The organism is Parabacteroides distasonis, from assembly GCF_004793765.1.
GTDB classification, from domain to species: Bacteria; Bacteroidota; Bacteroidia; order Bacteroidales; family Tannerellaceae; genus Parabacteroides; species Parabacteroides distasonis_A.
Genome location: NZ_SRYM01000005.1, coordinates 57,672 through 115,342 on the forward strand (window position 1 = coordinate 57,672; position 57,671 = coordinate 115,342).

The 57,671-nt window shown below is 45.2% G+C and carries 54 protein-coding genes, 1 tRNA gene and 2 pseudogenes (2 of these 57 cut by a window edge); 17 read left to right on the forward strand and 40 right to left on the reverse strand.

Features of this window, described 5'->3' with window-relative positions; translation table 11 throughout:
• The 4 genes from E5342_RS02795 to E5342_RS02810 all read left to right on the forward strand — a co-directional run.
• Positions 1–155 carry the 3' portion of a glutamine synthetase III gene (locus tag E5342_RS02795; protein WP_135958784.1) on the forward strand. It extends 2,032 nt beyond the left edge of the window, so the window shows 155 of its 2,187 coding nt (coding positions 2,033–2,187); its start codon lies off the left edge, out of view; the stop codon is at positions 153–155.
• Positions 156–292: 137 nt separating this feature from the next.
• Positions 293–550: a hypothetical protein gene (locus tag E5342_RS02800; protein ID WP_121736454.1), complete on the forward strand. Its 258-nt coding sequence runs from the start codon at positions 293–295 to the stop codon at positions 548–550.
• Positions 541–864, forward strand: a complete 324-nt coding sequence (locus tag E5342_RS02805) for a type II toxin-antitoxin system RelE/ParE family toxin (protein WP_005861930.1) — start codon at positions 541–543, stop codon at positions 862–864. Before E5342_RS02800 ends, E5342_RS02805 begins: the two co-directional genes overlap by 10 nt.
• A gap of 12 nt (positions 865–876) precedes the next feature.
• Complete coding sequence (locus E5342_RS02810; protein WP_121736453.1) at positions 877–2,799, forward strand: NAD(+) synthase; 1,923 nt, start codon at positions 877–879, stop codon at positions 2,797–2,799.
• 120 nt (positions 2,800–2,919) lie between these two features.
• On the opposite strand, the gene E5342_RS02815 is transcribed toward E5342_RS02810, so the two are convergent.
• The 4 genes from E5342_RS02815 to E5342_RS02830 form a co-directional block, all read right to left on the reverse strand.
• Positions 2,920–6,549, reverse strand: coding sequence for an ATP-binding protein (locus tag E5342_RS02815; RefSeq protein WP_121736452.1), 3,630 nt, complete (start codon positions 6,547–6,549; stop codon positions 2,920–2,922).
• The gene (locus tag E5342_RS02820; protein WP_005866029.1) at positions 6,533–7,102 is read right to left on the reverse strand and encodes a condensin complex protein MksE; all 570 of its coding nucleotides are present in this window, start codon (positions 7,100–7,102) and stop codon (positions 6,533–6,535) included. The genes E5342_RS02815 and E5342_RS02820 overlap by 17 nt, the downstream gene beginning before the upstream one ends.
• A gap of 56 nt (positions 7,103–7,158) precedes the next feature.
• Complete coding sequence (locus E5342_RS02825) at positions 7,159–8,352, reverse strand: hypothetical protein (protein WP_135958785.1); 1,194 nt, start codon at positions 8,350–8,352, stop codon at positions 7,159–7,161.
• Between the two features lie 154 nt (positions 8,353–8,506).
• On the reverse strand, positions 8,507–9,520 hold the full coding sequence (locus E5342_RS02830) for a Gfo/Idh/MocA family protein (RefSeq protein ID WP_121736450.1): 1,014 nt from the start codon (positions 9,518–9,520) through the stop codon (positions 8,507–8,509).
• Between the two features lie 166 nt (positions 9,521–9,686).
• Between E5342_RS02830 and E5342_RS02835 the strand changes: the two genes are divergently transcribed.
• Entirely contained in the window at positions 9,687–10,274 is a 588-nt protein-coding gene (locus E5342_RS02835; protein WP_121736449.1) for a DUF4251 domain-containing protein, read from the forward strand.
• Between the two features lie 83 nt (positions 10,275–10,357).
• Here the strand turns inward: E5342_RS02835 and gcvT are convergent, their stop codons facing one another.
• The 8 genes from gcvT to E5342_RS19575 all read right to left on the reverse strand — a co-directional run bounded on the left by gcvT (position 10,358) and on the right by E5342_RS19575 (position 16,015).
• Positions 10,358–11,443: a glycine cleavage system aminomethyltransferase GcvT gene (gene gcvT, locus E5342_RS02840; protein WP_121736448.1), complete on the reverse strand. Its 1,086-nt coding sequence runs from the start codon at positions 11,441–11,443 to the stop codon at positions 10,358–10,360.
• A gap of 13 nt (positions 11,444–11,456) precedes the next feature.
• The gene (gene pepT / locus E5342_RS02845) at positions 11,457–12,677 is read right to left on the reverse strand and encodes a peptidase T (RefSeq protein ID WP_135958786.1); all 1,221 of its coding nucleotides are present in this window, start codon (positions 12,675–12,677) and stop codon (positions 11,457–11,459) included.
• A 119-nt stretch (positions 12,678–12,796) separates the two neighbouring features.
• Complete coding sequence (locus E5342_RS02850; protein WP_135958787.1) at positions 12,797–14,203, reverse strand: amidophosphoribosyltransferase; 1,407 nt, start codon at positions 14,201–14,203, stop codon at positions 12,797–12,799.
• 155 nt (positions 14,204–14,358) lie between these two features.
• A complete protein-coding gene (gene rpmA, locus E5342_RS02855) occupies positions 14,359–14,625 on the reverse strand; it encodes a 50S ribosomal protein L27 (RefSeq protein WP_005861909.1) in 267 nt (88 codons plus the stop codon).
• Positions 14,626–14,647: 22 nt separating this feature from the next.
• Positions 14,648–14,965, reverse strand: a complete 318-nt coding sequence (gene rplU / locus E5342_RS02860) for a 50S ribosomal protein L21 (protein WP_005861907.1) — start codon at positions 14,963–14,965, stop codon at positions 14,648–14,650.
• A gap of 170 nt (positions 14,966–15,135) precedes the next feature.
• On the reverse strand, positions 15,136–15,426 hold the full coding sequence (locus tag E5342_RS02865) for a nucleotidyltransferase domain-containing protein (RefSeq protein ID WP_121736485.1): 291 nt from the start codon (positions 15,424–15,426) through the stop codon (positions 15,136–15,138).
• Between the two features lie 170 nt (positions 15,427–15,596).
• A complete protein-coding gene (locus E5342_RS20260) occupies positions 15,597–15,716 on the reverse strand; it encodes a hypothetical protein (RefSeq protein ID WP_410510785.1) in 120 nt (39 codons plus the stop codon).
• Between the two features lie 41 nt (positions 15,717–15,757).
• A complete protein-coding gene (locus tag E5342_RS19575; protein WP_246867047.1) occupies positions 15,758–16,015 on the reverse strand; it encodes a WbuC family cupin fold metalloprotein in 258 nt (85 codons plus the stop codon).
• A gap of 325 nt (positions 16,016–16,340) precedes the next feature.
• Here E5342_RS19575 and E5342_RS02875 point away from each other — a divergent pair, with 325 nt between their 5' ends.
• The 4 genes and pseudogenes from E5342_RS02875 to E5342_RS02890 all read left to right on the forward strand — a co-directional run bounded on the left by E5342_RS02875 (position 16,341) and on the right by E5342_RS02890 (position 19,242).
• Entirely contained in the window at positions 16,341–16,670 is a 330-nt protein-coding gene (locus E5342_RS02875; protein WP_135958788.1) for a hypothetical protein, read from the forward strand.
• Positions 16,636–17,333, forward strand: a pseudogene (locus E5342_RS02880) (ISAon1 family transposase); the annotation flags it as partial. The gene E5342_RS02875 and the pseudogene E5342_RS02880, both read left to right, overlap by 35 nt.
• 176 nt (positions 17,334–17,509) lie before the next feature.
• Positions 17,510–18,607 (forward strand): AAA family ATPase, encoded by a 1,098-nt coding sequence (locus E5342_RS02885; RefSeq protein ID WP_135958789.1) that lies wholly within the window; start codon positions 17,510–17,512, stop codon positions 18,605–18,607.
• A 2-nt stretch (positions 18,608–18,609) separates the two neighbouring features.
• The gene (locus E5342_RS02890; RefSeq protein WP_135958790.1) at positions 18,610–19,242 is read left to right on the forward strand and encodes a DUF3226 domain-containing protein; all 633 of its coding nucleotides are present in this window, start codon (positions 18,610–18,612) and stop codon (positions 19,240–19,242) included.
• A gap of 78 nt (positions 19,243–19,320) precedes the next feature.
• Here E5342_RS02890 and E5342_RS19580 read toward each other — a convergent pair.
• Positions 19,321–19,515, reverse strand: a pseudogene (locus E5342_RS19580) (mobilization protein); the annotation flags it as partial.
• A gap of 194 nt (positions 19,516–19,709) precedes the next feature.
• Between E5342_RS19580 and istA the strand changes: the two are divergent.
• The gene (gene istA, locus E5342_RS02900) at positions 19,710–20,720 is read left to right on the forward strand and encodes an IS21 family transposase (RefSeq protein ID WP_246867048.1); all 1,011 of its coding nucleotides are present in this window, start codon (positions 19,710–19,712) and stop codon (positions 20,718–20,720) included.
• A gap of 12 nt (positions 20,721–20,732) precedes the next feature.
• On the opposite strand, the gene E5342_RS02905 is transcribed toward istA, so the two are convergent.
• Complete coding sequence (locus E5342_RS02905) at positions 20,733–21,896, reverse strand: IS4 family transposase (RefSeq protein ID WP_135958791.1); 1,164 nt, start codon at positions 21,894–21,896, stop codon at positions 20,733–20,735.
• Between the two features lie 128 nt (positions 21,897–22,024).
• On the opposite strand from E5342_RS02905, the gene E5342_RS02910 reads away from it, so the two are divergent.
• Positions 22,025–22,564 carry a Mu transposase domain-containing protein gene (locus E5342_RS02910; protein WP_246867049.1) on the forward strand — a complete coding sequence of 180 codons (540 nt, stop codon included), beginning with the start codon at positions 22,025–22,027 and terminating at the stop codon, positions 22,562–22,564.
• Between the two features lie 16 nt (positions 22,565–22,580).
• Positions 22,581–23,333 carry an IS21-like element helper ATPase IstB gene (istB, locus tag E5342_RS02915; RefSeq protein ID WP_121737497.1) on the forward strand — a complete coding sequence of 251 codons (753 nt, stop codon included), beginning with the start codon at positions 22,581–22,583 and terminating at the stop codon, positions 23,331–23,333.
• A 132-nt stretch (positions 23,334–23,465) separates the two neighbouring features.
• On the opposite strand, the gene E5342_RS02920 is transcribed toward istB, so the two are convergent.
• The 3 genes from E5342_RS02920 to E5342_RS02930 form a co-directional block, all read right to left on the reverse strand.
• Entirely contained in the window at positions 23,466–23,849 is a 384-nt protein-coding gene (locus E5342_RS02920; protein WP_135958792.1) for an Arm DNA-binding domain-containing protein, read from the reverse strand.
• Positions 23,850–24,051: 202 nt separating this feature from the next.
• Positions 24,052–24,125: transfer RNA gene (locus E5342_RS02925), tRNA-Arg, on the reverse strand.
• 78 nt (positions 24,126–24,203) lie between these two features.
• Complete coding sequence (locus tag E5342_RS02930; protein ID WP_135958793.1) at positions 24,204–26,561, reverse strand: BamA/TamA family outer membrane protein; 2,358 nt, start codon at positions 26,559–26,561, stop codon at positions 24,204–24,206.
• Positions 26,562–26,640: 79 nt separating this feature from the next.
• On the opposite strand from E5342_RS02930, the gene E5342_RS02935 reads away from it, so the two are divergent.
• Positions 26,641–27,408 carry a TrmH family RNA methyltransferase gene (locus E5342_RS02935; protein WP_121736321.1) on the forward strand — a complete coding sequence of 256 codons (768 nt, stop codon included), beginning with the start codon at positions 26,641–26,643 and terminating at the stop codon, positions 27,406–27,408.
• On the opposite strand, the gene E5342_RS02940 is transcribed toward E5342_RS02935, so the two are convergent.
• The 6 genes from E5342_RS02940 to E5342_RS02965 form a co-directional block, all read right to left on the reverse strand.
• Positions 27,331–27,660, reverse strand: a complete 330-nt coding sequence (locus E5342_RS02940; RefSeq protein ID WP_246867050.1) for a hypothetical protein — start codon at positions 27,658–27,660, stop codon at positions 27,331–27,333. The two genes, E5342_RS02935 and E5342_RS02940, sit on opposite strands and share 78 nt — an antisense overlap.
• Before the next feature lie 24 nt (positions 27,661–27,684).
• The gene (locus E5342_RS02945) at positions 27,685–28,470 is read right to left on the reverse strand and encodes a DUF4296 domain-containing protein (RefSeq protein ID WP_121736323.1); all 786 of its coding nucleotides are present in this window, start codon (positions 28,468–28,470) and stop codon (positions 27,685–27,687) included.
• Positions 28,471–29,088, reverse strand: a complete 618-nt coding sequence (locus E5342_RS02950) for a lipoprotein signal peptidase (protein ID WP_121736324.1) — start codon at positions 29,086–29,088, stop codon at positions 28,471–28,473.
• Entirely contained in the window at positions 29,089–29,469 is a 381-nt protein-coding gene (locus tag E5342_RS02955; protein ID WP_121736325.1) for a TraR/DksA family transcriptional regulator, read from the reverse strand.
• A 167-nt stretch (positions 29,470–29,636) separates the two neighbouring features.
• Positions 29,637–33,059, reverse strand: a complete 3,423-nt coding sequence (ileS, locus tag E5342_RS02960) for an isoleucine--tRNA ligase (RefSeq protein WP_135958794.1) — start codon at positions 33,057–33,059, stop codon at positions 29,637–29,639.
• 116 nt (positions 33,060–33,175) lie between these two features.
• Entirely contained in the window at positions 33,176–34,225 is a 1,050-nt protein-coding gene (locus tag E5342_RS02965; RefSeq protein WP_135958795.1) for a DUF3810 domain-containing protein, read from the reverse strand.
• 198 nt (positions 34,226–34,423) lie between these two features.
• Between E5342_RS02965 and E5342_RS02970 the strand changes: the two genes are divergently transcribed.
• Entirely contained in the window at positions 34,424–35,980 is a 1,557-nt protein-coding gene (locus tag E5342_RS02970) for a M81 family metallopeptidase (RefSeq protein ID WP_135958796.1), read from the forward strand.
• Positions 35,981–36,098: 118 nt separating this feature from the next.
• Here the strand turns inward: E5342_RS02970 and metH are convergent, their stop codons facing one another.
• The 17 genes from metH to E5342_RS03055 form a co-directional block, all read right to left on the reverse strand.
• Positions 36,099–39,722: a methionine synthase gene (metH, locus tag E5342_RS02975; protein ID WP_135958797.1), complete on the reverse strand. Its 3,624-nt coding sequence runs from the start codon at positions 39,720–39,722 to the stop codon at positions 36,099–36,101.
• Entirely contained in the window at positions 39,715–40,674 is a 960-nt protein-coding gene (locus E5342_RS02980; RefSeq protein WP_121736330.1) for a nucleoside recognition domain-containing protein, read from the reverse strand. The genes metH and E5342_RS02980 overlap by 8 nt, the downstream gene beginning before the upstream one ends.
• A gap of 6 nt (positions 40,675–40,680) precedes the next feature.
• Positions 40,681–41,142, reverse strand: coding sequence for an SsrA-binding protein SmpB (gene smpB, locus E5342_RS02985; RefSeq protein ID WP_005855460.1), 462 nt, complete (start codon positions 41,140–41,142; stop codon positions 40,681–40,683).
• A 14-nt stretch (positions 41,143–41,156) separates the two neighbouring features.
• The gene (locus E5342_RS02990) at positions 41,157–41,723 is read right to left on the reverse strand and encodes a YIP1 family protein (RefSeq protein WP_135958798.1); all 567 of its coding nucleotides are present in this window, start codon (positions 41,721–41,723) and stop codon (positions 41,157–41,159) included.
• A gap of 33 nt (positions 41,724–41,756) precedes the next feature.
• Positions 41,757–42,506 (reverse strand): hypothetical protein, encoded by a 750-nt coding sequence (locus E5342_RS02995; RefSeq protein ID WP_121736332.1) that lies wholly within the window; start codon positions 42,504–42,506, stop codon positions 41,757–41,759.
• A 5-nt stretch (positions 42,507–42,511) separates the two neighbouring features.
• Positions 42,512–43,273, reverse strand: coding sequence for a hypothetical protein (locus E5342_RS03000; protein WP_135958799.1), 762 nt, complete (start codon positions 43,271–43,273; stop codon positions 42,512–42,514).
• 121 nt (positions 43,274–43,394) lie between these two features.
• A complete protein-coding gene (locus E5342_RS03005; protein ID WP_135958800.1) occupies positions 43,395–44,168 on the reverse strand; it encodes a hypothetical protein in 774 nt (257 codons plus the stop codon).
• 51 nt (positions 44,169–44,219) lie between these two features.
• On the reverse strand, positions 44,220–45,488 hold the full coding sequence (locus tag E5342_RS03010; protein WP_135958801.1) for a porin family protein: 1,269 nt from the start codon (positions 45,486–45,488) through the stop codon (positions 44,220–44,222).
• Positions 45,489–45,494: 6 nt separating this feature from the next.
• Entirely contained in the window at positions 45,495–46,022 is a 528-nt protein-coding gene (locus E5342_RS03015; RefSeq protein ID WP_121736335.1) for an RNA polymerase sigma factor, read from the reverse strand.
• Between the two features lie 169 nt (positions 46,023–46,191).
• Entirely contained in the window at positions 46,192–46,344 is a 153-nt protein-coding gene (locus tag E5342_RS20265; protein WP_409072538.1) for a hypothetical protein, read from the reverse strand.
• Positions 46,345–46,586: 242 nt separating this feature from the next.
• Positions 46,587–48,074: a glycoside hydrolase family 10 protein gene (locus tag E5342_RS03025; RefSeq protein WP_121736380.1), complete on the reverse strand. Its 1,488-nt coding sequence runs from the start codon at positions 48,072–48,074 to the stop codon at positions 46,587–46,589.
• 13 nt (positions 48,075–48,087) lie between these two features.
• Positions 48,088–48,864 (reverse strand): glycerophosphodiester phosphodiesterase, encoded by a 777-nt coding sequence (locus tag E5342_RS03030; protein ID WP_121736336.1) that lies wholly within the window; start codon positions 48,862–48,864, stop codon positions 48,088–48,090.
• A 99-nt stretch (positions 48,865–48,963) separates the two neighbouring features.
• Positions 48,964–49,917 carry a thioredoxin-disulfide reductase gene (gene trxB, locus E5342_RS03035; protein ID WP_008780878.1) on the reverse strand — a complete coding sequence of 318 codons (954 nt, stop codon included), beginning with the start codon at positions 49,915–49,917 and terminating at the stop codon, positions 48,964–48,966.
• 43 nt (positions 49,918–49,960) lie between these two features.
• Entirely contained in the window at positions 49,961–50,635 is a 675-nt protein-coding gene (locus E5342_RS03040; RefSeq protein ID WP_121736338.1) for a LolA family protein, read from the reverse strand.
• 2 nt (positions 50,636–50,637) lie between these two features.
• Entirely contained in the window at positions 50,638–53,166 is a 2,529-nt protein-coding gene (locus E5342_RS03045; RefSeq protein ID WP_135958802.1) for an FtsK/SpoIIIE family DNA translocase, read from the reverse strand.
• Positions 53,167–53,405: 239 nt separating this feature from the next.
• Positions 53,406–54,926: a 4Fe-4S binding protein gene (locus E5342_RS03050; RefSeq protein WP_135958803.1), complete on the reverse strand. Its 1,521-nt coding sequence runs from the start codon at positions 54,924–54,926 to the stop codon at positions 53,406–53,408.
• A 21-nt stretch (positions 54,927–54,947) separates the two neighbouring features.
• Positions 54,948–56,333: an aldo/keto reductase gene (locus E5342_RS03055; RefSeq protein WP_121736341.1), complete on the reverse strand. Its 1,386-nt coding sequence runs from the start codon at positions 56,331–56,333 to the stop codon at positions 54,948–54,950.
• Between the two features lie 210 nt (positions 56,334–56,543).
• On the opposite strand from E5342_RS03055, the gene E5342_RS03060 reads away from it, so the two are divergent.
• The 3 genes in view from E5342_RS03060 to E5342_RS03070 are tightly spaced (each overlapping or abutting the next) and all read left to right on the forward strand, a layout consistent with a single transcriptional unit that may run on beyond the window.
• Positions 56,544–57,092: a DUF5063 domain-containing protein gene (locus E5342_RS03060; RefSeq protein ID WP_121736342.1), complete on the forward strand. Its 549-nt coding sequence runs from the start codon at positions 56,544–56,546 to the stop codon at positions 57,090–57,092.
• Complete coding sequence (locus E5342_RS03065) at positions 57,089–57,670, forward strand: 3'-5' exonuclease (RefSeq protein ID WP_121736343.1); 582 nt, start codon at positions 57,089–57,091, stop codon at positions 57,668–57,670. The genes E5342_RS03060 and E5342_RS03065 overlap by 4 nt, the downstream gene beginning before the upstream one ends.
• Position 57,671: a 1-nt sliver of a class I SAM-dependent rRNA methyltransferase gene (locus E5342_RS03070; RefSeq protein WP_135958804.1), read on the forward strand. The gene runs 1,184 nt beyond the window's last position; just 1 of its 1,185 coding nucleotides falls inside the window; only part of the start codon is in view: it crosses the right edge, with 1 base visible at position 57,671; its stop codon lies beyond the right edge, outside the window. It abuts the gene before it with no gap.

A 57,671-nucleotide genomic window follows, 5' to 3' on the forward strand; every position in this document is an offset into this window, starting at 1 on the left:
AGATAGAGAGCGAGCGGGAGAAGGCGATCGCTTACCACGACCGGATCGTCCCGATGATGGAAGCCATCCGTTACCATATCGACAAGTTGGAACTGGTTGTCGATGACCAGATATGGACCTTGCCGAAATATCGTGAGCTTTTATTCATCAGATAGTCTTATTCAGACAGTAGTTTTTTGTTGATTGTTTTGTGTTAACAAGGAGAGGATGCTGCGAAGTATACCTCTCCTTCTTTTTTATCCCATACAAAATACATACCTTTGGGGCATAAATATATAGGAGGGAAATTGATATGACGACAATAGAGTTACAACAATGGAGAGAAAGCTTCGTGGAGAGATACCTTAACAAAATCGATGACATGGAGATATCGGAGGAACTGGAACGGGCTGCCAAAAAGATCTTTTCCAAGAGAAGGACACCCCGCCCTTGCGTAATCCACTCGCAAGAGGAGATGATAGCAGCGGTACGGAAATCGGTAGAAGATGCCCGAGAAGGTAGAGTTACATCAAGTGAGGATCTAGATAAAGAGATAGAGACATGGTTCTGAAACAGAAAAATCCATATTGGACAGCCAAGGCCAAAGAAGATTTGAAAGAAATTACGAAGTATTATAAGAAGGAGATTTCTATCAACATGGCCCACAAGAAAGTCAAGGACCTGAAACATTACGCCGATTTGTTAGCTGACAATCCTCTTCTCGGTTTTTATGAGCAAGCTTTATCCTCGGAGCCGCAAGGCTTTCGGTCTCTTGTTCATGAACATTACAAAATCATCTATTTTATAGAAGATGATATCATCTATATCTCCGCGATCTTCGACTGTCGTCAAAACCCCGATAAATTAAGAACATCTATCAGATAAACAATAACAAATATGAATTACGGATTCGTCAAAGTAGCAGCAGCCGTACCACAGGTTAAAGTGGCTGACTGCTTTTATAATATTCAACAGATTGAGGGATTGATGCGCCAAGCGTCCCAAAAAGAGGTCCAGATCATCGCCTTCCCCGAATTATCGGTTACGTCTTATACTTGCATGGATTTGTTCTCGCAAGAGACCTTACTCAGAAACGCCGAGAAAGCCTTGCTGGATTTAGTGAACAACACCGCCGATCTGGATTTACTAACGATCGTAGGTTGCCCGCTTGTCAGCGGAAGCCAACTGATAAACGCCGCCGTCGCTTTCCAACGGGGCGAAATACTAGGGGTAGTACCCAAGAGCTACCTGCCCAGCTACAAGGAGTTCCAAGAAGAGCGTTGGTTCACGGCCTCTTCACACCTACAGCAATCCATGATCACGATCGGTAACCGGGAAGTGCCGCTGGATTGCTACCTGATCTTCGAGTATGATGAGGTACGTGTGGGTATCGAGATCTGCGAGGATCTTTGGGTTCCCATCCCTCCCAGCTCCGAGCTAGCCATGCAGGGGGCGAACTTGATATTCAATCTATCCGCCAGCAACGAGTTGATCGGTAAGCATGCTTACTTACGATCCTTGATCTGCCAGCAATCCGCACGTTGTATCGCCGGATACGTCTACGCATCCGCCGGTTTCGGGGAATCCAGTACCGACCTCGTATTCGCAGGAAACGGTATCATAGCGGAGAACGGCACGTTGCTGAAGGAATCCGAGCGTTTCTCCATGGAGGAGCAACTCGTTATCAGCGAGATCGATATCCAGAACTTACAGAACGACCGACGGATCAACACCAGTTTCATGCAGGGTTATCTCAACCATAACATGGATAACGGCACCGTAGTCTCATTCAGCCTTCCCAACCGGACACTGGATTTGACCCGGGCAATCGACCCGCATCCCTTTACCCCCTCCGGCGACGCGCTGAAAGAACGTTGCGAGGAAATATTCCATATACAGGTAGCGGGACTCGCCAAGCGTATCCTCCATGCCCACGCCCAAACCGCCGTCGTAGGCATCTCCGGGGGACTGGATTCCACCTTGGCCCTACTGGTCACCGTCATGACCTTCGATGCCTTGAAGATCCCACGGGATAAGATCATCGGCATCACCATGCCCGGCTTCGGAACGACGGATCGTACCTATACCAATGCCTGCGACTTGATACGCTCCCTTGGCGTGACCCTCCGGGAGATCTCCATCAAGGAGGCTTGCATCCAACACTTCAAGGATATCGATCACGACATCCATGTACATGACGTGACGTACGAGAACAGCCAAGCCCGTGAGCGTACCCAACTTCTTATGGACGTAGCAAACCAAGAGAACGGCCTTGTGATCGGTACGGGGGATCTCTCGGAGCTTGCCTTGGGCTGGGCTACTTACAATGGCGACCATATGTCTATGTACGGCGTCAACGGTAGTATTCCCAAGACATTGGTTAAATATTTAGTGGAATGGGTTGCCAACAACAAGGTAGACGAGGCTTCCCGCGCCACGTTATTAGATATAGTAGACACTCCGATCAGCCCGGAATTGATTCCCGCCGACGAGCATGGGAATATCAAGCAGAAGACGGAGGATTTGGTAGGTCCGTACGAGCTGCACGATTTCTTCCTCTATCACTTCTTACGCTTCGGGGCCTCACCCGCGAAGATTTATTTCTTGGCGAAGCGGGCATTCGGGGAAACCTACGACGATGCCACCCTCAAGAAATGGCTCCATACTTTCTTCCGCCGCTTCTTCCAGCAACAGTTCAAGCGCAGTTGCTTGCCGGACGGCCCAAAAGTGGGCTCCATCAGCCTCTCCCCCCGCGGAGACTGGCGAATGCCGAGCGATGCGATGGCTACGCTTTGGCTGGATGAGATCGCCGGACTTTAACATTCATTAGTAAGGGGTATGGGAACAGCGTTGTTCCCTACTATGGGAAAGTCTCGCTTCCCATGAGTGGGAATCGGGGCTTTCCCATAGTAGGGAACCGAGGTTTTCCTACGGGTGGCATTAATCGAACTGCGTGATCACCCTCCGGATCCGGGTGAAGCTATCGCCGTCCTTCTCCAGTTTATAGATGTGCTTATAGGACAGGGCATCCTGCTCAGTCGGAGAGCCATTGATCAGGAGAATATCCCGGTCGTTGGCGAATTTCAAGATACCCGCCACGTTATTCGGGTGTAGCTTCCCGATCTCATCCATCATGCAATGTAGCCTGAAATCGGAGAACACCGCAGAGGCGTTGCGCTTGAACACATTCAGCAACATGATATTTACCATGGATTTGACCAAGATATCCGTACCCTCGGAGCCAACGTTCGTAAGGCGTTCCACGAAGCCCGTATCATTCCGGTTCTCAATCACCCGGAATTTAAGGTCGAAGAAATCCGCCAGACGGATCAAGCTGCCGGAATAAGCGTCCATCGACTTGATCAACTCACGTAGCAACGTCGTCGCCTTCTCCCGGGTAGCCGTATCGTCAGCCGAGGAAGCGAACAGGTTCTGCCCCAAATCCCAGCTATATTCCTCGTTGAACCGCTTGATCTCCTTCAACAGATTGACGATCTTGTTCTGGCTCGGATCAATACGCATCTCGACGCACTGGATAATTCCCACGAAGTTCCTCTTCTTGAAATCGGCGTTGATCTGATCCACCACGCCACGGATATTACCTTCCTGAGAGACCATACTTTTCGTGTCCGCCGTAATCTGCCGGAAGATATCGGAGTTGCGGGTATTGATACGCAATTGGTATTCCGAGACCTTATTCTCGTCGATAAACTCCTTCAAGTCGCAAGCGAAATCCATATACTCTTTATCATCCGAGAAGCTCGTCTTGAAGGCGAACACATTATCCTCGGAGAAATTGCCGGTGTAGGCAGTTATCTCCTTGCGCAGCTCGGAAAGTTTCTGGGATTGCTCGCTGACGCGGATCGTGATCTCCCGTACCAAGGAACGGCAATCGCCATCCGTATCGGTACGGTTCATGGAAGAGAAGACGGATTCCCTAGAGGTAAACCAGTCCAACAGGGTAGAGCGGTGATATTCCTCCCTGTTCTCCAAGGCTTTACGGTGGGTCTCCTTCAGTTCCTTCAACTCGGCATCTACCTTGAAGATGCTCCGGCTCACGTCCGCCAGACGCTTTTTCAATTCCTCCCGTTCCCCGTGGATGATCTGCTGCAAACGTAGGCTCTCCGCCGTCCAGTCGGGTACCTTATCCAGCATCTCTCGTTTATCTTTCAGATACTCGATAATCAATGCCTTGGTCTCGTTGATATACTTGATCTCCCCACCGATATACGCCAAGCGGGAATGGATCTCCTCCAAACGCCTCGGATCGCCACCGCTGGCGGTCAGGCTATCCAATTGCTCCCTGTCATATCCGGATTTGCGCTCTTCCAGCTCCGCTTTCTTGCGTGCGATCTCCTCCGAAATAGCTTCCCTCCGGGCGGAGAGTTCCTTATCCAAAGCAGCCAGCTCATCTTTCTCTTGCTCATCCAAGGAAGCGAGTTCCCAGTCCATCTTACCCTGAAGCGTGGCGATCTCCTGCTGGATCGAGGAAAGGGCGGCCTCGGAAGCGTTCAACTCCTCCTCCAAGCGCCGGATCTCCTCCTGCCTCAGACGGGTCGCCTGATCCCGCAAGGCCGACAGTCGAGACTCGTCTTCTTTCTTGCGAACCGCCAGTTGCTCCAACTCATATTCCACGTGATAGATATCCTCCTTGATGGGCTTCACGGAGGATTGATATTGCTTGCGAAGATTCTCCTTGGCCGCCTCCAAGTCCTGCCGCGCCGTAGCGATGAACCGCTGGATTTCGGCTCGTTTTTCCTCGGCATCCTTCTTCTCCGTCAAGTAATCCTCCTTGGTCTTGACATTCCGGTGAATCCCGGAGATGAAGCGGATTCCATAAAAGGTATCTCCCTCACCTACCTCCGCCGTAAACTCTTTCCCGTAAAGCAGGCGCTCGTCACACACTTGCCCGATCGTCTGCTCCCAGCCGGGTTTATGCTCGGACAGCCAGTTGAAGAAGCTATCTTTCTGGTTATCCAAGAACTCCGTCAGTTCCGCTAGCTTAGCGCTCAGGGCCTCGATCTTCACCTCGTTGGATTCCGCTAGCTTTTGATAATCCTCATCCAAATGTTTCTCGGCGGTCTCGAACTCTTTCGTCTGGTAGTTCAACTCGTACTTCAGCTCACGGATCTTCAACTCCAAGTCCTTCCGGTTCGCATCGTAATTGCCGAGACGCCCCTTGACCGCCTCCAATTCCTCCGAGGTTCCCGACTGCCCCCGGGCAGTCTTGATACGCATCTTCAAGGCGGCGACCTCCGTCGTACGTTTCTCCCGATCCACCAACAAACGCTCTTTCTCCTCCGAGGCGGCATGGCGCGATTCCTCCCGTAGCCGTCGATAATACTCCCGGCGAGCCTCCCGACGAGCATTGATCTCGGTCTCTGCCGCCAGTAATTGTTTCTGTTTCTCATTCTCGAAGCCAGCCAACTCGTTCTTCAGATTAGCGATCAAATTGGCGTGCAAGACCGAGGCTTCTTTATTCTTGGAAGAAAGCAAATCTTTCTCCACGACTAAGGATTCCTGTTCCTGCTGTAAGATCTCCAATTTGTTACAACGATCCATCGCCGTCTGGATATCTTTTCCGGCATAGAAAACCCGTTTCGCTTCCGCCTCTGACAAGGCGTTTTTCAGCACGGCCAACTCGCCTTCCATCGTGGCTGTCCGGTTCTTCGATTCAGCGTCTAGCTTATCCCTTTGCTTATAGAAATCCGATTTGACCGCCTCCTGCTCGTGTATCTTCCGGGACAACTCCGGCAAGATACGCTCCGTTTCCAGATAAGCCCCGCGCAATTGGCGGCACAGATCGTTGATCCGTAAATCCCGCTTACGGATATCGTCCGACAAGGTAGAGATCCCGGCGGCCTTCCGCGCCATGCCCGGCTCACGGAAAACACCGATATCATTCAGTTGCGCCTCAAAACCGGAGAGATGGCTCCGGTAACGGCTCAAGTCGATCACGCTATCCACCTCGTTCAAGGAGGTGATGATCGTCTGCTTGATATAATCCGCCTCCAAGCGTGAATTCAGCAAGACGTTCTGGATCGTACGGATGATATTCTGGTAGGAGCCGCTCTCCATCAAGGAAAAACAGGAGTAATCCCGTTTATTATCCGAGTTTCCGTAGAGGATATTCCGGTATTCCTCATACGTGGAGATCGCCCCGCTATACTTGATACCGTTCTTATCGAGCACCGAGCGGATACGATCCGACGGATAAGGCACTCCCTCCTCGTCGATAAAAAGATCTGGACGGTACGGTGAGGCGATAAAGCGGTAGCAGATACGATTCATCGTCTTATAGCTAAGTACCGTAAACCAACCATCCTCTCTCGCAACCTCGTAGATGATCGAGGAATCGGCATAAGGGAAATAATAATCCTGATACGATTTCTTCTCGACCGGGATTCCGAGCCGCTGCGTATCGGCGTTGTAAAAGAAAAGGATCGCACGGAGTATCGTACTCTTCCCCACTCCCTGCGTTCCGATTAAATGTATATTTCCATCCAGCTGCACTTCCGAGTAACGGATAGCGGCGCTGTTTATGAATATTATTTTATTGAGATATCTCATCTTCGTTCTTTATGTTAATACTATGGATCATCTTCGTGAGGTAATCCCACGAGGAGAGCACTTTCCACGTCCCGTTCATATCGCTTACGCACTCGATAAAGCCCTCTTTCGTCATCCTGTCTAAGATGGTATCGAGGATATCCTTGCGTTTTTCCTTGCCTCCGGTATGTTTTTTCAACCCGTCCAGCTTCATCTCCAGATCCATGTCGATACGGGAACGTACCAATATCTCCGCCGGCGAGAAGGTGAAACCGGGCCCGAAGGCCGTATCGTACGTACAGAAGAAGTCCATGATATCGATCCAAGCGAAGAAACGCTGGAGCTTTTGCTCCAAGGTAGCCCGAGGCTCCTTGCGGGAGAAGTAGAAGTAATTATTCCCCTGCTCCAACACGAAATTGATATGTGAGAAATAATCACGTAAACGCTCAAAATTATCTTCTACGACCGAGAAGAGTGTCCTCAACTCCTTTACACTTGTATTCGAGCACAGAAAATTACCTTTCGACAGGTAATCATAAATCTGTGCGGTCTGTACCGGTAAATTATCTATCATCCTTATTATTATTGTTTTATTTTATCCAATTGTAGAGACGGGGTACGCCCCTGTCTCTACAACTGGATTCTTTGAATAATGGCATATTCTACATGCTCCATATGCCCAAAACGGTCTGTTATCTCCAACTCATTCTCATAGAGGGAGAGCAAACGGCAAAATAATGTAACCTTCGCCTCGAAATCCATCTCTCGGTTATATGCATAGCCCATCACGAAAGAGAACAAATCCCCTCCGGTCCGGCTGAACATATCCATCATCTTCCGGGTATTGATAGCGGCCTCCCCCACCTCTTGATTCTCCATCTGCTCGGCGGAGATCACGCCCAGCTCCTGCCGGTGGATCGCCTTGTCCGGCCGCATGCCGTCGGCCACCTTCAAGATGACATCCAGTGCCTCGTCCGTTTGCAAATAAGGAATGGAAACCTTGAATAAGGTAGGCTGCACGCCCTCCAATACCACGGAACGCTCCGCGTCTACCACCTCCCGCACGTTCGTGTTCTCCTGTAACTCAAACTGCTCCCGCAGATATTTGATACGACGCAGCTTACGGGTAAAACCCACCTGCGTACGGATCTGGTTCAAGTAATCAATGATATCCTGTTGGGAATGGATCAAGCTATGGCCGGCGCTCAATAACTCCATCTTCAACTCACGGGCGATCGTCAACAGCTCCTCGTCCGGGGCTTGGGCGAAAAAGGGAGTCCGTTCCCGATCCAGCAGCTTCTCCACTTCCACGATCAGGCGGTTGATCTCGATTCGTTTAGCGTCCAGATTCTCCAGTTTGGCGATCTTCACCTTATAGCTCGGCTCGTTCTTGAACGTATTATCGATCACCCGTTGCAAGGACACCACGTTACGTACCAAGATCTTCCCGATCTTCCGCAAATGCGCCTTGACCGATCGCAGATAGCCCAGCTTACGCAAATCGTTATCCTCCTTGCTATAATAATCGATCAATTGATACACCAACTGGATATTCTCATCGATCACCGAGGTAGAAATCTCCTCATTCGCCTCCAGAAGCAGCTCATAGAAAGAGAGATAATGCTCATCCATCTCGATATAAGGGCCGTTCCTGCGGATCACCTCACGCTCGATCAAGATATTCAATTTATTCTCATCGATAATATCCAACGCATAATCATAGCGAAACGGTAATGATTTTCTTTTCTCAAATAAGACCTCCAATAGGTCCTTTCCCAGATTTAGCGTGTTCGTTATATGGGGTATTGAATTATATATGTACATCCTAAACAATTAAGGACACAAAGGTAATAAAAATACAAGTAACCCTTTTTTCTCCGTGATGAAAAAGGATTTCCATCGTAGTGAAAAAGCTTTTTCATCACGGTGGAAAAAGTTTTTCACTACGATGGAAAAAGAGGAAAATCACGAACAGTTATCAATCCGCCGGATACACAATTCCCAACTGCCGGCGTACTTCATCGATAATCTCCAATGTAATCAAAGAATTATCAAGGCTATTGATTTCTGACTCCCGCTTGCCAGACAAGACGAGGTTGATAAATTCCGCTACCTCATAATAGTACTCATCCTTATCGGCGACCACGCTTAGGTCTTCCGGAACCGGTTCTGGGCCTTTTCCCATCGCCGGAGCTAAACGGGGGGAATACGTCACTTTATGGATGATATTGATCCGGTCTAAGGTCAAGTTCCCCTCCTCTCCTTGTATCTCGGTAGGCAAAGCGGAGTTAGCGATCTTAGAATAAAGCACCGTGGCGTTCATCCCCTCATACAAGAAATTCACGACCCCTTGCCCGTCCGCTCCCGAGGACAGGACTATGCCCGAGGCATCTATCTTCTTTGGACGACCAAACAAGACAACCATCGGATAGACCGTATAGATACCAATATCCATCATGGCCCCATTAGACAACTCCGGCTTGAAAGCATTCAACACGATTCCTTCCTTGAACTTATCATAACGGGAGGAATACTGGCAATAGCAGGCGAAATAACGACGAACCGTACCTACACGCCCCAGATTCTCTCGTACAGCAAGGAAATTCGGCGTAAGTGTAGGCTTCATCGCCTCCATCAACGCAACATTATATGTACGGGAAGCCTCGATCATCGCACGTACTTCTTTCGCATTGGAAGCGAAGGGCTTCTCGCAAAGAACATGCTTGCCATAACTCATGCAAAGAATACTCTGGGAGGCATGCAGGAAGTTCGGAGAGGCGATATACACAGCATCGATCAGCGGGCTTTTCGCCATCTCCTCCAAGGAGGTAAACGTGTACGGTATATTATGTTTCGAGGCGAAAGCATCCGCCGTTTCCTGAGTTCTCGAATATACAGCTACCAGTTCAAAACGCTCATCCTGCCGGGCTCCGGCAATTACCCAATCACTTATGAAATTGGTTCCGACTACACCAAAACGTACTTTATCCATATTCTATCGTATTATGTTCTTTATTTACAAATGTACGATTTCTATTTAACATAAATACTCCGTGGAAATGTTATTGTATCTATAAAAAGGATAAGTCACAGGAACTTTTTCGCGACGACGCTGTTTAATCTATACAATTTAAAACCGTTTTAAAACTAAATCAAGTATGAAAAGAATTGTATCTTTTATCGTCGTTCTCGCTGTCGCTATGTGCGGGCTGACACAAGTAATGGCTCAAAAATCCATAACGAGGGAAGCCCAAAAAGTAGAGAGAGAAATCAAGAAACAAGAACGTCTGGCACAAGATGCCGTAGAAGGCCAAGAAGAGTTTAACACCGCTGTACAAGCGATCAATAATCAATCATTCGTATTGGAGGCTAACAACATACAACCGATGAACGGACAGGTATTCTACGTGAACTCAAATACGAACTTCGTATCTTTGAATGACGGACAGGCCATGGTCCAGATCGCATCCAACTCTCCGTATCCCAGTCCTAACGGATTAGGTGGAATCACCGTACAAGGTAACGCCTCCAATATCCAAACCAAGCAGGATGACAAGGGCAATGTTTATCTGAACATGAACGTACAGGGTGTGTTTATCTCCGCTACCGTCAGCTTGATGCTTACCAACGGAACAAACAACGCAACGGTTACCGTAGACCCGAACTTCTCCGGTAGAAACTTGAGAATGACCGGTACCCTACTTCCGTACTCACAATCGAACATTTTCCAGGGAACAACATATTAATCATGTCCAACTTTTCTATAATAAGGAAGGCGATGCTCCGTGAGGAACATCGCCTTCGAACTATTTATATATAGCCTTATCTCTTATTTACGGAAAGGAGCCTTTACCACTTGAGCCTTCAAGTTCTTATTACGCACCTTGATAAAGATATCCGTACCCGCTTTTGCGAACTCAGGTTTCACGTATCCCATACCGATCCCCTTCTTCAATACCGGAGACATCGTACCGGAAGTAACCACGCCGATCACGCTTCCTTCCGCATCAGCGATCTCATAGCCATGACGGGGAATTCCCTTTTCCTGCAACTCGAAAGCACACAACCTACGGGTTACGCCCTCTTTCTTCTGACGCTCCAATTCCGCACGATTCGTAAACTCCTTACCCTCGGCGAACTTCGTTATCCAGCCTAAACCTGCCTCGATCGGAGAAGTCGTATCATCCAAATCATTTCCATACAAGCAGAAGCCCATCTCAAGACGCAATGTATCACGTGCTCCCAAACCGATCGGCTTGATACCTTCCGGCTTACCTGCCTCGAAGATAGCATTCCAAATCGTCATCGCGTCACTCGGATAGAAATACAACTCGAAGCCACCCGCACCGGTATACCCCGTGTTGGAGATAATCACGTTCTTGTAACCGGCAAACTCACCTGTCACGAATGAATAGTAAGGAATAGAAGATAGGTCAACCGGAGTAAGACGTTGAAGAACCTCTTGCGCCTTCGGTCCTTGGATAGCCAATTGAGCCGTACGGTCGGAAGAATTTTCCAACTCGGCACCTACCGTATTATGGCTTACGCACCATTCCCAATCCTTATCGATATTACCGGCGTTTACGACCAGCAAATATTTCTCCGGCTCGTAATGATATACCAAAAGATCATCCACGATACCTCCCTTGTCATTCGGGAAACAAGTATATTGAGCCTTGCCAAGCGGCAAGACAGAAGCGTCATTAGAAGTTACACTTTGAATGAAAGCCAAGGCGTTCGGGCCTTTTACCCAAAACTCGCCCATGTGGGAAACATCGAACACACCTACACCATTCACTACAGTCATGTGTTCGTCGATAATTCCGGAATATTCGATAGGCATATTGAAACCTGCGAATTCGTGCATCTTTGCACCCAAGGCGATATGCACGTCGGTAAACGGAGTTGTTTTCATGTAATTATTGCATTTAAGATTTACGAGCCGAGAGCTCTATGATTTTTATAATTGTTTCCATACTCTTCTCCAACGAACGAACGGGCAAGAACTCATAACGTCCGTGGAAATTCAAGCCTCCTGCGAAAATATTCGGGCAAGGTAATCCCATAAACGACAGGCGGGCACCATCCGTACCTCCCCGGATCGGTTTCACGATCGGTTCCACCCCGACAGAGGTCATAGCCTCGAACGCCAAATCAACGATATGCTTCTGGGGCTCTACGACCTCGCGCATATTGTAATATTGATCCCGAAGCTCCAAATGCGCACATCCCGGATGTGCTTCATTCATCTTATCCACCAACGTATGAAGCAATTCTTTCTTCTCCTTGAACAACTTCCGGTCATGGTCACGGATGATGTAAGATAGAGTAGCTTCCTCGACCGAACCGGTCATACCGGTCAAATGGAAGAATCCCTCATAACCAGTCGTATGCTCCGGACGTTGCTCGGCCGGCAACCAAGAAGCAAACTCGATCGCACGCAAGGAAGCGTTTTGCATCTTATCCTTGGCGTATCCCGGATGTACGTTCAAGCCCTTGAAGATAATCTTAGCGCCGGCGGCATTGAAATTCTCATATTCCAACTCACCGATTTGTCCACCGTCAATCGTATATCCCCAATCACAACCGAATTTCTTCACGTCGAAATGATCGGCACCCTGTCCGATTTCCTCATCCGGGGTAAAAGCGATACGGATCTTACCGTGCTTAATCTCCGGATGATCTTTCAAATATTGCATAGAAGCAACGATAGCGGCTACACCTCCCTTATCATCGGCTCCTAATAAAGTCTTACCATTCGTTACGATAATATCCTGTCCCTTATAATCGGAAAGCTCCGGGAACATCGATTGAGACAGTACAACATTCTCTTCCGCATCCAAGACAATATCCCCACCCAGATAAGTCACAATACGAGGTTGAACATTCTTACCCGACATATCCGGACTCGTATCCAAATGAGCGATAAAACCGATCGTAGGGATTTTCTCGCCCGTATTAGCCGGCAGAGTAGCCATTACATAACTATTCTCATCCAAGGAGATCTCCTCCATGCCGATCACTTCCAGCTCTTTCACCAAAGCCTCGGCAAAGACACGTTGTCCCGGCGTACTAGGAGTCGTACCCGTCTCCTCGCTCGACTGGGTATCGAACGTAACGTACTTTAAAAATCTATCTAAAACTGTCATAACTTACTCTTTTTAGCCATTAAAACATTGCAGGCATAAAAGTAAGTAAAGCAGGTTACATAACAAAAAAATAGCGAAACAAATTGTTTCGCTATCTCATATTATCTCAAAAAATGTCATCAAAAACAGCTTGAACCATCGAAGCAGTGCGTACAAACCTTACACTTAGGCAAGCCGATCGCCTCCACCAAGGTTTCCAGCGTATTAAACTTCAAGGAACTCAACCCGAAACGCTCGGCGATAATCCCAACCATCTTCTTATATTCCGGAGAGTCTGTCGTAGCGTATTTATCTAGATTCTTATTCTCATCCCCTTCCAGTTCCTTGATAATCTGGCGAGTTATCAATTCCAGAGGGCTTTTGGAAGAAGTGAAACCGATAAACGGACAACTATAAATCAATGGGGGGCAAGCGATACGCATATGTACCTCTTTCGCCCCATAATCATATAAAATCTTCACGTTATCACGAAGCTGCGTACCACGCACGATCGAGTCATCGCAGAAAAGGATACGTTTACCTTCCAGCATCGCACGGTTCGGTATCAATTTCATCTTAGCCACCAAGGAACGCATCTCTTGGTTGGCCGGGGTAAAACTACGAGGCCACGTCGGTGTATACTTAGCGATAGCCCGATGATAAGGCACCCCCTTACCTTCCGCATATCCCAAAGCCATACCCACTCCGGAATCCGGTATACCACAGGCGCAATCCACCTCCGAGTCATCCTTCTGCCCCATCTTATATCCACTCATAAACCGGACATCCTCCACATTTTTACCCTCATAGCAAGAAACAGGGAATCCATAATATACCCAAAGGAAAGAGCAGATCTGCATCCCTTCATTCGGTTTACGCATCTGCTCCATACCATCGGCACGCAAACGAACGATCTCGCCCGGGCCTATAAATTTCTCGATCTCATAATCCAAGTTCGGAAGACTGCTGGACTCGCTGGTCGCCGCATAAGCTCCATCTTTCTTCCCGATTACGATCGGCGTACGCCCCCACTTATCACGGGCGGCGATAATACCATCCTCCGTCAGGAGCAACATAGAGCAAGAGCCCTTTATCTTATTGTAAACATTCTCAATGCCCTCCACGAAGTCCTTACCTTGTGTAATCAGCAAAGCGACTAACTCCGTCTGATTCGTTTTTCCTGAACTCAATTCCGAAAAATGCATATTCGCCTTCAATAACTCATCCTCCAATTCGTCCAAGTTATTGATCTTCGCCACCGTCACGATCGCGAATTTTCCTAAGTGAGAGTTGATAACGATTGGCTGCGCATCCGTATCGCTGATAATACCGACCCCGGCATTTCCTTTGAATTTAGGAAGCCCCGGTTCAAACTTGGTGCGGAAATAAGAATTCTCCAGATTGTGGATCGAACGCGTAAATCCTTCTTCCTTATCGTACGTAGCCATACCGCCTCTGCGGGTTCCTAGATGAGAATTGTAGTCCGTACCATAGAATAAATCCGTAATACAGTCTCCATTAGAAATAGTTCCGAAAAAACCACCCATTGTTTTTTATGTTTGTATTTATGTTTGAGACCGCAAAGGTACAAGTTTATTTATATATGTTCCAAAATTTACTTCATAACGTTTATTATCATTGGCAATAAAAAAAGGATATCCTTTTCGGGATATCCTTTTCCTTATTCTTTGGTGGCAGAAACTTAAGCCTCAGCAACAACTTCTTTTACAGAAACGAATGATCTGTTTTCTTTTCCCCTACGGAAAGTAACAACGCCATCTACCAACGCATACAACGTATGATCCTTACCGATACCTACGTTCTCGCCCGGATGATGAACCGTACCTCTTTGACGAACGATGATGTTACCAGCTTTAGCAACCTCACCACCAAAAAGCTTAACACCTAATCTTTTACTTTGTGATTCACGGCCGTTCTTAGAACTACCCACACCTTTTTTATGTGCCATTTCTTTTCTTCTCCTTTAAACGTTAAGCAATAACTTCTTTAATACTCACCTCAGTGAACTGCTGACGGTGACCGTTCAATTTACGGTAACCTTTTCTTCTCTTCTTGTGGAATACCAGCACCTTGTCACCTTTTACCAGCGGAGATAATACCTCGCATACTACCTTTGCGCCCTCTACAGTAGGAACACCCACTGTTACCTCACCGTTGTTATCTACTAACAACACCTTGTCAAACTCCACAACAGCACCGCTTTCTGCGTTCTGAATGTGATGAACGAACAATTTCTTGCCTTGCTCAGCCTTGAACTGTTGTCCGTTAATTTCTACGATTACGTACATCTGTCTTAAAATCTTTTAAACAGGTTAGGTCCCGGGGGTGGGCTCCGTCTCCAGCTCCACTTATTTACCCTCTGCGGAAAATCGAGTGCAAAGATAGAGGTTTTTATTTAAAGGACAAGGGATGAAGGAAGAAAAAAACTGACGCTGTTCTAATTCTTGTTTTTTATTTGTCATACCAAACGTATTCCAGTCATTAATGCTTCCCTTGCTACCGGTGAGTCCTCGTGATCACCTATTATATCAATCTTCTGATCTCCCAAAAAGTATTTCAAACGAGCCAACATCCTGATACGAGCCAATACGCCTTTTCGCTCCGAGGAACCACGTACAAGCAAATCAATATCCCCTCCTTTCTTCTCATCATTTATACGAGAACCAAAGAGATAGATCTCCACTCCCTCACCATAAATTTCCTTAGTGGCACGAAGTATTACTTGTATTTCTTTTTTACTTAAACGCATATATTCATATACATCCTTCTTAAGTACAAAGAAGAATGTTTTTATTTCCCCAACCCATGTTTTCTTGAACAAAATTTATCCTGTTGAGTGCTTACAAAACAAAATCGGGAAGGTTGGTTATAATACTGACCTTCCCGATTACTTTATTTCCAAACACAGAAAAATTCTAATTATCTTAAGATATCAAAAGAGACATGCAGAAAATCCTCTGTAGTCTCGGGATCATATGCTCGGTCTTTCGCCTCAAAAACAACACTCCCCGGAACAAAACAAATACAAGTATGATACATTCCTTGAGGAACCTGTATCCCTGAACAAGATCCACCAGCCTCTAAAACAAACTCGTCAATCTTATTTCCCCTCGCATCATAAAACACTTCACGTACAGCCCCCCCCGACAAACGATTACCGTCTCTGACGTTTCTTGATGTCGATGTATCGGTATCACGGTCTCTGGCATCAGGACATTCAGCATCCGCTGCGAGGTATCCTTCCCAGCCACGGTTCTCAAATCATAATGCATTCGTTTTCTTGGTGAGAAAATCGCATCCAATAAGATCTTATCAAACAATTCATTACTCAGCTCCATACATTCCATTATCATTTAAAAGCAAACACAAATGCTCCATACATTTATAGAGTGCCATCATTCAAATTTTCATTATTTGATCTAGCATAACTATACAAAGATGTATAGCTTGGCTGTTTATATGGCCAAGCTTTTTTTGTAAACAGGTCTTTAAGGGGTCTAAATGGCCGGAACTTCAATTATGGCAGAAAGCGTGTCCCGTGACAGGGATGCGCTTTCTTGGTAAACCTGCTCATTTTCTAGTAAGCCATAAAACATAAAGGTGTCAGTAGATTTTTAGTGGGGATTATTTTTTATATTAGTGGAATGTTACTTACTTCGTATTATGGAAAACGAAAACTTGAACCAGCTTGCCCGCCTCGTGTTGCCTGCACAGATATTAGATTACTTTCTTATTTCAGGGGTTGAACAAACCTCTCAAGAGATTTATATTAGTCTAGATGAAAAAATGAATCCGGAGTTGATTAAAGACGTACATTTTGAATCCAAAGGTTTTATGGAAGCAGTAAGTGTGACTGACTTACGCACAGGTAAGAGCTTCAGTATTCCCATCGGCCTGGATATAGTTGCCAAGGGCACCCGATACTCCAACGAATTTGGAGCTTTTTTAAAAGAGACATATGGAGACATCCCCGGTGACCTGCCGTACGCTTGAGGAATCCTATCATATAGACCGTCATGCATTTGAAAAGCAGTATAAGGAAGTACTCAGCGGATATCGCAAGTGGGAACAATTGGCTCATGCCGGTGACTGGATATGGCAGGCACTGAATCAGAGGATGTCATAACCGTGCTGCAACGAATTGACGAAGAAAGCCGCTATGCTGTTAAAGGATTGACACTTGATCTTTCAGATTCAATGCGCAAGATCGTACGGGCAGCATTTCCCGAAGCCAGTCGCATTATGGACCGCTTCCACATACGGAAATTGGCCTGTGATGCCGTGCGGGAATTACGCATCAAACATCGCCGGGATGCTATACGGCAAGCCAACGAGGAAATGGAGGAAGCCAAACACAATGACGAAGACCATGTCCCATACCGATATTCCAACGGTGATACCCGTAGAGAATTGCTTATACGCTCTCGGCATTTGCTTTTTAAGTCAGCCGACAAATGGACAGAAAGACGGAAACAAAGAGCGGCAGTACTATTTTGGGAATATCCCGACATTAAGATGGCGTATGGCCTGTGCCATTCCCTGCGTATGATATTCTCAAAAAATACCATCAAGAATGCTGCACGATTAGCCGTGGCACGCTGGTATAACAAGGTGGAGGAGGCAGGGCCGCATTCTTTTAACGTTATGGCTGCCACATAATAAGCTATATCTCTATACCCTATTGATTATCTGCATTGTTTCACCCCAAATGATGCAGATAATTTCTGTTTTTAAGATACACAAGTCAGAGAAATAAAATGATATTTGGCGCACAATGTGAAATAAAAGTAGTATCTTTGTGGTAAATTATGGATAATAGTATATAGTACAGTATGATACAGTCTCTTAAGATTCGGAACTTTAAAAACTTGTCAGGGTTAAATATCCCTAAGTTGTCTCGAATTAACTTGATTTCAGGCAAGAATAATGTCGGAAAGTCATCGTTGTTGGAGGCTATTGGTGTATATGTTGATGATTCTGAATTATTCTATGTCGTAGAAGAGAGAGGGGAGTTACCTAAATATAGTAGCAAGGATACAACAGAATACCTTAAACCCAATATCGAAGCAATATCTTCTTTATTCACAAATAGAAATACTAATGTGACAGAAGATAATATCATTGAGATCTCTGATAATGATGATGTTCTGTCATTGCGTTATGTTTATTACACAGAGCAAGAAACTGAGGAAGATGGGAATATAGTACGAAAAGCTATAGTTTTTGACTCAAGGGATGATATTGCTACTGGAGATGCACACCTTGCATTGGAAATTATAAGAAAAGGTAAGAACAAAGCTATAGTGCCTTTAGAGCGTCGCCTTGACTCTATAAGATTAGGTAGGACTAAGAAAACAGATATAGCATCTGTAATCAGGGTTAATCCTGAAACATTTGGAAATCTATATATCGGAAGGCTCTGGGACAATGTAACACTGACAGAGAAAGAGGAATATGTAATTGATGCTTTGAGAATTATAGAGCCGAATATCGAAAGTTTGGCGTTCCTTGAGGAATCACCCCGTATTGGACGATATCCTGTAGTAAAAGTAAAGGGCGTTAGCAAGAGATTGCCATTAAGAAGTATGGGTGATGGAATCAATCACATTTTGTCAATTATCCTTGCATTGGTTAATTGCGAAAATGGGTGCCTATTGATAGATGAGATTGATAACGGATTGCATTATACCGTGCAGAAACAATTGTGGTCTGTAATTTTCAAATTGGCAATTAAACTTAATGTACAAATATTTGCGACAACACATAGCTCTGATTGTATCAGTAGTTTCGGTTATGTCTTGAAGGAGGATACTAATATCGAAGAAGGACGCTATATAAGACTTGAAAACAAACAGAGTGCAATAACTTTCACCGAATATAATTTGGAAGAATTAAAGATAGTTGCAGCTCAAAACATTGAAATCAGATAGTTATGGATAATATGACTCAAACTTTATTTGTTGAAGGCAATGATGATTTGCATCTTATCTGTAATATCTGTAAGGTGTTTAATGTTGCTAAGACCTTCGATGTCGAAGATAGCAAAGGAATAACTAAATTATTGGAAGGATTACCAGTAAGACTTAAAGGTTCAGGCGAAACTAAAACTATTGGCGTGGTAGTAGATGCTGATGTGAGTATTGGATCAAGATGGCAGCAAATACGAGATATTTTGGTGAAGTCTAATCTTTATGCAGATATTCCAGAAGAGTGTCCTTCAAATGGATTGATACTTAAGCCGATTAATTCTGATGATATAAAAATCGGAGTGTGGATTATGCCGAATAATAACAATAATGGAATGTTAGAGGATTTTGCGGCATTCTTAATTCCTGATGACGACAAGTTGTTGCCAGAAGTTGAAAATGTTTTAGATAGCATAGAGGCAAGAGGTTTGAATAAGTATAAACCAATACATCATTCAAAGGCGAAGATACACACTTGGTTGGCGTGGCAAGAAGATCCTGGAACACCTATGGGCTCTGCTGTAACTAAGAAATATCTAACTACAACACCTCCTATTTGTCAGGCATTTGTCAACTGGCTGAACGCTTTATACAATTAAGAAGATGTAATGAAAATAACATCTGTAATGACGATCATAAATGCTGTGGTCGTCATTATTGTTTAATATCACCAGACATTATGCTATCTTCCCATCCAACTTTATCCTGCACTCGGATTCGGTGTGCGACATCTTGCGTTCGATGGTTGAGACTTCGATGTCGCGGAGAGCGTGAGCAAAGACTTTCTTAATGAATGTGGCGGTGTGGATACGCCTTTTGCCGAATGCTTTACCGATGTTCCAGCCGAAGTGCATCAGGTCGATGCTTTTGAGTGGAAAATTCACTCATATTTGCCCCCTTCCGTCCACTTTAAAGTGATCCCCTAAATTCACTCGAAAGTGATCCCTTAAATTCACTTTAAAATGATCCCCCAAAAGTGAGTTTGATTTTTGTTTATCCGGTCTATAATTCTATTTTGTTTGTTAAAAACAAATAAAAGTCATTTATGCCCAATAAACAATTAGGAATGGAAAAGATTCGTCAAGTGTTACGCTGTTACTCCCAGGGTCATGGGACCAAAAGTATCAGCAGTATGTTAAGCGTCTCTCGCAACACGGTCAAGAAATACTTACAAGTATTTCAACGTAGCGGTTTGGATTATGAGCAGATGTTGTCCCTGCCGGACCAGGAACTCTCAAAGTTATTCCACGAAAAGAGCAGAGTAAAGACGGAAAGTGAACGGCTGGGAGAACTAAAGTCGTTGTTACCCGAGTATTGCAAGCGGCTTAAGAAGAAAGGTGTTACCCGCGAGGCGTTGCATCGCGAGTACCTTTCTTCCCATCCGGATGGCTACGGACGCACCCGCTTCTATATTCTGATTCAGCAGTATATAGCCTGCAGCCGTCCCATCATGCATCTTGAGCATAAAGCCGGTGATAAAATGTTCATAGACTTCGCCGGCGACAAACTTTCCATCATCGACCTTGATACGGGAGAAATCATTCCTGTGGAGGTTTTTGTCGCGATTCTTCCCTGCAGCCAGTTAACCTATGTGGAAGCTGTCATGAGCCAGAAAAAAGAGGACTTGATCCGTGCTTCGGAAAACGCCCTGTTATACTACCAGGGAGCTCCCTCCGCCATCATCCCGGACAATCTCAAGTCTGCCGTTACCAAGAGCAGTAAATACGAGGCTATCCTGAATGAAGACTTTGCCGCTTTTGCCGAACATTACGGCTGTACCGTAATCCCCGCCAGGGCTTACAAGCCACGTGACAAGGCGCTGGTGGAAGGTGCCGTTAAACTGATTTACCGCAGTATCTATCCCAAGATACAGGAACGCGAGTTTTATGACCTGGATTCACTGAACGCGGCTATCCGCGTGGCATTGGAACTCCATAACAACACTCCGCTCACAGGCCGCAAATACAGTCGGCGGGAACAGTTCGAGGAGATAGAACATGATTCCCTGCGCAAACTAAATCCCATCCGCTTTGAACTCAGACATCGTTACAGGGCTACCGTCACTACTGTCCACTAAAAATGGACGGGGTTAAAAATTAAATAAATTCGGTTCACTTGAATCACAGAGGACATTGACATTTTTGAAATTCGATTTGTCAAAGAGGTCACGCAGATGGGTCTTGTCTGTCAGCGATATCCCAAGTATCTGAAGGACTTCATAGATGCTGCGCTCCAGTCTCATGTCATGCTGCACTATCGCCACGAGGCAATAAGTAATTATGGCACAATAGATTTGGATGCGAACGGCATTCTCGGATGTGCCCCAGAACTTCTTGATGCGCAGGTGCTGTTTGATCCATTTGAAGAACAGCTCCACACTCCATCGGTTATGGTAAAGCTCGGCGATTGTCTCAGCAGAAGACGTCAGATTGTTGGTCAGAAAGATGTATCTGGTGCCGTCCTCCGGGTCGATGCAGACTACCTTCCGGAGCTTTTCCGGATAATCCTTCGCGCTTTTATAAACCGTGAAGTAACCGATTGCATCAGAAACCACATTTGGAGGAAGCCTCCGTTTCCAAGTCTCAGGCTTGAATCTGACATTGGTTTTCGCTCGGACGACAAAGAACGCGCCGATACGGTGGATAGTGTACAGATTACCGAAATCGTTGTAGCCACGGTCGAAGATATAGTGCGCTCCAGCTTCGTAAGGTATCTCGGGCATTGCTTTTGTGTCATGCACTTTTGCGGGAGTAATATGCACGAATGCAGGAACTTGCGCTTCCACGTCATAGAGCGTGTGCATCTTGACTCCGCCCTTGTGCTTACGGAATTTAGCCCACTCGAATACCGACAGACAAAGGTCTATGGTGGTTGAGGCAAAGGCGTAGATATGGCCGTCAAGTTCGAAGATTTTCTGTATTCGTCGCCTGCGGGCTTCCGCTATCATGAAGAAGGCAAACTCTTCGAAGATGTGGTAATCCCGCTGCTCGTTGGCTTTGCTAAGATTGCTCCTGGTCACAGACTTCCCGATGCCGAGATGGTAGAGCTTTCCCGCATGGGCCCCCATCGCAACGATGAGATCCCGCAGGCTCTCGCGATTCGACAACTGCCCGAACATCAGCGTAAGCAGTTGATTCCAACAAGTATAACTCTTTACATACTTGTCGCCATCATACTTCTTCACGATGCGCAAGAACTTGAAGTTGTCAAGAAAGCCGACTAATTGGGCGAAAACGTACTTGTCTTTATTCATAACAGTCTGATTCTGACTGCAAAAATAATTTCAAATCGTTGCGCCTAAAAATCTTTTACAACAAATTGAATTTCAATGATTTCAAAGTACTCTTATGATTTTTTAGTGGACACTAATGGGCTACCGTGATGAAAAACGGCCATGTCCGCCTGGGGGAAGATGCCCATTACTACAGCGTGCCTTGCCGCTATATAGGCAAGAAAGTCATCCTGTCATATACCTCACGCCAGGTATGCATCTATTACGGCTACGAGCTGATTGCCACCCATACCCGCAACAGGGCCCGTTGCCGGTACACGACCCTGGAAGAGCATCTGGCTTCACACCATCGCTATATCACGGAATGGAACCCGGACAAATTTATACATGAGGCGGCAGCTATCCATCCGGACGTGGAGGCATATATCCGTCGGGTGATGGAAGAGAAAAAACATCCGGAGCAAGCCTATAAATCGTGCCAGGGCATTCTTAGCTTCGCACGCAGGGTCGGCAACACCCGACTGACCAATGCCTGTCGTTGGGCTACAAGTTACGGTCTGTACAATTACCCCATCATTGAGCGCATCCTTAACAACCGGCAGGATGAGTTCCCGTTGGAAGACAGTGCCGGGCAAGAAACGGAGATGCCTTCCCATGAGAATATCAGAGGAAAAGAATATTATCAATAAACCAACCAGATGCAATATGGAAATGAATCAGGATACATTGGAAAAGATGTTAGGAATGAACCTTAAAGGTATGTATTATGCCTTTAAAACAAGTTTGGAAACACATCGGACAGAGAGTATGACAACCGACCAGTTCGTCTCATGGCTGGTTTCAAGTGAATGGGATGACCGCAGAAACCGTGCGGTAGAGAGGGCTATCCGTCAGGCCTCCTTCAGATACAAGGCCACCATTGAAGAAATAGACTTCTCGGTGGAAAGGGGGCTGGACAAGAACCTTACCCTGCGTTTGGCCGACCTGACTTTTGTCAGGGAACGCAAAGACCTGTTTATTACCGGAAGCGCCGGAACAGGTAAAAGTTATCTGGCAACAGCTTTTGGCTTCCAGGCTTGCCAAAAAGGATATAAAGTGTTATATGCCAATACATCCAGAATTATGGGAATGCTTAAAGTTGCCAAGGCAAAAGGTACAATCCTGCAAGAACTCAAGAAAATCGAAAGGTTGGATATGCTTATACTGGATGATTTTGGTATACAACCTTTCGATTCCCAGGGGCGGATGAATCTGATGGATATCATAGAGGACAGGCATGGTAAAAAATCTACCATCATAACATCACAGGTACCGGTAAAAGACTGGTATGACGTTATTGGAGAAAAGACGATTGCCGATGCCGTTCTGGACAGAATTGTGCATCAGGCCATACGCATTGAACTCTTCGGGGAGTCGCTGCGGAAATGCAAAAGTAAAAAAGAATCGTTATATTTATAAACGAAATATTTATAAACGAAATTTAATGTAGAACCCGGCATAACGGACAGGAAGAATACGAAGAAAACAAGAATAAACAGAAGGGAGAATGGAAAAATTTAACAGGGGTCAAATTACTGTGAATTAAGGGGACTACTTTGAGTGGATTTTCCACGCACGGTCTTTTCTCTCATCAGTCCTCCTAACGATAAAATCAATGAAAGAATCCGATTCCGAGCTATTTTTCAAGAAAACGTCCAATGACTCGAAATCGAACGGGACCTTTCGACGTATCAATGAGTTCACGTACTCTAGGATATTAGACATCATCAAGTCCAGCTTCATATTCAAGTCCAACGAGTCGGGTCGAGCCGTGACCTTTCTTTTGTCATCCCATTGATCGGCGTATACCTTTACACCCGTACCAATCCATTTTCTCTTTCTCTCAGAGCATACCTCGATCTGCACAAGACCTTTTTTCTCCTTGGTTGCGACCTTCTTTCGATCGAACACAAACCTTAATGTTGGATATTCCATGATTGATTTGTTTTTTGGTATCACAAAATTGAAAACGGTATCACAATAGTAACAAACAGAAGTGTCAAATGTTCAATTTGAGCGTTAATACAGGTTAATATCGTGACAAAACAAACCCTTTATCCCTGTTGTAATAGGCTGAAAACCAATCTAATCAACTATAACACAATAAAAAAGGGGACATCTTCAAGATATCCCCTCGTGATCGGGCTGGGATTCGAACCCAGGACCCACAGCTTAGAAGGCTGTTGCTCTATCCAGCTGAGCTACCTGACCATCCTTATTTTTGTGGTGCAAAGGTAAGGATTTTTCTTTTCCTTGCAAACTTTTAGCACACTTTTTTACATATTGAGTTCAGAATGGATAACCAACGGCAAAATGTAAGGCGAAATTATCCTTAAAATTAGGATGGGTTATCGCCCAACGCCTAGACTTTCTCTCCTGAGGGTTATAAGCCTTAAATCCTGTATCTAAACGTAGTAGAAAGAAATCAAAGTCCAAACGAAGTCCCAAACCATAGGAAACAGCAATCTCCCTGTAAAAACGAGAGAAATCAAAGTTTCCAGCCTTATAGCGTTCATCCGAGACATTACGGGTCCATATGTTTCCAGCATCTATATAAGCCGCCAATTCAAACTTCCAAAAAAGTTTCGTACGATATTCCAAGTTCAAATCCAAGCGGATATCCCCCGATTGAAGAGCGAAAGAGGTCGTACTATCAACTTCCATACTACCCGGACCCAACTCCCGTACAGACCATCCCCGGACACTATTCGCTCCACCCGAGAAATAAGCACGCTCAAAAGGTAAATAGCTTGAGTTACCATAAGCCATCCCCACTCCCACTCCTATATGGAAAGCTAACTTGTTACGATTGTCAAGGACGATTCCTTTACTAAAATCGAAATCCAATTTCACATATTGCGCATATTCCGTACCAAATAGCTCATAATAACCGTCATCATTTTTCTTCGCTCCCGCAAGATGTGAAAAGGCACTCAACAAATTTCCTGCGATCTCGACTGACGCACGTAAGGAATGCGTGTTTCTCAAACGATTCTGGGGAGAATAATTACTGAAAGAATAAGTATATCCCGAACTCATGATAAAATGGTTCGTATAGTTATACAAGACCATATAATCCGGCAAGCTATTGATAAAGTCCATATTCTTATCCGGCAAATACACATAATTCAAATCCACAAGCTTAAAGGTATGACGTGCTTGCATATTCCCCCTATCTTGCCAAATATAACTCCAGCCACCGGATAGAATCGCCCTCGTATACTCCGGACGTTTTTGCAGGTTGTAACTTATTTTCGTCTCGGTTGACGCACGTAGCCGCCTACGAAAATCCGCACTTAGGAACGGGAACAAGAAACGAGGAAACAGCAAGGATCCTTCCGCACCTAACTCCCAGTAATTACCAAAACCATTCGCCTTATTTCCGGATAATGCCTCGTAAGCCCCTCTCACCCTCGCCGAGAACATCTCCGATCCTCGCAAGATATTCCTATGCTGATAATTCAAACTGGAGGCAAACCCATAATCACCCGCCGAGTTAGTACCTTCCAAGTCCACTCCCACCGTATTTATCTTCGCAGGAGAAGTGAGAATGTAACAATCCAACTTCATCGTATCCCGCTCCTCTACTTCCGTAAAACGTATATTTACGTTCCTCAAAGCCCTTAGAGAAGCGAACGCCGAATAAGTCTGCTCTATATTCTTCTCACTAAATAATTGCCCCGGACGAATATAGGTACTCCTCCGGAGCACGCTCGGACGGATACTCTTCCCGTTCCGGCCATATACGATATTCACCCCTGCGCTGAGCATCGTATCTGTAGCCATGAAACCAGCGTCCTCTCCTACGCCCATCGGATTATAATCGGTTAAGACCGTTACATCCTTAATATAATACTGACTATGCGGCTGATCCTCTACCGCCCCATTGGGCAACACCTTTCGATAAGGTTTCATAAACATATCAAGATCCACTACATTTTGGTTAAAAGAGCTATCTGCGATATATCCTAAATAATCCCGGTTAAAACCATAATACCCGTTCCAGCGAAGCAAAGTCGTAATACGCTCTCGTTCCTTGTCCAATATATCCCGGTCAAATAAAGTTCCTTCTTTAACTAATTGGTTATACTCTTCCTGTGAAGATCGGAACGCAGAAGCCAAGGGAGACCGGCGAGGTGCTTTCAGATGTGCCAAACTATCAATTTTCGGATCGGGAAACTTCATCATGTAATTGCGTATCCTATACGGATCGTTCGTCTTTATATGATAAGTCACGACCGCTTTCTTATGGCGTGTCGTATCGATCGTCGTCGAGACATCCGCATGAATATACCCTTTATTAATGTAAAAACGCTCTAGTTCCATAGCAGACTGTTCCACCAATGTCGTATCCAGCACCACGGGAGGCTCACCGATCCGACGCAACTGTTTATTGATCCATTTCTTCTCATTCTTACCAGACCAGTCATAGACAAACAACTGCCATTTCATCAAACCGAACACCTTGAAGTTCGGTTGCTGCCTAAGATAAGATCTTAAATCCGCTGACTTATAATCTCTGTTATCCGACACGATCTCCACCTTATCCAACAAATATTCCCCATCCGGCACGAACTTTGTCGTACTACAAGAGGCTAGTAGTAATACGATACAGATAAAATAGCATATACGTAGGGACCGATTCATTATTCCAAGCTTTTTATGATCGCGAATGTACTGGAATTTAAAGAATTTACCGTACTTTTGTTTTGTAAAAAGAACTAAGATGCTAAGCAAGACCAAAGTCAAATACATCCGTTCTCTGGAATTAAAGAAATTCCGGAATGAAAATAATGTTTTTGTAGCTGAAGGAAATAAATTGGTAGCCGATATGTTACCGGCCTTTGAATGTGAGTTATTAATAGCCAAACCATCTTGGATGGCTACACAAGGCGATATTCCGGCCAAGGAGTTATTGGTAGCGGAAGAAGATGATATTCGCAAAGCTAGCTTCCTGAAAAATCCTCAAGATGTACTTGCTATCTTTAAACGCCCCAATTGGGATATAACGGAAATAATGCCGGAAAAAGAGCTTGTTCTTGCCTTAGACGGAATCCAAGATCCGGGCAACTTAGGTACGATCATCCGGTTAGCGGACTGGTTCGGTATTACCCATATCGTATGCAGCAAAGATACCGCCGATGTTTTCAGTCCAAAAACCATACAAGCCACGATGGGTGCGCTCGCCCACGTAAAAGTACATTACACCGATCTGGAAACGTTCTTACAGGCTCAATCAGCCCAAGCCATATCTTTATACGGTACTTTCCTTGATGGAGAAAACTTATATGAGAAAACCTTATCAGGAAACGGTATCTTGATAATGGGTAATGAAGGAAATGGAATACGCCCCACTATTGAGGCGCTCGTAAACGAAAAATTGTATATTCCGAACTATCCGGAGGGAAGAGACACCTCAGAGTCTCTCAATGTGGCCATCGCTACAGCCGTAGTCTGTGCCGAGTTTCGCAGACGCCAAAGGAATCCCGCTTAAACGATATATATGGACTGAACAGCCCGGCATAATCTTTTCGGTTAATGCCGGCCAAGATCCCATTACCTGCTTAAAGCCAATCGCCGGTTCCGAGGAAAGAACCGGCACTAGCACTCCGTCATAAAAAGCAGTTCCGGCGATCTCCTCATTCAACGGATAAACACCACGAAACGCACCGTTATCATCCAGTTCGATATAATGCATACGATAAACCTGCTTAAACCAAACACAATGAGCGGCAACTCTTCTCATAAGTACAATAAACAAATAAAGAAATTACTTAATAGAATCCTTAGGTAATTCGACAAGCTCCTTACCATAGTTATATTTTATCAAGCTTAAGCTATCTATATACACCTTATAATAAGCCGTATCCGTATTATCCATACGGATATATCCAAATATACGCTTTACTTTCTTAGTTGGCATAGTCTTTAAGATCGTCTCGTGATATCCATCTTTCGTGATCTTACTATTCACCGTCAAGGTCGTATCACCTTGGTCCGCACTTAAACGTACCTCCGGCTTATAAGCCATGTTATTATTCAATCCCCAGACACGCATGCCCAACACAAAACTGCTGCCCGAGGAATAATTTGTTTCTGGACGTATATCGAAAGTCACCCCATTGAATACAGAGGCAGGAAACAAGGCCATATAAGAACGGCGAGGCCAAATATCCACGGAATCCCGGTTAGATACGGGCGCAGCATCCGCCTGTACATCCCCTAAATTATTGACCCGTTTATTAAGATCGGCCAAGACCCGGTTGTAGACCTCCATATAAATATCCAAGTTACGGCCATACCACACCAACGAGCTATCATACACCGCCTGTGTAATATCATGCTTACGGAATACCGACTCATACAAGGCGAGCTTCATAGTATCGGATTTATAAGTATTATAATCCACATTTACCATGGCCTCAGCCAACAACATATCCGTTAAGACACTCTGCATCTTTTTCTCCGACAGAATACCATCCGGAACTTTACTACATGCCGCCAGCAACGTCGTGGCTAATAAAGCCATACCATATATCCGTAATTTTTCCCGCATTTATTTCTCCTCTTTCGAAAGGCTAACCGACAAGGTATGCCGGTAAAATAGTAACAAAAGAAAAACTCCCACACAAATCGCCGAGTCGGCCAAATTAAAGATCGGACGGAAGAAAACGAACTCCTGTCCACCCCAGATCGGGACCCAATCCGGGAATACGGTCTCTATCAATGGGAAATAAAACATATCCACCACCTTCCCATGCAACCAAGAGGCATAACCACCTCCCTCCGGCATAAAAGTAGCGAGTTGCCCGAAACTATGGTCAAAGATCACACCATAAAACACCGAGTCAATTATATTGCCCACCGCCCCCGCAAAAACCAAAGATATACAGGCAATAAAACCGAATTTATAATTCTCTTTAATCAGCCTATACAAATAATATCCGATAAACAATACTGCTACGATACGGAATACGGAAAGAAATAATTTTCCTATCACCTCTATACCGAATGCCATACCCGGATTCTCGGTAAAATAGAGATAAAACCACGGAGTTATCTCTATACTCTCATGCAACTGCATATGGGTCTTAACCCATATTTTCAGTACTTGGTCAAGAAGAAGGAGCAGTATTATAATTAACACTGCTCCCCAACCTTTAGAATATCTCATTTACTTTGCACCTCCTTGTTTTGCTTCAATACTTAAAGTCGCATGAGGCACAGCACGTAACCTTTCTTTCGGGATTAATTTACCAGTCTCCCGGCAAATACCATAGGTCTTATTCTCGATACGGATCAAAGCGGCCTGTAAATTCTGGATGAATTTCATCTGGCGTTGCGCCAAACGCCCCGCCTCTTCTTTCGATAACGTAGAAGCTCCTTCCTCCAGCACCTTGAATGTAGGAGACGTATCAGACACATCATTACCATCGGAATTCGTAACCCCGGATCGCAAAAGATCATAATCCCTCTTAGCGACTTCCAGTTTCTCTAATATAATAGCGCGAAACTCCTCGAGCTCAGCGTCTGAATATCTTGTCTTCTCTGCCATAATTCTAAAAAAATTTTGGGTTCAACAATTGTTCAAATATCAATCAAAAAAAGAATTAAGAATGAATATAAAATCATAGTATTTCTTCTTTGCATGCAAAGATAATATAATTATCGATTTTCCTATATTTCATTCCTAATTCTTCCGCAACAAATGCTATTCCATTTTTAAGCTTTCTCAATCTTTACGGACAGTTTAAAGTCCTCGAAATCGAGTTCCGTGGCATCGCTAATCGCATTATCCATGATTTCGATCGATTCCGCCAATACTTGGTTAGCGATATAATCCTTATAATCATGGATCGCCTCATCCATCTCCTCGCAAGAAAGCATAAATACATGTATCTTATCCGTTATATCGAAACCGCTGCTCTTACGCAAGTTCTGGATACGATTCACCAATTCACGGGCCAAACCCTCTTTACGCAAGTCCTTGGTTACGGTAATATCCAAAGCGACTGTCAAGCGACCTTCATTAGCAACCAACCAACCCGGGATATCCTCAGAGATGATCTCTACATCCGTACGCTCTAAAACAGCCTCCTGTCCATCTACAGTCAAGGTAAACGTCCCAGCTTTCTCGAAAGCGTTGATATCCTCTTGGCTCATCGTTTGGATCGTGGCGGCCAACGCCTTCATGATCTTTCCGTAGCGCGGACCCAACTTCTTAAAGTCCGGTTTGATCTTTTTCACCAAGATACCTGCCGTATTATCCACAAACTTCAGCTCCTTCACGTTCACCTCGTTCAAGATCAGGTTCTTCACGGCTTCGATACTCTCTTGTTGATGAGCGTCTACGACCGGAACCATTATAGTCTGTAACGGCTGGCGAACCTTGATATTCACCTTACGGCGAAGAGCCAATACCATAGAAGAAACATCCTGAGCCATTTGCATACGCTCTTCCAGATTCTTGTCGATCTTAGACTCGTCGTAAACCGGGAAATCGGACAAATGTACAGACTCAACGTTCTCACGCCCCGTAACAGCGATCAAATCCAAGAATAGCTGATCGGCATAGAACGGAGCGATCGGAGCCATCAACTTAGCCACTGTTTCCAAGCAAGTATATAAAGTCTGGTAAGCAGACAACTTATCCTCTGTCATGCCACCACCCCAGAAACGACGACGGTTCAAGCGCACATACCAGTTACTCAAGTTATCATTTACGAAATCCGAGATAGCACGTCCAGCGCGAGTCGGCTCATAAGCCTCTAAGTAGTCATCCACATCCTTCACCAAACTGTTCAACAAAGAAAGGATCCAACGATCGATCTCCGGACGCTTACTCCATTCCACATCCGGATCGGAGTAATCGAAGCCATCCACGTTCGCATACAATGCGAAGAATGAATATGTATTATATAATGTACCGAAGAACTTACGGCGAACTTCCTCGACACCATCGATATCAAACTTAATATTATCCCATGGTGAAGCGTTCGTGATCATGTACCAACGCAACGGATCGGAACCATATTTCTCGATCGTAGAGAATGGATCTACGGCGTTACCCAAACGCTTGGACATCTTGTTTCCGTTCTTATCCAATACCAAACCGTTAGACACGACAGCCTTGTAAGCCACACTATCAAAGATCATGGTGCCCAGAGCGTGCAAGGTAAAGAACCAACCGCGTGTCTGGTCAACACCCTCAGCGATAAAGTCCGCCGGATAGATCTGACGATTATCGAACTCCTTCAAGTTCTCGAACGGATAGTGGATTTGGGCATAAGGCATAGCACCGGAATCAAACCATACGTCGATCAAGTCCGTCTCACGCTTCATCGGCTTGCCGGAAGCGGAAACCAAGATAATATCATCTACATACGGACGGTGCAAATCGATCTTCTCGTAGTTCTCCTTCGTATAATCACCCGGAGCGAAATCCTTGTAAGGGTTAGACTCCATAAAGCCGGCCTTCACGGATTTCTCGATCTCACCAAACAACTCTACCACAGAACCAATGCACTTCTCCTCGCTACCGTCTTCCGTACGCCAGATAGGTAACGGAGTACCCCAATAACGACTACGACTCAAGTTCCAGTCTTGCAAGTTCTCCAGCCATTTGCCGAAACGTCCCGTACCCGTGCTCTGCGGTTTCCAGTTGATCGTATTGTTCAACTCGATCATGCGCTCACGGCAAGCGGTCGTACGAATAAACCAACTATCCAACGGATAATACAATACCGGTTTATCAGTACGCCAGCAATGCGGGTAATTATGGACATGCTTCTCGATCTTGAACACCCGGTTCTGGGCCTTCAGCATCATACAGATCTCAATATCCAAAGTCTCATCTTTATCCGTCTTCGTATCATCGTAGGCGTTCTTCACGAATTTACCTTGCCATGGATCATAATCAGAGGCGTTCATACAATTTTGCACAAACTCCGGAGCCAAGTCTTCCAGCTTATAGAACTTACCAGTCATATCCACCATAGGGCGCATATTTCCATCCTTATCCTGCATCATCAAAGGAGGGACCCCGAATGTTTTCGCCACACGGTTATCGTCCGCACCAAACGTTGGCGCAATATGTACGATACCCGTACCATCCTCTGTCGTAACGAAATCACCCGTGATCACACGGAAAGCACCTTCACCCGGATTTACCCATGGGATCAATTGCTCATACTTCATACCGGCCAACTCGGAACCCTTCCACTCACCTACTACGCTGAAAGGAACCAGCTTATCACCCGGCTTGTAATCAGACAAAGAAAGCTCCGCTGCTTTCGGATTGAAATAAGCAGACAATAAATCTTTCGCTATAACAGCAGTCATCGGGATACCCGTGTAAGGATTATAAGTCTGTACAGCCAGATAAGTAATATTCGGGCCTACGCAAAGCGCCGTATTGGAAGGCAACGTCCAAGGAGTCGTTGTCCATGCCAAGAAATAAGGATCGCCGAATTGTGCCATCTCCGGTTTCGGGTCCAATATATGGAACTGTGCCGTACAAGTCGTATCCTTCACGTCACGGTAGCAACCCGGTTGGTTCAACTCGTGCGTGCTCAAGCCCGTACCCGCGGCGGGAGAATACGGTTGGATCGTATAGCCTTTATATAAAAGACCTTTCTTATAAAGTTCTTTCAATAAATACCACAAGGTCTCGATATAGCGGTTATCATACGTGATATACGGATTCTCCATATCCACCCAATAACCCATCTTCTGCGTCAGATCCTCCCACTCTTTCGTGAACTTCATCACGTCTTTACGGCAAGCCGCATTATATTCAGCGACAGAAATCTTCTTACCGATATCTTCTTTCGTGATGCCCAAAGCCTTCTCCACGCCTAACTCGACAGGCAGACCGTGTGTATCCCAACCCGCCTTACGATTCACCAAGAATCCCTTCATGGTTTTATAGCGGCAGAAAATATCCTTAATCGAACGGGCGATAACATGGTGAATACCCGGCATACCGTTTGCGGATGGAGGACCCTCGTAGAATACGAATGTAGGATGTCCCTCTCTCGTTTCAAGACTCTTATGGAAGATGTCTCCATCCTTCCATTTCTTCAGCACCTCTTTATTTACGTTCGACAAGTCAAACTTAGAATATTCGGTAAATTTCTTACTCATATCGCGATGTATTTATCTTGCTTCTAAAAAATTGCCGCAAAGTTAGTGATTTCTTTCGAATTAGGCAATATGGAATTTTCATTAAAGGAAACGCTGGTTTCCTCTGTATGAAACAATCATTTCCCTTCCAAAGCGATCAATAAGGCGATCACCTCCGAATAATTAGCGGTTCCGGCAGGTATCTTATTACTTTTCAAGAAAAGATTATAAACCATGTCTTGCGCCTCACCGATCAACGGGTTGTATAGGGATTGCCAATAGGCGACCTTCTCGTTATACAAGTCTTTGATCTCGGGGCGTAATCTTTTCTTCCATGCCTCAAAAGCGTCCTTATCCAAAGCCACATACGCATTGCTCAACACATAAGGCAACAAAGAGAAGTAGCCTGAGAACCGGATTTCCGGTACAGAAGATCCCGTACAGATTAAATAACCGTATAGATTAGCCTCGGCCTCGTTGGATATACCAAGCACATGGGCCATCTCATGGGCATAGGTGGCGGGGTATTGCACGGGTAAGAGCTGGCTGTTCAAATTGAACTCCGTGAAAAACGGCCCCATATACCCCATCACCCCAACTCCACTCATCAACCGGGAAAACAGCATCGTTTTAGGATGAAGATAGGTTCCGGGAGTGGTAAGGCCGAAACGAGCCGGCAATTCCCGATACCTTTCCAGCACCGTTTCTTTCACAACCTCACGATCGATCGTCTCTATCAGGACCCATGAGGCATTCAAGGAATCAGTGTAAGCCTCCAAGAAAGACAGGAAACGTTCCGAGGAAAAGGGTACATAAGTTGTTTGCGTACGAGTGAAAAAATCTTCCCGGAAATAATTCAATCCCCAAGCGATATAAAACCAGACATACACCCAAGCCAAATATTCCACGATATGCCTGAACGCCCTCCCGAGCCTCCGTTTCTTTATAATCACAAAAGACAGATACCCTAATAAACCGGCGATGCTACCATAAATAAAACAATCCCCTACTGAAAAAGGGAACAAGCAGGAGAAACGAGATAACATACTCGATACCCATGAATAAATCGAACGGGAATACCATTCGCCTAATCCGGGATTCCCCATCACGATCCATACAAAGGAAAGAAGGATCAGCAATATAATCCAACGAACACGTATCTTTTTTAAATATTCAAGCTTTACCATAGGGAGGCAAAGATATCATATACTTTTTAGCCCACGTTGTTTTAGGATAAATAAATTATCCAATTGCAGTTTATTTTAGTGTATATGTACAAACCCATATAGCTATAAAATTACCAGTCTTATTTGCAGATATGGAATAAATTCACGAATATTGCATAAAGAAAATAGATATTGTTAATCTTAAAGAAAGGAAATAGCATGAAAAGGAATTTATTATTGCTCGGAATCTGTCTTTTGGGCGTATCGTTCGTTGGAGAGGCCTTTGGACAGAAGAAAAAACCGCGTATCGGTATTGCCGGTATACAGATAGAAAACAGCGTGTTCGTCCCGAATAGGCAGCCGCTCGTAGGACACCCCGTAAGAATGCCAGACTATCTCAGCCCAGACTCCGCAATGGGACAGGCGGCCACTTGGCTTCCCACGCAGATTGGCTATGGCGGTGGAAGAGGCCCCGTGACAAAAGAATCGTACGACGCGTTTGTGGAAAAAACATTGGAGATGATCAAGGCCAATATGCCATATGACGCCTTCTGGTTTTATAACCACGGAGCTTGTAGCGTGGAAGGCGTAGCCGATCCCGAGGGCGAATTCATGGAGAAGGTGCGTAGCTTGATCGGAAACGATGTCTTGACTACCACCACGATGGACCTTCACGGAAATACGTCTTGGTTGGTAGCTCTCAACTCCGATTTGATTACGACTTATCGTCAAGCACCGCATGCGGATTCTCGCGAATCGCATCGGCGAGGGGTCGTCAATTTGTTGGAACGTCTTGAGTCGGGGAAAGGACGTCCGGCATACAAGGCATGGGTTGCTGTTCCTGTCCTAGTATCCGGCGAATGGTCGAGTACCCGCGTCGAGCCTGCGAAATCGCTGTACGCATTGGTTCCCGAGGTTGAAGCCATGCCCGGAGTGATAGACGCAGGGATCTGGATCGGTTATGTTTGGGGAGACAACCCACGGAACCAAGGAACCGTGATGGTTTACGGTGACGATGAGGAACAGGTTAAAGCCGGGGCGAAGAAACTCGCCCAGAAATTCTGGGATGTCCGTAAGCAGTTCTCGCTGGAAGCTCCGGGATATTCGCTCGAGAAATGTATCGATTTGGCAGTAGCAAGCAAAAAGAAGCCTTTCTTTATCAGTGATATGGGAGATAATCCCGGCGGAGGCGGCTCAGGCGAGGTCACTTGGACTTTGGCGAGACTCTTGAAGCGTCCGGAATTCCAGACTGATAAGGGAAAGAGCGTTCTTTATTGCTCCATCCCGGGAGAAGAAGTGGTTAAGCAGGCACGTAAGGTCGGCGTAGGCGGACACGTAGAAGGCATGGTAGGTGCCATGGTCGATAATTCCTACGAAGGTCCCGTGAAATTGTCGGGTACCGTGGTTTATGTCAGCCCGGAAGAAGACAAGAACGCAGAATCATGGAGACGGAAAAGGGATATCGCTATCGTAAAGACCGGAAGCGTTTATGTGGTAGTAGGCACATCGTCTCCCACTCCAAACCTAGAGGGTTCAGGAATCGATCCGAAGGAAATGGATATCGTAATGGTTAAACAAGGTTACCTTGTAACCCAATGGTACAATATACAAGCGGATTGGGTGATGGCTTTTACACGAGGAGGTGTGGATCAGGACTTCAAGAAGCTTCCCTATAAGAATATCGTGAGACCGATGTTCCCGATCGATCCAGACATGGCTGATCCGGAATTGAACGTTATCATGGTTCCTTCCGCCAAGCATTACTATGGCAGATAGATCGTATTGATTGTTTTTTACTGCAATACCTATGCAGTGTTACTGCAATAGGTGTTGCAGTATTACTGCACTGGCGTTGCAGCATCACTGCAACCCGGGTTGCAGTGATGTTAATAAATTATCCTATATTCTTACTCAACAACTTTCGGGCTTGTTCCTCCGTTAAATTCCGGCGGCTCGCATAATCTCTCATCTGCTCCTCATCGATAGAACCGATCATGAAATATTGAGAAGAGGGATGGGCAATATAAATCCCACTAACCGAAGCTGTAGGATACATGGCACCATTCTCGGTTAACGAAACACCAATTCGCGACATATCGAGCAATCCATCCAATGTGAAATTCAATAATTGATCCGGTAGAGAAGGGTAACCGATAGCCGGACGGATTCCTTGGTATTTCACCTTGTAAAGATCCGGGATAGACAAGGATTCGTCTTTAGCATATCCCCAATATTCTTTACGTACTTTCTCATGAAGATATTCGGCTGTAGCTTCCGCTAGGCGATCGGTCAAGGTTTGCAGCAACATTGAATTATAGGTATCGCCTTCTCGCTCGAATTCATCCTTCAATTCATCCGCACCGGCTCCTGCCGTAACCACAAAGGCTCCCACATAGTCGGTCCGTCCTTCAGAAACCGGCAATACATAATCGGAAAGACATTTGTAGATACTTTCCTCCTTTTTCGCTTGCTGCCGTAATAAAGGAAGAACAGTATTTCCCATCCGGATCGTATCCCCTTCGCTATTCGCTGGGAAAAATCCGTAAATCGCTTTACAATACTCAACCTTCCTTGCGACCAAACGGTCTAAAAGCCGGACAGCGTCCTTATGCAATTGCATCGCCTCGGCGGCTTTCGCACGATCCTTTTCCCCATTCAATTTCCATGCGCTAAAAAAGAAGGTCCAGTGGATATAAGGAATCACTTCTTCCAAGGGGATATAAGGGATAACATGTACCCCCATCCGGGCCGGAACAACCGGTGTATACCCGGTCCAATCTATTTCAATCGGATGCTGACGAGCCTCTGAAAGAGAAACCAAGGTCTCTTTCTTCTGCCCTAAAGAGGCACGCAAGGCTTCTTGTTCTTGTTCCAACTCACTGATATAAGCATCACGAGTATCCAGATTCAATAGTTTGGCGGCGATCAACGGATTCTGTGAGGCATCCAACACATGGATCACCGGATAATCGTAATGCGGAGCGATCTTCACCGCCGTATGCAATTTGGAGGTTGTAGCACCACCCACCATCATAGGAATCGTAAGTCCCGCTTTTTGCATCTCGTCCGCGACATGCGCCATCTCTTCTAAAGAAGGGGTTATCAAGCCGGATAAGCAAACCAGATCCGGTTTCTCCTCGATCGCTTTCTTTATGATCACATCCGCAGGAACCATTACCCCCAAATCAATCACCTCATAATTATTACAAGACAATACGATAGAGACGATATTCTTGCCGATATCATGTACATCCCCTTTTACCGTAGCGAAAATCACCTTACCGGCCTTTGCGGAACCGGAGGCTTTCTTTTCAGCCTCAATAGCGGGTTGCAAAATAGCCACGGCTTTTTTCATCGTACGTGCGGTCTTCACGACTTGAGGGAGAAACATCTTTCCGGCACCGAATAACTCGCCGACCTTATTCATTCCGCTCATTAACGGGCCGTCAATTATATCCACGGCATGCGGATAAATCCGCAAGGCTTCTTGTAAATCATCCTCCAAATAGTCTCCGATCCCTTTGATTAAGGCATGTTCCAAACGCTCCTTCAATGAAAGCTCACGCCAAGCCTCATGCTTCTCCGGAGTTTCTCCGGAAGTTTGTACATGTAAATTTTGAGCATAAGTAATTAACTCCTCGGCAGCTTCCGGACGGCGTGCCAAGATCACGTCTTCCAACAAGGTACGGAACTCCGGCTCTATATCCTCATAAAGTACGGAGGTAGACGGATTCACGATACCCATATCCATCCCCTTCCCAATCGCATGATATAGAAATACGGAATGCATAGCCTCGCGTACATGATTGTTCCCTCGGAAAGAGAAAGATAAATTACTTACACCACCACTCACCTTCGCACCCGGCAAGTTCTTCTTGATCCATTCAACGGCACGGATAAACGCCAGACCATAGCCATTATGTTCCTCCATACCGGTAGCGATCGCCAATACGTTCGGGTCAAAAATAATATCTTGGGGATTGAAATCGATCTTCTCGGTCAATAGGCGATAGGCCCGTTCACAAATCTCGATCTTTCTTTCATAGGTATCCGCCTGTCCTTTCTCGTCGAAAGCCATCACGACCGCAGCCGCACCCAGCCGCTTTATACGGGCGGCATGTTTAAGGAAGACCTCCTCTCCTTCTTTCAAGGAGATGGAATTCACGATGCTCTTTCCTTGCACGCACATCAAGCCTTCCTCGATCACTTCCCATTTGGAAGAATCGATCATGACGGGTACACGGGCAATATCCGGTTCGGAGGCGATCAAGTTTAAGAATGTCTTCATTTCTTTCACGGCATCCAACATACCATCGTCCATATTGATATCGATCACTTGGGCGCCATCCTCCACTTGCTTACGAGCGATCGTCAACGCTTCCTCATAACTGCCTTCTTTTATCAAGCGTAAGAATTTCCGAGAACCGGCCACATTACAACGCTCTCCCACGTTCACGAAATTATTCTCCGGTTTCACCTCCAGCAGTTCCAAGCCCGACAGCCACAGGCAATCCGGTTTCGGAGCCGGGATATGCGGTTTAACTCCTTTCACCAACTCCGGATACCGGGAGATATGCGCCGGAGTCGTTCCGCAACAGCCTCCGATAATGTTCACTAATCCCTCTTCCACAAAAGGCTTCACATGTTGGGCCATTTTATCCGGCGTCTCGTCATAGGTACCAAAACTATTCGGCAATCCGGCGTTCGGATAAGCGCTGATATAATAGGGGGCATACTTCGCCAACTCTTGTAAATAGGGCTTCATATCCGCCGCTCCGAAAGAGCAGTTTAAGCCAACCGAAACAATATGTGTATGCTGTATGGAAGCCAAGAAGGCCAATAAAGTCTGTCCGGAAAATGTTCGTCCGCCTTGCGCCGACAAAGTCAAAGACAACATGATCGGTAGGTCTTTTCCTTTCTCTTTCAACACGACCTCGGCCGCTTCCAATCCCGCTTTCACGTTCAACGTATCGAATGTAGTCTCGAAAAGGATGATATCCACCCCGCCGTCAACAAGTCCCTCGACTTGCTCCTTGTAGGCATTATACAAATCTTTATAAGTGACGGCACGATAAGCGGGATCGCTTACATCCGGACTCATGGAAGCTGTCTTATTGGTAGGACCGATCGATCCGGCCACGAAGATCGTACGATCCGGATGCTCTGCCATATAGGTATCCGCCACTTCCCTCGACAATCGTCCGGCGGCCAGATTTATCTCACGTACATAGGCCTCCATCGCATAATCTGCCATGGAAATAGCATTCGCGTTAAACGTATTCGTAGCGAAGATATCCGCTCCCGCATCCAAATACTGACGATGAATAGACTGGATTACATCCGGGCGGGTGATACACAATAAATCATTGTTCCCCTTCAACTGTCCCGGAAAATCGGCGAAACGTTCGCCTCGGTAATCTTGTTCGTTTAGTTTGAAACTTTGAATCATGGTACCCATACCACCATCCAAGATCAAAATGCGCTCCTTCAAGAGTCGCAGAAATCGTTCCTTATTCATAAATATGTTTTACCTTTCTTGCGTACATATAACTATATCCCCGGAGGATCCATACCACGGCAATGGCAAAAAACAAACGGGAAGGTATCATCCAAAGAACAGGCACCCCTATCGCCGCAAAGATGATCGTATCCTCCAACAGGGAATGACACACAGCCAAATGATGATTCAACAAGTTGCCATCACCGTAAGACAACTTCCTCTGCTCCATTTGCTCTACCATAATAGCCCCGCCATAAGCCAGTCCGACCACATTACCCACCAACCACAAAAAAGCGGCATCTTGAGGCAAGCCAAATAATCGCATCAGCGGAAAAAAGACCGAGGACAATCCTTTCATCAGATTAAACTCTTCCAATATATAATGAAGGATCATTAAAGCTGTAACAATTATCAAAATAGAAATCACCACCTTCATCGAACTGGTAAACCAAAGCACGAATACTTCCAGCCAATTATCACATACGGCCGCGCTTTGAGCGATCCCGACCTGTCCCCATCCTTCATGGGGCATTACCCAATTCAAAGAAAAAGCGATCACGAAGCTCATGACTAAACGGAGCAGCGTCATCTCCCAGAAAGAAGACCCGGTCTTTGCCTGTACGGAGGATTCTACCATCAGATTATGGGAAGTAAGGCACATCAATGCCAATATCGTAGCTTCACGGACTCCTAAAGACATCGAAGTGATCAAAGCGATCGGGGCATATAATGGGGAGAATATACTGGTTATAAAAATAATGGCTGTCTCCCCCGGCAGACCTACCAACGAGAATACGGGCACTAACCAATCCGAGATCTGACCTAATATTCCGGAATATTGCAGTATACGAACCAATAAAGAAATAGGCAAAATAATCTTTAGCAGCCATAAGCACGTCTTGCCTGCTTTAGGCAGAGCTTTCAGGATACATCCCCAAACTCTACCGATCACGCCTTGCCCTGTTTCCATCTTGACTTATCGTTTGAAAGCCCGATCCATCTCCCGTCGGTCGTCACGTTCCCGGATGGAGTCTCGCTTATCATATTCTTTTTTACCTCGTGCGATTGCGACAACTACTTTCGCCAATCCTTTCTCATTGATAAACAAACGAGTGGGAACAATCGTAAAACCACTGGCGCGAACCGCACCCTCGATCTTCCGTAATTCCTTTTTGGTAAGAAGTAATTTCCGATCCCGCCGTGCGTTGTGATTATTGTACGTACCGTAAAAATATTCGGCGATGTACATATTCTTCACCCACAGTTCCCCTTTTTCCACGATACAAAACGTATCTACCAAACTCGCCTTCCCTAAACGAATCGATTTAATCTCCGTTCCGGTCAGTACGATCCCGGCCGTAAATGTATCGAGCAACTCGTAATCGAACGTCGCCCGCTTATTCTTTATCTGTATGTTATTACTAATCTTCTCTTTCATCTTGTGTTATTCTGTCAAAAACTCAAACCGGGCATCAGCATCGATAACAAAATCTCGATAACTGCCGGAGTCAGTAATATTATGGCGGTTGTAAATCCTACGAACTTCAAGCGGATCTTCTCCTCGACTCCCATATACGGACCAGCGCCTTCCCAAACAATATAAAATGTATAAAGGATAAATATCCGCAAGAAGAAAAACTCAGGAAGCAACATCAACACGATATTCAAAGCGAACATCAACGACGAGGAATACCCTATAAAGCGCAACCACAGTTTCAAATCCTTCTCCCGTTTAAATAGACCTTGCCATATCTCGTTCATCAGATAAGCCCCGAGGTAAAAACCACCAAACGAGGACACCAATGTCCGGATAGACGACTTCAAGGCCAGCTCTAAATCAAACTCCTTCCGCGTAAATAATACGCCCAAAAAAGCCGCAACGGAAACGAAGCCGATCAACGGATACACAAATCGAGATAAGAACTCCTCATGATTCACCTCCTTTTTCGCCAACACTCCCCACGCCTTAACCGGCTGTGAGATGATAGCGATTACCCACCTGAATATCTCCTTATACATCTCTGTTTACTTTTAGATAGCAAAAGTATATATTTAATTCGTAAAACGCAACGTAAATACGTCGGTAGCCCCCCAAACGCATGCGGTTGTATCCGCATTATAGCGTTCGACATAATTTATTTTAAAATTTATCGCATTTTGTCCCTCACTGCTCTCGAGCGCTTTGGCTTGATCCAAAAACTTATCTATCGTAAAAGCGGTCGTATTGATCCATTTAGTGGAATCGCCGGTACCCCCCTCTTGGGTTACCCGGAGATATAGGTTATAGATCCGTTGTCCGGTACTGTCTTCTTCTACGTTCTGATCCGGGTCATAGGATAAATTGAAAATATCCTTCTGATCTACCTGATGATTTACATGCTGGGTTTGCAAGAAGAAACGTCCCTCCAAATAAATACTTTTCTTAAAGTCCAGCGTAACCAGACGCTCCTTATCCAATACAATCGCCGTATCAGTCAGTGTCTCATGCAAAGGCCATACTGCGACCGAATCATACTTATAAATCTCAGCATTGTAAACACCATTACCCAATTCCTCGCTAAAATTTGTCTTGAAATCAACCACGCAACAGTCACCATCTTTCAAATCCGTCCGGTTCTCAAACTCAGAGGAAGAGACTATAAAGATATTCCCTTGATCATCCGCCGTATAGATACACCGCACAGGATTCTCACGTATCACTCCTACCCGATGATAATTGATGGAATTACTTCCATCTCCCATACAAGAGGTCATTAATAAAAACAAGGATAAAAATAAGCCGCATAAAATTCGCTTTTTCATCTTCTTTAGTTTATAAGTAAAGGATCTGTTACTCCCCATCCGAACAGGGTACTATCTTTCGGATTAATTCGATCGATATAATGAATCCGAACATACATATCCGCATCACGTTCACCTTGTTCTCGCATATCCTTGATAAAGTTCGCCAAATTAAAGGCATTGATAACCGCAATAGCCTCTTCAGCCTTGTCCTCCGGCTTACCGGTCGTAGCAGCAGCCCGTAAATATAAGGAATAAATGGATTTCCGATTTTCAACAGTAGCCTTTTGATCCGGGTCATAAGTCAACTGCCAATTCAAGGTCCGACCTTCCGTTGTCCAACAAACAGAGGGCAGAAATAAATAGTCTTCTAATTTAACGAACAAAACAGAATCATTCGGATTAACCGCAAGCACTGGTTGCTCATTTGTCAACAATGCAAGCGTATCTGTAAGTGGTTTCTCCGCATTTTGCTGAGAAACTGCGGTTTCTCCTTTCAACGTCACTGTAAAATACCCCTTCTGTTCCGCATCCGTATTCTCTGGCAAGCTCGGATCGTAATCAAAGTTCACCAACAAACATTTACCTTCCGAGTATGAACTCAACTTTGTCGCATAGATCCAACCGAACCGGGTATCAGCCATCATTAACGCACTATCTCCATGTTGACGGACCACAGCGGCGGTCGTTCCCGGATTATATACGTTATTTATGTCTTTCAGGCAAGAAGTAAACAGACTCATGATAACCGCCACCAAGACAAAAACTATTAAATTCTTGTATCTCATTTCACAATACTCCTCTTAAAGTATACAAAGATACGATCTTTACCCATATACATAAAAAAAACTCCCAAAAGTTTCTATGAAAAACTTTTGGGAGCCTCTATAAGGGCAAAGTAGAAAGTTCTTATTTCTTCTCGTTGGGTTTGATCGTAGCACACTCTATTCTCATAGACTTCCATGTTAAGTCCGTGCTATCCTTCTCATTGATGCTACTCAGGTAATTGATCTTTAGGTTGAACTTATCCGCACCCGCATTTCCTTCTTTCTTCATGACAGACTCCAACACATCACCAATCTTGAACGCTTGGAAATCAGAAGTAGAAGTTTCTGTTGACCCACTTCCATCACTTGCTCTCTCCGCACGCAAGAAAAGACTGTAAGTAGAGATTCCATCTTCTTTCGTCACCGTATCCTCCAGCGTAGATTGATTCCAGAACAAACGGTAGCGATTGGATTGATCCTTACGAGCATTGTAAGCGACCCCTAAAAATAAATATTTATCAATATAACCGCCAGAAGTCATATTGGTTATCACCATCTCCTTACCGTTCAACAAAGTAGCAGTATCTGTTACTGAATAAAAGTCCATACTTCCTTTTACAACCTCCTGCAACCCTGAGATAGTCGCCATATAATAACCGTTAGTAACCGCATTCGCATTCTCCGGCGAATTTAAATCAACCTCGAAAGAAGCATAATAACATACATCTGGCAATACCGTAATCGCAGGCGAATACAATGCGCCAAAAGCAGTATTCAAAACGGGCTTATAAGATACTTCAGACACAGCCCCCACACCAAAACCGGAATTCGAAAAACTATTATTACCTTCACCCAAGCAAGAAGTAAATAACAAGGCCGCTACAACAGCCACTCCCATTAATTTTAAAACGTTCATTTTCTGTTTATCTATTTTAAGTATTTGTATTTACATTAGTTTATCGAGTCATTAAAAACCAAAACGAAATCCGAACTGAAGACTCATGTTAAATGGCTTCTCCGAATGGATCGTTTCGATCTCGCTATCATTATCAAAATAATAGCTGGCTCCCACCTCAGCGAAAGCACTTACGAAACGGATAATCGGATAACTCACACCAGCACGGGCATTTACAGACCATAGCCATTCTTCCATTCGAATATGTTCACTTTGCCTTGCGATCTCAACCTCATCCGAAAATAATTTCATCCTACGTTTACCAGCGACATTCACTTCTGTCATACCTCCAGCAGAGGCGTAAAACATAAAACGATTCCATTCCGCAATCTTATAAGTCAAAGATAATGGAATTCCAATAAAATGCAATCGCTGGTCATTCTCTATATGATATGTATTATTCGTATTCCACTCCGATCTTAGGTAAGAATAAGTTAATCCTGTCTGCAAAGAAAAACGATTATTCAAATAACGACTAATTGAGATACCCACCCCAATCGGCGTCTCATGATGAATATCCGTCTTAGCAGGATCTTTCTTCTCCGCATTGAAGGCATTTAAACTCAGCAGATTCTCACTCTTAAGCACGCTGCTATTCGTTACATACTGAGGGACCAGATTATCAGCGCCCATAGAAAGACCTCCACCTCCCATACCGAACCCCCATTTCCTGAATGTGGTCTTCTCCGACCTCTTTTTAGAAACAGGAGTTGCATCCACAACAAGTACGTCATTCTTGAGAACAACGATCTCATCATTATTCTTTTCAACCTCCGGTTCAACGGCATCTTTCTCATTCGCCGGTATATCAGCAGACATTACCTCCGACTCAGAAATAGGTCGATCCTCTGCACTCTCTACATTTTGCCGGAACGCTGCCATCCTAGCCTTAGCTCCCACTTTAACCGCTCCAGATGCCGCTTTTGCCTTCACGACCGTAGCAGCAGGAATAGTCGCTAATACGGGTGCTCGCTCCATCATTTTCTCTCCCGGAACAACCAGAGTATCCACGGATATCGACTCTCGTGAAGACTGTATTTCTTGGGCTATAGGTAGATCTTCCATCTCCATGTCATATAAATAGATACCCCCCGACACTACCAATAAGGAGATCATGGCAGCGGCAACCCAGTAGCGAAGCGTACGACGCAAAGGAACCGGAGCCTTTCCTGGCAATCGATCAGCTATAGCCTCCCAGTCGCCGGGTAGCGTATCCACCTCGAAACCATCTAGTTTCGACCGGATTGCGTCATCCCATATATCTCTTTCCTTTTCACTCATCTTATCTCAATACAATGCGTTAATTCTACGTTGTAATAACTGCTTGGCACGGGTATATTGAGAACGGGAAGTACTCTCTGTTATGTTCAACATCTCACTGATCTCCTTATGAGAATATCCCTCTATCGCAAACATATTAAATACGGTACGGAAGCCAACCGGCAACTCCTTCACTAGATTCATCAATTCAGCCGCCGACATGTCCGAGATAGCCGAACTATCGGGTTGAATCAGTTCCGCCGTATTGTCAAGATCAGTCGCTTCACGCAACACATCCGACTTTCGCAGATATTCCAACGCACAATTAACAAAGATCTTCCGCATCCACCCCTCGAATGAACCACTCCCTGCATAGGATTCCATACTGGTAAAGATTTTCACGAAGCCATCCTGCAACAAATCACGAGCCGTTTCCCTATCGTTGACATAACGAAGGCAAACTCCCATCATTTTTCGGGAATATGCATCATAAAGCTCTTTTTGAGCTCGTCTCTCCCCCTTCCGACAACCCTCTATCAGTTGTAGCTCATTCATTCAGTCGTGCCTTGAACGTCTCCCTTCTGGAGACTGTACAATATTAGGATGTAAATAATTAAACAAACGCTGCATTCCGTAGAAAAATTATTTCATAAACAGGGCGGACACTTCCGGCCCGCCCTCACGGAACATCCGCAAAGATAAGATGTTCTTATGAATTTCCATGTTAATGAGCGTGAGTATACTCACTTTTTTTCGCCGGAGGTACCGGACAACCAGCACCATTATCTACTGGAACCGCTTCCATACCAATCTTCTTGATGCTGCGATCACAGTCTATCGCTTCGATAAAGAATTTCACGGACACCACTATAGGCATCGGGCTACACGTATATAGGCGTAGGGCCACACCAGTATACGCATAGGCCTACACATATATACGTGCGGGCTTATACGTATATACGTGTCAATCCCTGCTTATATTAAAGCTGATACCCGCAAAATTTTCCGTCCGTGTACCAGTCCCCCATAAAAGATCAAGGAAGCAAGAATTACAAGAAACAGGGAAAATCGTCATATGCCGCAAAATAAGCAAAAAAACTCGAAATCAAAATCCCCCCTTTACTTGATAAATTTAGACAGGTAATAATAGGTATCCGGAGAAGGTTCGCTCTCTATCCGGTAACGGGTGGAAGCCGTCACTGAAAACGTGTACCCCCGTTCAGACTCCACATCGATAGGAAGAAAAAGCTCATTGCCATAAATAGTCGTAGCTAATATGGATTTTGCCGAAGCCGTATTGATCGAATCCGTCAATGAATAATAAACGGTATAAGTTAAATCCTGCTTTTCCGAAACAGGTTTCTCCCAAGTTAAATGCAACTCATCATCCAAACGTTCCACTTTGATCCCCTCCGGTGCGGCAGGTACCGAATCATTCAGCCAAGTCAACGGAGGCAATTGGGCCGGATATTTATAGTAATTGTCTCTCAACTCTTTATAGAGTCCCTTGTCATTATACAGGACATTTCCACAACGAAAGAACGCACAGCCGGCTCCTCCGTAATAACGGCTATAATCGATCTGGTCCGTTATATCATTCACGGCCCAGTCCGCCTCGCTCTTGTCCATCCGATAAGCTCCCAGACCGGGTACGACCAAACGCCCGTTACAATTATCCACCCAATTATCCACGAAAGGAAAGAAATTCTTATGCAGGTAATACATCATCGGAACAATCATATCTTGCTTACCCTGTTGCATCCATTTCTTCGGATCTTGGAAGACACTTTCATATGCGGTCCAACCCGCATTGGGTACCCGCTCAATACGATTGTATTTCCCGAGTGGCGAACTGCTCACCTGCACCCAAGGCTTCGTTTGCTTCACCCAATCGTAAATACGGTAAACCATCCAGTTGATATTCTCCCTACGCCAGTCTGCCAGAGACTTTTTCTTACCGGATTTATTATACAGCACTTTATCCGGGAATGTTTTCGCTTCTTCCGGATAGCGAATATAATCAAAATGAATGCCATCTATATCGTAGCCATTCACGATCTCCTTAACTAAAGATAAGATATAATCAGCGGTCTCCGGTACGCCGGGATCCAAATACCACTCCCCATTATGTCGTTTGCAGAGTTTGGGTCTCTTTTTAACCACGGAAAGCTTCCCTTGCTCCTTCACGCTTTTTTCCGTTCCCAACGGGAAAGTTACGAACCACGCATGGCATTCCATTCCCCGCTTATGGCATTCATCAACGACAAAAGCGAGTGGATCATATCCCGGTAATACCCCATACTTACCGGAGAATGTCTTACTGACAGGCTCGATAGCCGAACGATAAATCACGTCTCCCCTCAAACGAGCCTGAATGAAAACCATATTAAAATTCGCTTCTTGAAGTCGGTCCAATATATCAAGCAATGCCTGTTGCTGAGCCTTCCGTCCCGCCTCGGTAGTAGCCGGTTTATGAGGCCAATCCAGACCATAAACCGTAGTCAACCAAACCGCACGAATTTCCTTTTTGGGAGGTTCTACCGCTTGTAACAGACAAAAAGCGGGCAAAGCCAGCGACAGGATAAGCAACAGACAAAACTTTCTCATCATTTATAAAACCTTATTGAGCCCGCAAATGTAGTATTTTTTGAGTCTCTTCCGGTAAATCAGTCGTAATAAAATCGACTCCCATATCAATCATCTCTTCCATTAATTTAGGGTCATCTACAGTCCAGACATTCGAAGTCATGCCAAGTACTTTGCACTCCTTCACCCAATCCGGATGAGATTGCAATACTTTATAATGGTAGTCTAATCCTGCAAAACCAAGTTCTTTCAGTTCCATCGGAGATAATTCTCCATTCAGATAAGAAACCTCCGATTTCGGGCATAGACGGATAAATTCTTTACAAGCATCCATATTAAAAGATATGTAATCCGTACGTTTCGCTAATTTCATACGTTTTACCATTTCCACAGACAATCTTGCGGCTTCTCGGTTACGTTCCGGAGTATCATGAGATTTCAATTCAAATATCAACCGGATGTTCTTCAATTTCTTCGCACGTTTAAGATATTGTTCCAAAGTAGGGAGTTTCTCTCCGTTACTTAGTTGCAGGTCCTTCAATTCATCGTACGTACAAGATTGGATGTGTCTTCCTTGGATATCATTATCGTGGTATACAACCAACACATTGTCCGCCGTAAGATGCACGTCGAATTCCGAGCCATAGGCACCAATCTCGCTAGCACGTTCCAAAGAGCGGATAGAGTTCTGGGCAGAGCCCTCCGTTTTCCAATACCCCCGATGGGCGATCACTTTCGTATGGTCTTTCGCTGCGACCATTCCCGCTACCATCAAACAAAACAGTAAAAGAAGAGTAGATTTTAGATTCATGGTATATAAATTGTTAATACAAAAAAGCAAGATTTCAATTAGGTGTAGAAACGCAGCACGCACGCTACGTCTCTACAACCGAGGATTATTTCAGGAGGACTATTTTCCGATCTCTGATAAATAACGTTCGGCCTCAATAGCTGCCTTACAACCACTTCCAGCAGCGGTAATAGCTTGACGATAATGAGGATCAGCTACATCTCCGGCGGCAAATACACCCGGAACTTTCGTGCGGGGAGTTCCCGGAACCGTCACGATATAACCAACCTCATCCGTATCTACCCATGGCTTGAAGATGTCCGAATTGGGTTTATGACCAATCGCCAAGAAGAAACCATCGATGGCGATATCCACTTTCTCCTCATCCGGCTCTCCCATACGTTTTACCAAATGAGCACCCTCCACACCATTCTCACCAAATAGGCCTAAGGTGTTATGCTCGAAAAGTACCGTGATATTCGGAGTCTTGAAGACACGTTCTTGCATTACTTTTGAAGCACGCAAATAGGGTTTACGCACGATCAAGTAAACTTGTTTTGCCAAGCCAGCCAAGTAAATCGCTTCTTCACACGCCGTATCTCCACCACCTACTACCGCTACCGTCTTTTTACGATAAAAGAAACCATCGCAAGTAGCGCAAGCGGATACACCCATACCCGCATACTTATGTTCATCCGGAAGCCCTAGATACTTCGCGGAAGCACCCGTAGCGATAATCAAAGTCTCCGTCTCGATCACTTTCTCGCCATCGATCGTTATTTTATAAGGAGCCTCACCCAAATCAGCGGCGGTAGCGATACCGAAACGGATATCCGCGCCAAAACGGACGGCTTGTTTTTTTAAATCTTCCATTAACTCAGGACCGGTTATACCGTCTGGATATCCTGGGAAATTCTCCACCTCCGTAGTTGTCGTTAATTGTCCCCCCGGCTGTATTCCTTCATAAAGCACCGGAGATAAATTCGCACGGGAAGCATAAATTGCTGCCGTATAACCTGCTGGACCCGAGCCTATAATAAGGCAACGTACTTTCTCATTCACTGAATCGCTCATAACAAAAAGTATTAATTTTTAATTCTCAATTCTCAATTTTCAATTACCGCAGGTCTATCACCTCTACGTCCGGATAATCTCCTTCGTTAAAAACAAAAAAACGATCCGGCTGGTTTATACCTGTTTTCAATTGGCTGATCTGGATCGTACTGCTAACGCCATTCTTAGAAGCAACCGTGATACGAGCCGGGAAATTTGAATATTTCTCGATTTGCAACTCTACTCTCACGATATCCCCTTTTTTCTTCGGTGTCAATTCCACATCGTAAGCGGCTTTTCCGTTCGGAGCCGTACTCTCGCCTCTATAAGCCGCGGTGAATCCTTTCTTATAGCTATTTAATAAAAGAGCGGGATTCGTAAATTGCAACTCCTCTCCCGTAGGATTCGTCACGTTCACCTCATCGTTCCGTTCCACATAAGTCCATTGCGTCGTACCATTAAACCAAGTAAGCGCATCCGGCGTAACTAATGTAAACTTATCACCTTTCATCTGGATGGTTCCCTCAAAACTCTCTCCCGCATTCTGACCGGCAGAACGGGTAAACATCGTAAAAGAAGCACTTATCCCATTTGAATTCTCATAAGCAGCGGCCGCCTTCCCCAAGATATCATTCGCATTCTGGGCATGCGCCCCCACTCCTAGTCCCAGCAGGAAACACAAGAGTAATCCGACAAACGCGATACACCGCCACACTCTTATTTTATGTTCTCTTCTCATATTTATTTCAAAGCATTTAATACTTGCTCCAACGAATACTCATCTTGCACCAATACTTGACGGGCCTTACTTCCCTCAAACGGGCCAACAATACCGGCAGCCTCCAATTGATCCATCAAACGTCCGGCCCGATTATAACCGATAGCGAATTTACGCTGGATCAAAGAAGTAGAACCTTGTTGCTGAATCACGATCAAGCGAGCCGCCTCATCAAATAAGGGGTCTCGATCTGATAAATCGACAGCTCCCGAAGTCGATGCCTCTCCCCCTTCCGGTACATAGTCCGGAAGCAGATAAGCGGTTTGGAAGCCAGCCTGCTCACCTATATAATCCACGATATCCTCCACCTCGGGCGTATCTACAAAAGCGCATTGCACACGAACCGGCTCTTGTCCCGCTACGACAATCAACATATCGCCCCGTCCGATCAAACGGTTAGCGCCCGGAGCATCCAGAATCGTACGTGAATCGATCATAGAAGCTACCTTAAAGGCGATACGACTCGGGAAGTTACTCTTAATCGTACCCGTAATTACCTTCGTATCCGGACGTTGCGTAGCCAAGATCATATGGATACCTACCGCACGGGCCTTCGCTGCGATACGAGAGATAGGCAACTCGATCTCACGTCCGGCGACCGCGATCAAGTCCGCAAACTCATCCACGATCGCCACGATATACGGCAAGAAACGATGCCCTTTCTGCGGGTTCAAGCGACGTTCGATAAACTTCCCGTTGTATTCCTTTATATTACGAACATTCGCGTTCACCAATAAACGGTACCGGTCTTCCATCTCGATCACCAAGGAGTTCAACGTAGCGACAGCGTCGGCCGGCTCCGTAACGATCGGTTTCTCCGCATTCGGAAGTTTCGCCAGATAATGACGTTCTATCTTGGAATAGATACTAAACTCAACCATCTTCGGGTCCACCATAACGAATTTCAACTCCGATGGATGCTTCTTATATAATAAGGAAGTGATGATCGCATTCAGGCCGACAGACTTACCTTGTCCCGTAGCACCGGCTACCAATAAGTGCGGTGTCTTGCAAAGATCGAACATGAACACCTCGTTCGTAATCGTCTTACCCATCGCCACGGGCAACTCATACTTACCCTCAACGAATCGGCGTGAAGCGATAACAGATTGCATCGATACCGTCTGAGGGTTCTTATTCGGCACCTCGATACCGATCGTTCCCTTTCCGGGCATCGGAGCGATAATACGAATCTGCAAAGCGGATAAACTCAAGGCGATATCATCCTCCAAGTTCTTGATCTTAGAAATACGGACACCCGCCTCGGGTACAATCTCATAAAGCGTAACCGTAGGTCCCACTGTCGCCTTGATCGAGGCGATCTTTATATTGAAATCTTCCAAGGCTTGCTTGATCAGGCGTTGGTTTTCCGCCAATTCGTCCCGATTAATCTCCATGTTCCCACTATCATACGCTTTCAGTAAGTCCAAGGTAGGAAAGACATAACGGGAAAGATCCAAACGGGGATCATACGTACCCAAGGCCGAGGCATCATAGGTCTCATCATTACCGGCGGCAACTTCCACCGTGAATCCGGCATCCTCCCCATCCTCTGATTCTTGCGTATTTATCTCCTCCGTCTTTTCATTTATCGGATCATCGTCACCTTTTGCGATCGTAACGACTAAACCATCATCATCAGCGACCTCTTCCACCTCATATTCCGATACTGTTTTACGATTTTCTTTCTCTTCGGCCTTCAACAATTCAGCCTCCGTGTCAAACTCTTCGTAATCATCCATTTCCGGTTGTTCATCCGGTTGCTCTACGACAGGCTTAGAGCGAGGTATTACGATACTCTCTTTTTCCGTCTGACCTACTTCTACCTCCTCCTCTTTGCCTTCACGTTTCAAACGATTTTTCACCCAACCTAAAGAGAACATACGCTGCAAGAACGGAATTGTCTTCTTACTGGTAAAAATAGCGATGATTAAGAATGAGCCTAATAAAAGCAAGATCGTTCCGGGGATTCCGATATTGGTAATAAACATCTCCGAGATGTAATATCCGTGTTGACCGCCTAGATAAATAAACGTATCCTCATATCCCTTGATAAATATGAAAGCAAAAAACACAGATCCCCAAATCAACGCCGAAGCACTGAACAAGAAACGTCTCAATAAGGATACTTTATTTAAGTTCATGAGTTTCGCTCCAACTGATCCCAAAAAAAAGAGGATCATAAAAGAAGAGATACCGAACCAACGATTCATCAACATATCAGACAAATACGCCCCGCGTACGCCCGTCCAATTCTCTACCGATCCTCGATTGGTCAACAAATCCCCTAAAGGAACATTCTCTATTTTGCTTTGATCGGCGGCTCCTGTAAAGAAAAACGAAATCAAGGCAAGCCCTACGTAAATGGTTAGTATAGAGATAATCAAACCTGTAATGAAACGGGTCCGTTCATTTGTAAAAAAAGTCTTCAAGGCTGCGAACCAGCTCGGTTCTGTATAATTTTGCTTCGTTGTTGTTGTCTTCTTTGCCATAAACAGTTTCTCAATAATTCTTTTATAACACGCAAATGTACATAGAAAAATCGAGTCTGACGAAGCTTATATGCAAAAGACATATATTTTTCAGAGACACATATCTCAATGATTGTTTACCGCAATGCGGGTTGCGGTAGTACTGCAAAGCGGATGCAGTGCCACCGCAACGCCTATGCAGTGTTACTGCAACCCGGGCTGCAGTAACACCGCGACACTTGTGCGGTACCGTAAAGATATCAAATAGTCCTGTGCATCTCATGCCCTTCCACATAGATCGCGCTATAAGGACGAGACGGACAAAGATGCTCGCAAGCACCACAACCAATACAAGTTTCCGTATTGATCACCGGGATCTTCAGCGATTTCGGATCTGCCGGATCTTTCGCCACCATCTGGATCGATTTTGTCGGGCAATGGCGTTCACAATTACCACAACTCATACCGTCCGTATTGACAATACAAAGATCTTTTACCCATACGGCATGACCGATCTGTATAGCGGACTTATCTTCTTTCGTAATCAACTTGATCGCCCCTGTCGGACAGACCTCCGAGCATTTCGTACATTCCGGACGGCAATAACCTCTATCGAAGGCCATCTCCGGCTGCATCAGTTTCATCAGATCCGTAGACGGACGCAGGACATGATTCTCGCAGACAGAAACACAAAGCTGGCACCCCGTGCAATGTTGGGCCAGGTTCCCGATACTCAAAGCTCCGGGTGGCACCAATGAAGCTAAACGATCCGGTTCTTTACGCTCTTTAATCGGAGCAAAACCTCCGTCTTTCTTCATCTCCACATAATCCTCCAGTTTTTTCTGCTGGGCATGCAAAACGGAAGACATGGCTACCAATGCCGTAGCTGACAAGGCTCGACGGCGGGAAACATCCGCAGTGTCCTTCGTTGAGGATTCTTTTACCGACGTGGTTTTACCAGCCTTGCGTGCCCTCGTATACGAAATCGCACCTTGACGGCAATTATCCAAGCAGTCCATACAAGTCACGCAACGGCTATAATCGATCGCATGATTCTTAGAATCGATACAAGAAGCCTTGCATTTACGTGCGCATAATCCGCAACCATTACATTTATCAGTATCAATGCGAGGTTTAAGTAAAGCATACCTCGACAAAAAACCGAGAACCGTACCTACCGGACAGATCGTATTACAATACGTACGTCCATTTCTCCAAGCTAAAATCGCCAATAAGACAAAGCTCAGAATAGCGATTCCCATCGTAGCCAGACTACGCACCCATACGTGCACCGAATAGAATGCGTAACTATCCATACGTTCCGCGAAATAGGCCAACAAATTGTTGCCCTCTTGATAGATTGGCGCAAATAGATTAGAAGCGATACGCCCATAAGCGCTATAAGGCGAAATCAACGCTACCAAGGAACCGATACCAGCGATACAAGCCACTATAAAAACAACCAAGGTACCATAACGTACCCACTTCAACGCAGGAGAATAGGAAAAGCGGTATTTCTTGCGTTTACTAGCAAACCACGAAATGATGTCTTGCAATACCCCTAAAGGGCAGATAACGGAGCAATACACACGCCCCAATAAAAGAGTCAAGATTACCAACCCTGCCACAACACCGACATTCAAAGCCAACAACGCAGGCCAAAACTGTATCTTTGCCAACCATCCGAACCAAGCGTGAATCGTACCCGTGAAATCAAGAAATAACAGGGTTATCAGCACAAAGCAAAAGGCAGCGGCGATTATTCTTATTTTTCGTAACATAATTTTCCGTTTGTTTAAAGGTTAACCATTCACTTTCAACTCTTCCACGAATTTATCTATACGCTGCATCTCTTTAGGGATATCGATACCCTGCGGACAATGAGGATTGCATTGCTCACACCCCGTACAATGGTTCGCTTGACGCAACTTCGGGACACTCCGGTCATAACCGACTAAGAAAGCACGACGAGCTTTCGCATAATTCTCGTCTTGAGCGCTTTTCGGAACATTTCCTTCGTTCACACATTTATTATAATGTAAGAGAATGCCCGGAATATCTAACGCATATGGACAAGGCATACAATATTTGCAATCATTGCAAGGTATTGTCGGATATTTCATCATAAGTTGAGCCGTCTCTTCCAAAAAGTCTTTCTCCTCGTCCGTTACCGGGATAAGCGGGGAATAGGTACGGATATTATCTTGCAAATGCTCCATATAAGTCATGCCGCTTAACACCGTCAAGACCCCATCCGGAGAGCCGGCGAAACGGAAAGCCCATGAAGCCACGCTGTTCTCAGGCCGTTGCTGTTTCAAACGACCTACGATATGATCCGGAACATTCGATAAGCGACCTCCTAATAGCGGTTCCATGATAACCGCCGGAATACCCCGCTTCTCTAATTCGCCATACAGATAGTCTGCGTTTACGTTACGCCCCGAGGCATGTTTCCAGTCCAGATAATTCAGCTGTATCTGAACGAAATCCCATTTTATGCCCATATCCAACACATAATCAAACACTTTTACATCCCCATGAAAAGACCAACCAAGGTTACGGATACGTCCCGCTTCCCGTTCTTTCACCAAGAAATCAAGCATTCCATTATTTATATAGCGGTCATTGAAAAGCTCGATACCATTACCCCCACCAATAGAGTGAAGCAAATAGTAATCCAGATAATCGGTTTGCAAATCACGGAAAGACTGCCGATACATCGCCAACGAGTTTTCTCTCGTATAGTTCTGGAAGTTTGACAATTTAGTAGCCAAATAATAAGAGTTCCTCGGATGACGGGCCAGTGCTATACCGGTCGCTTTCTCGGACATACCTTGTACATAAACCGGAGAAGTATCAAAGTAATTCACCCCATGCTCTATCGCATAATCCACTAAACGATTCACGGCTTCTTGATCAATTTGGTCTTTACCGTCCGATCCTTGTTTCAAGGGCCAACGCATACAACCATATCCTAAAATAGAAACCTTATCGCCATTCGTAGGATGTTGGCGATAGGTCATTTTATCGGTAGGAACCTCACCTAACACCACTGCCGCACCCGGCTCATTCTTGGGAGCGCAACCGTAAAGCGCCGCCGAAGAGGCGACAGCCCCACCCCCAAATACCTTCAAGAATTTACGGCGATTCATCTCTTGAGGGTTCTCATTCTTTCCGCATGAACTCATAACTCGATCAGTTTTTTTATCCTATTAGTATATCCAACATTAGTCTATCATTAACATTCCTTCTATTAATTGCACAAAAATAATAAAACAGGAAATATATAGGAGAGCAACACCCGACTAAAAAGAATATTCGGGGCCTTATCACGAAAAAAACGGATTTTTATTGTATTTTTGCAAATTGTTATTAAGAATGATTAGACGAGCAGGCACATGGAAAAAGAAGAAAATCCGATATACGAGCGTAACACGTTAGAGTTTGTTACGGTAGCACTGGAATATTGCACCTTTGTAGAGGCCGCCGGAAATACAGGGCTTTTCGACTTCGTAAACAAGGCGACAAAACTCTTGCCTCTTTTATACTTAAAGGCCAGCCTGTTGCCCGGAGTGGAATCTGAAGAGGAAACCGAACTTGAGCTTTCCGTTTCAGAAGACATGTATGAGTCGGTTCGTTCACGGATAGCCGGTTTGCTTGGCGAACGCGATTCCTATCTGGAAACATTTCATGCGGATATGCGGTATAGCGATACTCCTATCGCAGCGTTCATTTCCGAGAACTTGGCTGATGTCTATCAAGATACGGGAAATTTCGTATCTTTATTCCGTCAAGGAAACGAGGAAGTTATGCAAGAGGCTATCGCTTTGTGCCGCACGAACTTCCAAGAATACTGGGGACAGCAATTATTGAATGCCTTGAAAGCGTTGCACGCTGTGCGTTACAGTGGTGATGAGGATTTGGAAAAGAATGAAGAGGAAGAATGATACAACAATTTATACATACAATTACTAAAGAGGAAATAGCGAAACTTACCGTAGAGGAATTCAAGGGGCGTATCATTACGATCCTTAGTAAAGAGGAGGCGGACAAGGCCGTAGAGTACTTGTTGCGTTTTCCGATCGTTGGTTTTGACACGGAAACCCGTCCCAGCTTTAAGAAAGGACAACATTATAAAATCTCGTTGATGCAGATATCAACGGATGATACTTGTTTCCTGTTCCGCTTGAATCATATCGGTATACCGGAATCTCTGGAGAAATTCCTGAAAAGCAGTTCGACCTTAAAGATCGGGTTATCTTTGCGGGATGATTTCGGGGCGATACGGAAGCGTTCGGATATAGAACCCGCTAATTTCCTTGATTTACAGAATTACGTAGGCCAGTTCGGCATCGAGGACGCCAGCCTGCAAAAGATATATGCGATACTTTTCCAAAAAAAGATATCAAAAGGACAACGCCTCACGAATTGGGAGGCAGATGTATTGACGGACTCACAAAAGAAATACGCGGCCCTCGACGCTTGGGCCTGCCTAAGAATATATAATTTATTGAATCAAACATAAA

Excerpts from the sequence above, each read along its gene's own strand:
- E5342_RS02800 (WP_121736454.1), top strand. The coding sequence starts at position 293 with ATGACGACAATAGAGTTACAACAATGGAGAGAAAGCTTCGTGGAGAGA.
- E5342_RS02805 (WP_005861930.1), top strand. The coding sequence starts at position 541 with ATGGTTCTGAAACAGAAAAATCCATATTGGACAGCCAAGGCCAAAGAA.
- E5342_RS02810 (WP_121736453.1), top strand. The coding sequence starts at position 877 with ATGAATTACGGATTCGTCAAAGTAGCAGCAGCCGTACCACAGGTTAAA.
- E5342_RS02815 (WP_121736452.1), bottom strand. The coding sequence starts at position 6,549 with ATGAGATATCTCAATAAAATAATATTCATAAACAGCGCCGCTATCCGT.
- E5342_RS02820 (WP_005866029.1), bottom strand. The coding sequence starts at position 7,102 with ATGATAGATAATTTACCGGTACAGACCGCACAGATTTATGATTACCTG.
- E5342_RS02825 (WP_135958785.1), bottom strand. The coding sequence starts at position 8,352 with ATGTACATATATAATTCAATACCCCATATAACGAACACGCTAAATCTG.
- E5342_RS02830 (WP_121736450.1), bottom strand. The coding sequence starts at position 9,520 with ATGGATAAAGTACGTTTTGGTGTAGTCGGAACCAATTTCATAAGTGAT.
- E5342_RS02835 (WP_121736449.1), top strand. The coding sequence starts at position 9,687 with ATGAAAAGAATTGTATCTTTTATCGTCGTTCTCGCTGTCGCTATGTGC.
- gcvT (WP_121736448.1), bottom strand. The coding sequence starts at position 11,443 with ATGAAAACAACTCCGTTTACCGACGTGCATATCGCCTTGGGTGCAAAG.
- pepT (WP_135958786.1), bottom strand. The coding sequence starts at position 12,677 with ATGACAGTTTTAGATAGATTTTTAAAGTACGTTACGTTCGATACCCAG.
- E5342_RS02850 (WP_135958787.1), bottom strand. The coding sequence starts at position 14,203 with ATGGGTGGTTTTTTCGGAACTATTTCTAATGGAGACTGTATTACGGAT.
- rpmA (WP_005861909.1), bottom strand. The coding sequence starts at position 14,625 with ATGGCACATAAAAAAGGTGTGGGTAGTTCTAAGAACGGCCGTGAATCA.
- rplU (WP_005861907.1), bottom strand. The coding sequence starts at position 14,965 with ATGTACGTAATCGTAGAAATTAACGGACAACAGTTCAAGGCTGAGCAA.
- E5342_RS02865 (WP_121736485.1), bottom strand. The coding sequence starts at position 15,426 with ATGCGTTTAAGTAAAAAAGAAATACAAGTAATACTTCGTGCCACTAAG.
- E5342_RS20260 (WP_410510785.1), bottom strand. The coding sequence starts at position 15,716 with ATGTATCATACTTGTATTTGTTTTGTTCCGGGGAGTGTTGTTTTTGAG.
- E5342_RS19575 (WP_246867047.1), bottom strand. The coding sequence starts at position 16,015 with ATGGAGCTGAGTAATGAATTGTTTGATAAGATCTTATTGGATGCGATT.
- E5342_RS02875 (WP_135958788.1), top strand. The coding sequence starts at position 16,341 with ATGGAAAACGAAAACTTGAACCAGCTTGCCCGCCTCGTGTTGCCTGCA.
- E5342_RS02885 (WP_135958789.1), top strand. The coding sequence starts at position 17,510 with ATGATACAGTCTCTTAAGATTCGGAACTTTAAAAACTTGTCAGGGTTA.
- E5342_RS02890 (WP_135958790.1), top strand. The coding sequence starts at position 18,610 with ATGGATAATATGACTCAAACTTTATTTGTTGAAGGCAATGATGATTTG.
- istA (WP_246867048.1), top strand. The coding sequence starts at position 19,710 with ATGGAAAAGATTCGTCAAGTGTTACGCTGTTACTCCCAGGGTCATGGG.
- E5342_RS02905 (WP_135958791.1), bottom strand. The coding sequence starts at position 21,896 with ATGAATAAAGACAAGTACGTTTTCGCCCAATTAGTCGGCTTTCTTGAC.
- E5342_RS02910 (WP_246867049.1), top strand. The coding sequence starts at position 22,025 with ATGAAAAACGGCCATGTCCGCCTGGGGGAAGATGCCCATTACTACAGC.
- istB (WP_121737497.1), top strand. The coding sequence starts at position 22,581 with ATGGAAATGAATCAGGATACATTGGAAAAGATGTTAGGAATGAACCTT.
- E5342_RS02920 (WP_135958792.1), bottom strand. The coding sequence starts at position 23,849 with ATGGAATATCCAACATTAAGGTTTGTGTTCGATCGAAAGAAGGTCGCA.
- E5342_RS02930 (WP_135958793.1), bottom strand. The coding sequence starts at position 26,561 with ATGAATCGGTCCCTACGTATATGCTATTTTATCTGTATCGTATTACTA.
- E5342_RS02935 (WP_121736321.1), top strand. The coding sequence starts at position 26,641 with ATGCTAAGCAAGACCAAAGTCAAATACATCCGTTCTCTGGAATTAAAG.
- E5342_RS02940 (WP_246867050.1), bottom strand. The coding sequence starts at position 27,660 with ATGAGAAGAGTTGCCGCTCATTGTGTTTGGTTTAAGCAGGTTTATCGT.
- E5342_RS02945 (WP_121736323.1), bottom strand. The coding sequence starts at position 28,470 with ATGCGGGAAAAATTACGGATATATGGTATGGCTTTATTAGCCACGACG.
- E5342_RS02950 (WP_121736324.1), bottom strand. The coding sequence starts at position 29,088 with ATGAGATATTCTAAAGGTTGGGGAGCAGTGTTAATTATAATACTGCTC.
- E5342_RS02955 (WP_121736325.1), bottom strand. The coding sequence starts at position 29,469 with ATGGCAGAGAAGACAAGATATTCAGACGCTGAGCTCGAGGAGTTTCGC.
- ileS (WP_135958794.1), bottom strand. The coding sequence starts at position 33,059 with ATGAGTAAGAAATTTACCGAATATTCTAAGTTTGACTTGTCGAACGTA.
- E5342_RS02965 (WP_135958795.1), bottom strand. The coding sequence starts at position 34,225 with ATGGTAAAGCTTGAATATTTAAAAAAGATACGTGTTCGTTGGATTATA.
- E5342_RS02970 (WP_135958796.1), top strand. The coding sequence starts at position 34,424 with ATGAAAAGGAATTTATTATTGCTCGGAATCTGTCTTTTGGGCGTATCG.
- metH (WP_135958797.1), bottom strand. The coding sequence starts at position 39,722 with ATGAATAAGGAACGATTTCTGCGACTCTTGAAGGAGCGCATTTTGATC.
- E5342_RS02980 (WP_121736330.1), bottom strand. The coding sequence starts at position 40,674 with ATGGAAACAGGGCAAGGCGTGATCGGTAGAGTTTGGGGATGTATCCTG.
- smpB (WP_005855460.1), bottom strand. The coding sequence starts at position 41,142 with ATGAAAGAGAAGATTAGTAATAACATACAGATAAAGAATAAGCGGGCG.
- E5342_RS02990 (WP_135958798.1), bottom strand. The coding sequence starts at position 41,723 with ATGTATAAGGAGATATTCAGGTGGGTAATCGCTATCATCTCACAGCCG.
- E5342_RS02995 (WP_121736332.1), bottom strand. The coding sequence starts at position 42,506 with ATGAAAAAGCGAATTTTATGCGGCTTATTTTTATCCTTGTTTTTATTA.
- E5342_RS03000 (WP_135958799.1), bottom strand. The coding sequence starts at position 43,273 with ATGAGATACAAGAATTTAATAGTTTTTGTCTTGGTGGCGGTTATCATG.
- E5342_RS03005 (WP_135958800.1), bottom strand. The coding sequence starts at position 44,168 with ATGAACGTTTTAAAATTAATGGGAGTGGCTGTTGTAGCGGCCTTGTTA.
- E5342_RS03010 (WP_135958801.1), bottom strand. The coding sequence starts at position 45,488 with ATGAGTGAAAAGGAAAGAGATATATGGGATGACGCAATCCGGTCGAAA.
- E5342_RS03015 (WP_121736335.1), bottom strand. The coding sequence starts at position 46,022 with ATGAATGAGCTACAACTGATAGAGGGTTGTCGGAAGGGGGAGAGACGA.
- E5342_RS20265 (WP_409072538.1), bottom strand. The coding sequence starts at position 46,344 with ATGCCTATAGTGGTGTCCGTGAAATTCTTTATCGAAGCGATAGACTGT.
- E5342_RS03025 (WP_121736380.1), bottom strand. The coding sequence starts at position 48,074 with ATGAGAAAGTTTTGTCTGTTGCTTATCCTGTCGCTGGCTTTGCCCGCT.
- E5342_RS03030 (WP_121736336.1), bottom strand. The coding sequence starts at position 48,864 with ATGAATCTAAAATCTACTCTTCTTTTACTGTTTTGTTTGATGGTAGCG.
- trxB (WP_008780878.1), bottom strand. The coding sequence starts at position 49,917 with ATGAGCGATTCAGTGAATGAGAAAGTACGTTGCCTTATTATAGGCTCG.
- E5342_RS03040 (WP_121736338.1), bottom strand. The coding sequence starts at position 50,635 with ATGAGAAGAGAACATAAAATAAGAGTGTGGCGGTGTATCGCGTTTGTC.
- E5342_RS03045 (WP_135958802.1), bottom strand. The coding sequence starts at position 53,166 with ATGGCAAAGAAGACAACAACAACGAAGCAAAATTATACAGAACCGAGC.
- E5342_RS03050 (WP_135958803.1), bottom strand. The coding sequence starts at position 54,926 with ATGTTACGAAAAATAAGAATAATCGCCGCTGCCTTTTGCTTTGTGCTG.
- E5342_RS03055 (WP_121736341.1), bottom strand. The coding sequence starts at position 56,333 with ATGAGTTCATGCGGAAAGAATGAGAACCCTCAAGAGATGAATCGCCGT.
- E5342_RS03060 (WP_121736342.1), top strand. The coding sequence starts at position 56,544 with ATGGAAAAAGAAGAAAATCCGATATACGAGCGTAACACGTTAGAGTTT.
- E5342_RS03065 (WP_121736343.1), top strand. The coding sequence starts at position 57,089 with ATGATACAACAATTTATACATACAATTACTAAAGAGGAAATAGCGAAA.